At 44.5% G+C, this 57,671-nt stretch carries 44 protein-coding genes (2 of these 44 cut by a window edge); 13 read left to right on the top strand and 31 right to left on the bottom strand.

Annotated elements, in window-relative coordinates; genetic code table 11:
• The 3 genes from ACE04G_RS15550 to ACE04G_RS15540 form a co-directional block, all read right to left on the bottom strand.
• On the bottom strand, positions 1-4,054 hold the 5' portion of the coding sequence (locus ACE04G_RS15550; protein ID WP_449004506.1) for a S8 family serine peptidase. 1,193 nt of this gene lie to the left of the window's left edge; only the first 4,054 of its 5,247 coding nucleotides appear in the window; the start codon lies at positions 4,052-4,054; the stop codon falls past the left edge of the window.
• 652 nt (positions 4,055-4,706) lie between these two features.
• Entirely contained in the window at positions 4,707-6,176 is a 1,470-nt protein-coding gene (locus tag ACE04G_RS15545) for an exosporium glycoprotein BclB-related protein (RefSeq protein WP_449004505.1), read from the bottom strand.
• A gap of 204 nt (positions 6,177-6,380) precedes the next feature.
• Positions 6,381-7,841: an alpha-L-fucosidase gene (locus tag ACE04G_RS15540; protein ID WP_449004504.1), complete on the bottom strand. Its 1,461-nt coding sequence runs from the start codon at positions 7,839-7,841 to the stop codon at positions 6,381-6,383.
• A 122-nt stretch (positions 7,842-7,963) separates the two neighbouring features.
• Between ACE04G_RS15540 and ACE04G_RS15535 the strand changes: the two genes are divergently transcribed.
• A complete protein-coding gene (locus tag ACE04G_RS15535) occupies positions 7,964-8,809 on the top strand; it encodes an AraC family transcriptional regulator (RefSeq protein ID WP_449004503.1) in 846 nt (281 codons plus the stop codon).
• A 26-nt stretch (positions 8,810-8,835) separates the two neighbouring features.
• Here ACE04G_RS15535 and ACE04G_RS15530 read toward each other — a convergent pair whose 3' ends face one another.
• Both ACE04G_RS15530 and ACE04G_RS15525 read right to left on the bottom strand, forming a co-directional pair.
• Positions 8,836-9,921 carry a glycosyltransferase WbsX family protein gene (locus tag ACE04G_RS15530; RefSeq protein WP_449004502.1) on the bottom strand — a complete coding sequence of 362 codons (1,086 nt, stop codon included), beginning with the start codon at positions 9,919-9,921 and terminating at the stop codon, positions 8,836-8,838.
• A 61-nt stretch (positions 9,922-9,982) separates the two neighbouring features.
• Positions 9,983-11,074, bottom strand: a complete 1,092-nt coding sequence (locus ACE04G_RS15525; protein WP_449004501.1) for a CgeB family protein — start codon at positions 11,072-11,074, stop codon at positions 9,983-9,985.
• A gap of 209 nt (positions 11,075-11,283) precedes the next feature.
• Between ACE04G_RS15525 and ACE04G_RS15520 the strand changes: the two genes are divergently transcribed.
• Positions 11,284-11,691: a hypothetical protein gene (locus ACE04G_RS15520; protein ID WP_449004500.1), complete on the top strand. Its 408-nt coding sequence runs from the start codon at positions 11,284-11,286 to the stop codon at positions 11,689-11,691.
• Between the two features lie 113 nt (positions 11,692-11,804).
• Here ACE04G_RS15520 and ACE04G_RS15515 read toward each other — a convergent pair whose 3' ends face one another.
• The 6 genes from ACE04G_RS15515 to ACE04G_RS15490 form a co-directional block, all read right to left on the bottom strand.
• Positions 11,805-13,151, bottom strand: a complete 1,347-nt coding sequence (locus ACE04G_RS15515) for a glycoside hydrolase family 30 protein (RefSeq protein WP_449004499.1) — start codon at positions 13,149-13,151, stop codon at positions 11,805-11,807.
• A gap of 22 nt (positions 13,152-13,173) precedes the next feature.
• Positions 13,174-14,817 (bottom strand): type 2 periplasmic-binding domain-containing protein, encoded by a 1,644-nt coding sequence (locus ACE04G_RS15510; protein WP_449004498.1) that lies wholly within the window; start codon positions 14,815-14,817, stop codon positions 13,174-13,176.
• 37 nt (positions 14,818-14,854) lie between these two features.
• Entirely contained in the window at positions 14,855-15,742 is an 888-nt protein-coding gene (locus tag ACE04G_RS15505; RefSeq protein ID WP_076211802.1) for a carbohydrate ABC transporter permease, read from the bottom strand.
• A 15-nt stretch (positions 15,743-15,757) separates the two neighbouring features.
• Positions 15,758-16,747 (bottom strand): ABC transporter permease, encoded by a 990-nt coding sequence (locus ACE04G_RS15500; protein WP_206099103.1) that lies wholly within the window; start codon positions 16,745-16,747, stop codon positions 15,758-15,760.
• 116 nt (positions 16,748-16,863) lie between these two features.
• Positions 16,864-17,886, bottom strand: coding sequence for a LacI family DNA-binding transcriptional regulator (locus ACE04G_RS15495; RefSeq protein WP_076330992.1), 1,023 nt, complete (start codon positions 17,884-17,886; stop codon positions 16,864-16,866).
• Between the two features lie 180 nt (positions 17,887-18,066).
• Complete coding sequence (locus ACE04G_RS15490; protein ID WP_221819495.1) at positions 18,067-18,411, bottom strand: thioredoxin family protein; 345 nt, start codon at positions 18,409-18,411, stop codon at positions 18,067-18,069.
• A gap of 118 nt (positions 18,412-18,529) precedes the next feature.
• On the opposite strand from ACE04G_RS15490, the gene ACE04G_RS15485 reads away from it, so the two are divergent.
• The gene (locus tag ACE04G_RS15485; RefSeq protein ID WP_221819496.1) at positions 18,530-18,667 is read left to right on the top strand and encodes a hypothetical protein; all 138 of its coding nucleotides are present in this window, start codon (positions 18,530-18,532) and stop codon (positions 18,665-18,667) included.
• Between the two features lie 79 nt (positions 18,668-18,746).
• Here the strand turns inward: ACE04G_RS15485 and ACE04G_RS15480 are convergent, their stop codons facing one another.
• Together ACE04G_RS15480 and ACE04G_RS15475 are read right to left on the bottom strand one after the other, a co-directional pair.
• Entirely contained in the window at positions 18,747-19,040 is a 294-nt protein-coding gene (locus ACE04G_RS15480) for a DUF3817 domain-containing protein (RefSeq protein ID WP_076212121.1), read from the bottom strand.
• Positions 19,041-19,245: 205 nt separating this feature from the next.
• Positions 19,246-20,214: a LacI family DNA-binding transcriptional regulator gene (locus ACE04G_RS15475; protein ID WP_339308250.1), complete on the bottom strand. Its 969-nt coding sequence runs from the start codon at positions 20,212-20,214 to the stop codon at positions 19,246-19,248.
• Positions 20,215-20,597: 383 nt separating this feature from the next.
• Here ACE04G_RS15475 and ACE04G_RS15470 point away from each other — a divergent pair, with 383 nt between their 5' ends.
• Positions 20,598-22,031: a glycoside hydrolase family 1 protein gene (locus ACE04G_RS15470; RefSeq protein WP_221819498.1), complete on the top strand. Its 1,434-nt coding sequence runs from the start codon at positions 20,598-20,600 to the stop codon at positions 22,029-22,031.
• A 193-nt stretch (positions 22,032-22,224) separates the two neighbouring features.
• On the opposite strand, the gene ACE04G_RS15465 is transcribed toward ACE04G_RS15470, so the two are convergent.
• The 4 genes from ACE04G_RS15465 to ACE04G_RS15450 all read right to left on the bottom strand — a co-directional run bounded on the left by ACE04G_RS15465 (position 22,225) and on the right by ACE04G_RS15450 (position 25,703).
• Positions 22,225-22,827 (bottom strand): sugar O-acetyltransferase, encoded by a 603-nt coding sequence (locus tag ACE04G_RS15465; protein ID WP_221819638.1) that lies wholly within the window; start codon positions 22,825-22,827, stop codon positions 22,225-22,227.
• A gap of 38 nt (positions 22,828-22,865) precedes the next feature.
• The gene (locus ACE04G_RS15460) at positions 22,866-23,432 is read right to left on the bottom strand and encodes a sugar O-acetyltransferase (RefSeq protein ID WP_221819499.1); all 567 of its coding nucleotides are present in this window, start codon (positions 23,430-23,432) and stop codon (positions 22,866-22,868) included.
• A 227-nt stretch (positions 23,433-23,659) separates the two neighbouring features.
• On the bottom strand, positions 23,660-24,823 hold the full coding sequence (locus ACE04G_RS15455) for an MFS transporter (protein WP_221819500.1): 1,164 nt from the start codon (positions 24,821-24,823) through the stop codon (positions 23,660-23,662).
• A gap of 127 nt (positions 24,824-24,950) precedes the next feature.
• Positions 24,951-25,703, bottom strand: coding sequence for a TrmB family transcriptional regulator (locus ACE04G_RS15450; protein WP_221819501.1), 753 nt, complete (start codon positions 25,701-25,703; stop codon positions 24,951-24,953).
• Between the two features lie 206 nt (positions 25,704-25,909).
• Between ACE04G_RS15450 and ACE04G_RS15445 the strand changes: the two genes are divergently transcribed.
• Together ACE04G_RS15445 and ACE04G_RS15440 are read left to right on the top strand one after the other, a co-directional pair.
• Positions 25,910-26,038, top strand: coding sequence for a DUF4023 family protein (locus tag ACE04G_RS15445; RefSeq protein ID WP_047842809.1), 129 nt, complete (start codon positions 25,910-25,912; stop codon positions 26,036-26,038).
• A gap of 94 nt (positions 26,039-26,132) precedes the next feature.
• Positions 26,133-26,393, top strand: a complete 261-nt coding sequence (locus ACE04G_RS15440) for a hypothetical protein (protein ID WP_145317749.1) — start codon at positions 26,133-26,135, stop codon at positions 26,391-26,393.
• Between the two features lie 81 nt (positions 26,394-26,474).
• Here the strand turns inward: ACE04G_RS15440 and ACE04G_RS15435 are convergent, their stop codons facing one another.
• The 5 genes from ACE04G_RS15435 to ACE04G_RS15415 all read right to left on the bottom strand — a co-directional run bounded on the left by ACE04G_RS15435 (position 26,475) and on the right by ACE04G_RS15415 (position 33,750).
• Positions 26,475-28,118: an extracellular solute-binding protein gene (locus ACE04G_RS15435; RefSeq protein ID WP_449004497.1), complete on the bottom strand. Its 1,644-nt coding sequence runs from the start codon at positions 28,116-28,118 to the stop codon at positions 26,475-26,477.
• A gap of 305 nt (positions 28,119-28,423) precedes the next feature.
• Positions 28,424-30,103: a response regulator transcription factor gene (locus ACE04G_RS15430; RefSeq protein WP_449004496.1), complete on the bottom strand. Its 1,680-nt coding sequence runs from the start codon at positions 30,101-30,103 to the stop codon at positions 28,424-28,426.
• Positions 30,104-30,107: 4 nt separating this feature from the next.
• A complete protein-coding gene (locus ACE04G_RS15425; RefSeq protein ID WP_449004495.1) occupies positions 30,108-31,856 on the bottom strand; it encodes a sensor histidine kinase in 1,749 nt (582 codons plus the stop codon).
• 82 nt (positions 31,857-31,938) lie between these two features.
• Positions 31,939-32,829, bottom strand: coding sequence for a carbohydrate ABC transporter permease (locus tag ACE04G_RS15420; protein ID WP_127545810.1), 891 nt, complete (start codon positions 32,827-32,829; stop codon positions 31,939-31,941).
• Positions 32,830-32,844: 15 nt separating this feature from the next.
• Complete coding sequence (locus tag ACE04G_RS15415; RefSeq protein ID WP_221819504.1) at positions 32,845-33,750, bottom strand: ABC transporter permease; 906 nt, start codon at positions 33,748-33,750, stop codon at positions 32,845-32,847.
• A 315-nt stretch (positions 33,751-34,065) separates the two neighbouring features.
• Here ACE04G_RS15415 and ACE04G_RS15410 point away from each other — a divergent pair, with 315 nt between their 5' ends.
• Positions 34,066-34,731 (top strand): potassium channel family protein, encoded by a 666-nt coding sequence (locus ACE04G_RS15410; RefSeq protein ID WP_221819505.1) that lies wholly within the window; start codon positions 34,066-34,068, stop codon positions 34,729-34,731.
• On the top strand, positions 34,715-36,112 hold the full coding sequence (locus ACE04G_RS15405; RefSeq protein WP_221819506.1) for a TrkH family potassium uptake protein: 1,398 nt from the start codon (positions 34,715-34,717) through the stop codon (positions 36,110-36,112). The genes ACE04G_RS15410 and ACE04G_RS15405 overlap by 17 nt, the downstream gene beginning before the upstream one ends.
• 138 nt (positions 36,113-36,250) lie before the next feature.
• On the opposite strand, the gene ACE04G_RS15400 is transcribed toward ACE04G_RS15405, so the two are convergent.
• Complete coding sequence (locus ACE04G_RS15400) at positions 36,251-39,988, bottom strand: alpha-L-arabinofuranosidase C-terminal domain-containing protein (protein ID WP_449004494.1); 3,738 nt, start codon at positions 39,986-39,988, stop codon at positions 36,251-36,253.
• Positions 39,989-40,372: 384 nt separating this feature from the next.
• Here ACE04G_RS15400 and abnB point away from each other — a divergent pair, with 384 nt between their 5' ends.
• Entirely contained in the window at positions 40,373-42,790 is a 2,418-nt protein-coding gene (gene abnB, locus ACE04G_RS15395; RefSeq protein ID WP_449004493.1) for an arabinan endo-1,5-alpha-L-arabinosidase AbnB, read from the top strand.
• A gap of 138 nt (positions 42,791-42,928) precedes the next feature.
• Here the strand turns inward: abnB and ACE04G_RS15390 are convergent, their stop codons facing one another.
• Entirely contained in the window at positions 42,929-43,483 is a 555-nt protein-coding gene (locus tag ACE04G_RS15390) for a helix-turn-helix domain-containing protein (RefSeq protein WP_221819509.1), read from the bottom strand.
• Between the two features lie 131 nt (positions 43,484-43,614).
• On the opposite strand from ACE04G_RS15390, the gene ACE04G_RS15385 reads away from it, so the two are divergent.
• On the top strand, positions 43,615-44,196 hold the full coding sequence (locus ACE04G_RS15385; protein ID WP_449004492.1) for a LysE family transporter: 582 nt from the start codon (positions 43,615-43,617) through the stop codon (positions 44,194-44,196).
• A gap of 51 nt (positions 44,197-44,247) precedes the next feature.
• Here the strand turns inward: ACE04G_RS15385 and ACE04G_RS15380 are convergent, their stop codons facing one another.
• On the bottom strand, positions 44,248-45,225 hold the full coding sequence (locus tag ACE04G_RS15380) for an MBL fold metallo-hydrolase (protein WP_449004491.1): 978 nt from the start codon (positions 45,223-45,225) through the stop codon (positions 44,248-44,250).
• Positions 45,226-45,425: 200 nt separating this feature from the next.
• On the opposite strand from ACE04G_RS15380, the gene ACE04G_RS15375 reads away from it, so the two are divergent.
• Positions 45,426-46,403: an alpha/beta fold hydrolase gene (locus ACE04G_RS15375; RefSeq protein WP_486094551.1), complete on the top strand. Its 978-nt coding sequence runs from the start codon at positions 45,426-45,428 to the stop codon at positions 46,401-46,403.
• Positions 46,404-46,490: 87 nt separating this feature from the next.
• Here the strand turns inward: ACE04G_RS15375 and ACE04G_RS15370 are convergent, their stop codons facing one another.
• The 3 genes from ACE04G_RS15370 to ACE04G_RS15360 form a co-directional block, all read right to left on the bottom strand.
• Positions 46,491-47,138, bottom strand: coding sequence for a hypothetical protein (locus ACE04G_RS15370; RefSeq protein WP_339308218.1), 648 nt, complete (start codon positions 47,136-47,138; stop codon positions 46,491-46,493).
• Between the two features lie 313 nt (positions 47,139-47,451).
• Positions 47,452-48,933, bottom strand: coding sequence for a DHA2 family efflux MFS transporter permease subunit (locus ACE04G_RS15365; RefSeq protein ID WP_221819641.1), 1,482 nt, complete (start codon positions 48,931-48,933; stop codon positions 47,452-47,454).
• Positions 48,934-49,001: 68 nt separating this feature from the next.
• On the bottom strand, positions 49,002-49,589 hold the full coding sequence (locus ACE04G_RS15360) for a TetR/AcrR family transcriptional regulator (protein ID WP_221819514.1): 588 nt from the start codon (positions 49,587-49,589) through the stop codon (positions 49,002-49,004).
• Positions 49,590-49,848: 259 nt separating this feature from the next.
• Here ACE04G_RS15360 and ACE04G_RS15355 point away from each other — a divergent pair, with 259 nt between their 5' ends.
• Complete coding sequence (locus tag ACE04G_RS15355; protein WP_449004490.1) at positions 49,849-51,408, top strand: collagen-like triple helix repeat-containing protein; 1,560 nt, start codon at positions 49,849-49,851, stop codon at positions 51,406-51,408.
• A gap of 205 nt (positions 51,409-51,613) precedes the next feature.
• Here ACE04G_RS15355 and ACE04G_RS15350 read toward each other — a convergent pair whose 3' ends face one another.
• Positions 51,614-54,853 carry a bifunctional cytochrome P450/NADPH--P450 reductase gene (locus ACE04G_RS15350; RefSeq protein WP_339184753.1) on the bottom strand — a complete coding sequence of 1,080 codons (3,240 nt, stop codon included), beginning with the start codon at positions 54,851-54,853 and terminating at the stop codon, positions 51,614-51,616.
• A 298-nt stretch (positions 54,854-55,151) separates the two neighbouring features.
• Complete coding sequence (locus tag ACE04G_RS15345) at positions 55,152-56,072, bottom strand: NAD(P)/FAD-dependent oxidoreductase (RefSeq protein ID WP_339185392.1); 921 nt, start codon at positions 56,070-56,072, stop codon at positions 55,152-55,154.
• Positions 56,073-56,539: 467 nt separating this feature from the next.
• Between ACE04G_RS15345 and cyoE the strand changes: the two genes are divergently transcribed.
• On the top strand, positions 56,540-57,469 hold the full coding sequence (cyoE, locus tag ACE04G_RS15340; protein ID WP_036608378.1) for a heme o synthase: 930 nt from the start codon (positions 56,540-56,542) through the stop codon (positions 57,467-57,469).
• A gap of 116 nt (positions 57,470-57,585) precedes the next feature.
• Here the strand turns inward: cyoE and ACE04G_RS15335 are convergent, their stop codons facing one another.
• A protein-coding gene (locus ACE04G_RS15335) for an ABC transporter ATP-binding protein (RefSeq protein WP_339184750.1) crosses the window boundary here: on the bottom strand, positions 57,586-57,671 show its 3' end. Its footprint extends 1,684 nt past the window's final position; 86 of the gene's 1,770 nt are visible here — the last part of the coding sequence; the start codon falls outside the window, past its right edge — the gene reads right to left on this strand; its stop codon occupies positions 57,586-57,588.

Here is a 57,671-nt window from a genome sequence, read left to right as displayed (position 1 = left end):
CCGCACCCGATGCATCATATACGGCATATTGGAACGTTGTACCTCCAGGCACAGGCCACTCTGTGTTCCAGAATCGGAACGATGCACCTGTCAGTTGAGCGGTCTCCAGCTCTGGTGTCATTCGAACTGCCCAAGCGTTATCCGCAGCGTTAAAAGCTCGTGCGTTCTCTGCTGATCCATCATCATAAGCAATTTCCCCTGGGAAACCGATGAATGGTTTCAAGGCAACATTTGCCTCTGCTGTCCCATTACCAGGTACAGTTACAGTTACGGTTTTACTGTAATAATCCGCAGCCCGGATGGACAGGGTATAACTTCCTTCCAATACCTGAATATTGAAGCTGCCATCTGAACCTGTGCGAACTTCACCTATATTGGCATCTTCCACCACGAGGACGGAAGCATCAGCCAATGGTTGGCCTGTCCGCTCATCGGTTACTACACCTTCAATCTGCCCATGAGGGATTTCCTCCAGATTAAAGTTGGCTTTGGCACCATTGCCATCCGTGATCGTTACCTGCTGAGTTTGAGGATAATATCCATATGCTTCAGCTTTTAACGTGTAATCACCTGCTACGTGTGTGAAATTATACTTGCCTGTAGCTGGATCTGTCTTCACCGAACGTCCGGTTTCCAGTACGGTAACCGTTGCACTTGCAGGCAGGCTTTGTGGATTAACCGAACCTGTTTCTGGTTTTTCAACTTCCGGTTGTTGCTGTTTCGTTTTGTTAAATTCCGCTTTGTCTGTCCGCGAAATTTTGTACCATGGATTATCATAGGACGGTTTTGGTTTGTCATTGTTAAGCACAACCGCACTGTCCTCCGTTACCGTCTCCGCAGCAACTCCCAGTACACGGAAATCATCAATGAACCAGCCTGTCTTCACAACACTGTTGTCTGAGGTCAGGCGGAACCGGAATTGAACTTCATTACCGGTAAGTGCATCCAGATCATAAAATACGGGTGTCCATTGTTTACCGTTTGTAGTATGAGAGAATTTGCCCAGTTCTGACCATGTGGTCCCACCATCCTTGGTGACTTCCACATATCCGTAGTCGTATCCACTCTCAATCTCGTACCAATGATTAAACGTAAGTGTTCCTTCGGATACATCCGTCAAATCAATGACCGGAGATACGAGTGAATAGTTGGAACCACTCTCGTACGTATTGTCGAGATCGGTCGCCCAGACATTCGGTGGAGAAACCGCGCTGGCAGGACCCGTTACCGGAATACCGCGTTCCCACTCATCTTTGGTTCCTGAATGAGTCCAGCCATTATCATCACTGCCATCGAAATGATCGATGTAGATATCCTGAGGCACCTCTACTGTAATGGAGACCTCATTCGATTTGTCGCTTTCATTGCCACTATAATCAAGTGCGGAAACGGTATAATAATACGTCGAATCTGTCACCGTAGCCGTATCTGTAAACGTTGTTCCTGTTGCAGTTCCAATGGATTCATAACCTGAACCTGCGGTTGTGGAGCGATATACGATATAGGATTCGAGATCCTCATCACTCGGACCCGTCCAGCTCAAGGCTACATTACCAAGAATATCGGCCGTCGCAGACAATCCGGCAGGTGCGCCCGGAGCAATCTCATCCAGCTCTTCTACAGCGAAATCATCAATGTACCAGCCAGCTTTTTGCAATGAATTATCGCTCGTCAGATTGAACTTGATGAACACCTGCTGTCCCGCGTATTCGCGAAGATCCACATATTGTGTCTTCCAATTGCCACCTGTACCCGTGAAGGTTAACAGCTCTTCGAACACATAATCGCTATCCTCGGAAGCGATGTATACCTTGCCGAAGTCGATGTTATTCTCCAAGTCATACCAGTGCTTGAAGGATAACAATGCCCCTTCCGGACTCTCGGTGAGATCAATTGGCGGCGCAAGCAAATATGCATTGCTATTCGCCACATAAGTTCCTTGCAGATTGGTTGCAATCACCTTGTCACCGGAGTATGCACTTCCAGGACCACTGGTTGGTGCTCCCCATACCCAAGTACTTCCGGTTCCGCCAGTCGTGAAGCCCAGCTGATCTTCTTCAAAATCCTGAAGGTACCCTGGCTGAACACCATTGGACACAGCCACTTTATATACCTGACTTTCGAATCCGTTGTTGCCGTAATCATTTACGCGGATATAATACTCTACACCTTGTGGCTCAATGAGAAAAGCAGGGATTGTCGCTGTATATGTCCCATCTTTGTTATCCCCAGCAATCCGGTTCATCGGTAGATAAACGTACTGGTTGGTACCTGTCGTTTTGGCAAAAGCCTCGACGGAGACTACTGCGACGTTATCTGTCACATGAGCGGTTAATGGTATATCAATGCCTGTAAAGGCTGAATTAACAGGGGTATGTGCCAGTACTGGCTCTTCCAGATCATCTCCGGCTGTAACCACTCTGCCGGATACTGTGCCGATCCCTTCGAGTACAGAACCCACAGCATCAAGGGCATTAATAATGCCGTGACCGTAGCCGTTATTAGGAGAGGTCGGATACTGACTATCCGTTCTCGGCGTGGCTGTATCTGTAATGATCTGCTCCAGCTGATCCACCGTAAGGGAATGATTGGCCTGAAGCAGCAGTGCAGCAAGTGCAGTTGTATGCGGGCCTGCCATGGATGTTCCGTTCCAGCCTCCCTCATATACTCCGCCCGGAACTGATGAACGGATATTCACCCCAGGGGCAGATACTTCCGGTTTGATCTCATCATACGGGGATGGGCCCAGCAGGGAGAAGGAACCCAGATTACCATTGATATCTGTGGCTCCCGTTGCGAAGCTTTCGGGATAATTGGCCGGGTTCGCAACGGAGCCGGGACCACCCGGATTCGTCAGTGTTACATTTCCCGCAGAGAATTCGGGAAAAATCTGCGCATCACGCCAGGCTTGAACCATAGGTCGGAACCATTCATCAAGTCCCGGGCCGCCGCCCCATGAGTTGTTGACGACATCCGGTGCAAGTTCAGGATGCAGATTGCCTTCCGCATCAACCGGAGCGATCAACCACTGTCCGCCATCCAGAATGATGGCATCTGTTGTCTCCGGATTGAATATCCGCACACCAATCCACTTCGCACCGGGAGCAACCCCGATCTGGTTGGTGCCATCTGCTTCAGAGCCAACCATCGTACCCATCGTGTGCGTACCATGCCCGTCTCCGTCCGCAGGGAGGGAAGCATTACTGTGCGGATCATACCAGCTCAGTTCGGGATCAACGATATTGCCTGAAGCATCCAGTCCCCGCCATTTGCTGCGAAGCGCCGGATGGGTATAATCTACACCACTGTCCAGATTGGCAACAACAATCCCTGTTCCATCGATGCCCCGATCCCACACGGCTGGCGCATTGATGTAATCCAGGTTCCATTCCACGTTTTCTGTCGCAAGCTTGTCTTTTGCAGCAGGCTCTTTGTCTTTGACTCCGACTGAAGAGTCTTTAGCTGGCGTTTGGACAGCATCTTTGCCTGATACCGCATTCGCCGGTTCTTTACTCACTTCGGCTTTCTGTAAGTATCGTGTCTCATTCGGTAGAATCTTCTCCACCTCAGGCAGCAGCGCAATCTGTTCCATGACTTCTTTGGTACTCGTTACTGCCAGTGAATTGACAATAAAATAGCTTTTATATTCTTTGACCTTGCCCAGGTCAACTTCCTTTTCCAGATAAGTTTCCAATGGATATTGTGTACGTGAGGCCGTTTCCCGCAGAGAGCTGACGACCGAATTCCGGACGGACAGCTTCGTTGCTGAAGCCGTTTGTTTGGCGATAGTCGCCTTTTCCAGGGCCTGTTTGGAGACTGCTGCTGTATCCACCTGTTCCTTCATTTTCACCAGATAGGTAACATATTCACTACCATCAAATTCTTTGGTCAACTTGGCGTTTACTTTGGACTCCGTAACTTTGGCAAGTCCAGATTTCATATCCAATTTGGATGATGTGGAGTTTTCAGCTGAAACCGGATGAATGATCGAAAATGCAAGGAGAAGCGAGAGCCCCATGGAGATGGGCTTGCGTAACCGATTAATCTTTATCAAACTTTTCCACTCCTTTTACCCGGTTTTTTGATTTAGTCTGGTACATATGCCCTTCTCTGCAGAATAAAACGGTAAAATAACCTTTATTGCGGACGAAATAGATACCCTGGATTTCACATAAAGCCTCACCTCCTTTACAGGTCTGGTTAGGAATCAATATGAGTCAGAAGAGATAACAGATCAGTCTATGTTTATTACTTGGAAGTTTAGGAGATTGAAAGAATCGGATTAAACCATGTGAGTGAATGTCTATAAGCATTCATGTGGAAGGGTAATCTGGAGCGTTAGCAGAACGCTTGCTAAGGAGTGGTGGATATGACTTTCGATCGTGATTCGAGTGAGTAGTCAAATATTTTAATTACATATAATAGTCGATTAGGAATTTAATTGGATTTTATTGGTATAGTATAAAATCATTATTCGATATATACAAGCACTTTATTGAAAAATATAGAAAATAAGTCTATTTAATGCTTTTATGTGTCTAATGTCGCTTACGTATTTCAGCTTATTTTTCGTATTTCTGCATGTTTTTGATGAATAATAGCTTTTCAAAGTTCTATATAACCAAGACTTTATGCTCAAAATTTCAAATCAAGAAAAAGAACGACATGAGAACTCCCATGTCGTTCATATCAAAATTTATATCTCATCATGTAATGTTCACGCCGCCACTTGCATAACCAACAACGGTATTCACAAGAGAAAGTCCAGTTGCCGTGGCGGAGAATACAAGCAGAAGACGTGTCTGTGCAGTCACCGGTATAGCCAATCCGGTTGTTATACCATTGGAGATACTACCCAATGCAATAATACCGGTGAGTGGAGGTGCCAGTGTAACGACCGCCCCCGGAACCGCAGTAAATGCATTATCAGGAGTAGGTGAACTGAATAATTGCGCAGTGATGGTCACCGTGGAACCAACCAGGGCCAAGGCTGCTGTGGTACTGAAATAGGCAGCAATGGAAGTTATAACGCCATCCCGTGGAACAGAGAACGCAAAGTTAATGAGTGGTCCAACAATCGTTCCCGTTAAATCAATGGTGCCACCCAGAATGCTGACTCCGGTTGCCGAGCTGCCGAAACCGATAAGGCTTGTCGTTCCGACCAGTCCACCAAGAACCGTTGTTAATATGGCAGGTCCGCCAGAAGCAAACGGTATAATGGCGCCCGAACCCGTAGCTCCTGTAACACCAGTGCTTCCAGTAACTCCCGCAATCCCTGTTGCGCCGGTAGCCCCGGTTACCCCTGCAATTCCGGCTGCACCCGTTGCCCCGGTGACTCCCGCTAGTCCAGCTGCACCCGTATTCCCTGTGACTCCGGTGACTCCTGCTACGCCAGGATCACCTGTTGCTCCTGTAACGCCCGCTGCCCCAACAGCTCCTGTACTCCCCGTTGCACCTGTGGCTCCTGTTGCGCCACCTGCTGGGCCTGCCGCACCCGTTGCGCCAGTAGCACCTGCTGGTCCCTGGGTACCAGCAGCTCCCGGTGTACCCGCTGGACCTACACCACCCTGAGAACCTGCTGGGCCAGCCGGGCCTTGTGGACCAGGTACGCCCTGAGGACCCGCTGGCCCTGCAGGTCCTACCGGACCTTGACTCCCTATGTTTCTAAGCCCTGTTGTGATAGCCAATTCGGTCGCCCGGATTAAAATGACCAGTTTATCTTTCTCGCACGAATCGATATTCCCCTGTAAAATGACAGATAGGAGCACATCCAGCAATTGCTGCAAATTGGTTCCCACACTGATCGGAGAAAATGGAACGGCCTCTACAGATACAATGGTAAGCTCCAAGACCGCTTCGAGGTCTGCCTTGGTTCCCTTTTTCAAATCCGAATGATGAACCAGAGCCAGTAATTTACGCAGTACCTCAATCAGAAGTGAAACATTGTGCGGAGTGGGATTGGCAAAAACCTGTACAATTGCGCCCTTCAACTCACCAATTAATTTGAGAAGCAATTCGGCTTCTTTGTCAAAACACTTATGATGATGGTTATTCTGGTGATTATGATGGTGCTCGTGATGGTGTTCTTGTTGCTGCTCTTGGGGATGGTCACAGTCCTCAGCTTTTTTTTTCTTAAATCCGCTCCAACCATATCTGATGCGTTTCTTTGGTTTCATCTTTTTTGCAGATCCTCCTTAGTGAGTCTCAATCATTCCATTACGGGCGAACATCATTGGTGTGATGGTATCAGTATATTAGCAAGTAAGAATTTCGTGATTATTATATGCGTAGTAGCCCAACCAAAAGAGCGCTATCCGATGAGTACAATACTCCTGGATGCGCCCTTTTTATATTTACAGTATTCAATTTATCTTTGTTGATTAGTCCAATTTAATTTTGAAAACAATAGGCGCATTACTTTTCACAGTTGTCGTTGTGATCGTCAGTGCGTCCGCTGTTCTCTCCCATTGCGGCTGTTCTTCATAGCCAAGTACCTGAATATCTTGAATGACCCCTTGATAATGGTGAGAATTTTCCTTCAGGGATTTAATCTGCACCACTCCGTTATCTGGATAAGCAAGAACCGTGGCATACAGACTGCTTTCTTTTAACGTAAACCGTATATCTTCACTCGTAAATATCTTCGTATCCCCATCCGTGAATTGCCCCTCCTTCACCTCTGTCGGACCCTCGCCAAACGTACGCCAGAATGACGTGTCATAGATCGCTTCCCCATTCACTTCCAGCCACTTGCCAATGCTCAGCAAAATGTCGCGATCTTCTTCCGGTATGCTGCCATCTGCTTTGGGACCAATGTTCAGCAGTAAATTTCCGTTTTTGCTTACAATATCGACGAGATCCCGAATGATCTCCTCAGCCGTTTTATAGTTATTATTTTCCGTATAACACCATGAGTTTTTAGCGACAGCTGTATCCGTTTGCCAAAAATAGGGCTTAAGCTCAGCGAACTGTCCCCGCTCCACATCCGGAACGGCAGTACCAAACATATAGGCCTCATGTTTATAATTGATAGCTACAGGCACACCCCATTCTTCACCTTTGTTATAATAATAGGCGGCAAATTTTTTAAGATAGGGTTTGAACGCAACCGTTTGAATCCACCAATCGAAATAGAAGACCTTTGGCTGATATTGATCGACCAGTTCACAGCAGCGAATCAACCAGTCCTCCAGATACTCCTGGGTTGGAGGTGAGTCATACAAGTCGAAGTGATCCTTGGGTTCAGGCATGGCAGGCCAATAGAAATCCCCACGCTCCAAGGGTTCCTTAATATCTGAATCAAACGCCTTCCCGTGAGACATGAAGAACCAGTGCTCCGCACGGTGAGACGACACACATAAGGTCAGCCCCTGCTTCTCGTATGCAGCCTTCATCTCACCCAGAAGATCCCGTTTGGGGCCCATTTCATATGTGTTATAGTGAGAGATAGAGCTTTTGTACATCTGAAAACCATCATGGTGCTCAGCCACAGGCATAACATATCTGGCTCCAGCCTGTTTGAATAACGTTGCCCATTCGTCTGCATCGAACTTCTCTGCACGAAACATCGGAATGAAGTCTTTATATCCAAAGTCCTTATGAGGTCCATACACCGCAAGGTGATGTTCATAAGCTTTGGTGCCTTGTATGTACATATTTCGCGAATACCATTCGCTATCATAGGCCGGTACTGAATATAGCCCCCAGTGAATGAATATGCCGAATTTCGCTTTTGGATACCATTCGGGAACTTGAAAGGCGCTAAGCGAACTCCAGTTGTCCTTGAATTTACCGCTCTCAATCGTTGCTTCAATATGTTGCAAATATTCGTTTTTGTCCATGAGATGTTCTCATCCCTTCTGTTATTGTCTGTAGTTGTATTGTAGTGCTACGGCCGAAAGATAGACATGCAGAACACTAACTTTTAGATGGACAATAATAACCTTGTATGGAGATGAAAAGTATGAATCACCAAACTTTGCTTACGAACTACCTGTCCAATCTCCAAGTCGAATTATTTATGGTCAACTACAATCGGTGCGATACGGATTGGCGGGACCTGGATTACACGCCCGATTACAGCAAGTTTTATTTCATATGCGAAGGTGAAGGTCGGCTCAAAATTGGGGATGAGGAGTATTATCCTGCGCCTAATCAGCTTATTTTAATGCCAGAGGGGATCAAACAGTCTTATTCTGCCATTAACGACCGTCCTTTTCTCAAATATTGGTGTCACTTTAGCGCGAAGGTTGGGGGAATCAATTTGTTCCAAATTCTGAAATTCCCACACATCTGTACGATAGAACAACCTGAGTTGATTCAAGCAATCTTCAGCAGTATCCTTACATATGCAAAATCCGATGAAGTCTATGCCCATATGATGGCCAAGAGCAAACTGACCGAGTTACTATCCCACTATCTAATGAATCTGGATCTGGATCAGATCTCTTTTATTAACGTTCCTGTCATGGAGAAACTGTCTACCATCCTGGCTTATATTGATTCCAACATCGAAGAGAATATTTCGGTTCAGGATCTGGCTCAGATCGCCTACATGCATCCAAATTATTTCATTCGATTCTTCAAGCAGCAGATCGGAGTTCCTCCGATCCTCTATATTACTGGCAAAAAAATCGATAAGGCCAAGGAGTTGCTGGCCTGCACCCCGAACACAATAACTGCCATTGCCGAACATCTCGGTTTTAGTGATTTGTATTATTTCTCCAGGCAGTTCAAAAAACATACAGGGTTAACTCCAACGGAGTACCGCAAACAAAAAACGTTACTTACAACGAAACATGGTCTGTAAACAACCTCAAAACAGAGAGAGTTCCCTCATTCGGAACTCCCTCCTACAGACTTGTTTCTGTTCGATTCATGCTGAGTTGCTTTCTGGAGTTCTCTCAAATAAGCATAACCATAGTTTTGGTCCGGCTCAAGATATGCCCCTTCCGCCCACTCATTCCAGGCGTTAACAAAAAGATATTCACTTTTGTACAGCGTCCTCGCTCGTTCCATCTGTCTGGATAGATACAGCCCAAACTTCTCTGGGGTGGACCCAAGCGTACTCTGTCCGTCAACGCCTCTCCGCGGTGTATTATCCCAATTGACAAAAGCTCCTGGATAGACAATTTCTCCGTTACGGTGTGGTGTTCGTTCGAGAATGGAGGACCATACCTTGTCGTAATTCACAGCAATATGCTGCTGTCCCTTGATGTTCATTTCGATCCAGATTCCATTCATATGTCCATGTGCAAACGTATAATGTGGTTCAAATTCCATACTCGCATCAAAGATCTGACGATTAAATGTAGGGAATCCACCAATGGTCTGCACAAAATGGATCCCTTTCAGGCCATGCTTCAAAGCCAATTCACGCCAAAACTGAATCATTTCCTCACATTGCGGAATGCTGGCTGGCCGATAGATCAGAAATAATGGCTTACCTTCCACTCGAATATATCGTTTGTCCTTAAATACCTTTACCAGATAATTAAAATGTTCTTCCCAATCCTCTCGATCCCCATAGTTTTGTGCAATGAGAATATCGGATTCTTGCCCATCCCATTTTCTTGTCCATGTCTCATTGGCCCAAGACAAACAAAAGGGAAAATCAGGCTCCCCACTATTCAATATTTCATTCACCGGTTTTTCCAGCAAACGCTTGCCTTTGAACCAATAATGATAATAACAAAATCCATAAATGCCATGCTGTTTAGCCGTTTCCGCTTGCCAATTTCGTACATCTGGATCGGAAAGATCATAATATTTCCCCTGAAATGGCTGCTTAGGCTGATGATGACCCGAATATAAAGGCGTGGCTTTTTTTACATTCGTCCATTCGGTAAAACCGTCCCCCCACCATCGGTCGTTCTCCTCAATCCGGTGAAATTGGGGCAGATGCAGAGCAATTACCTTCAATCAGAACTCCTCCAATGCAGCAACATGATGCAGCCTACGCTCCTGTGATTTTTGGGATGATTTATATGAAAATGATATCCAGCAGTCGCAATGTTTTTTGTAGATGGGATTGATTATATTTCATGTATGCCAGAGCACGGCTAGCGGCCAGTCTCCTTGCATCAACACTTTGCCAGTAATGTTCAAACTTCTGAGTGAGTTCTTCACAAGAGTTGTATTGTTGAAAGTTACTAAGGTCAATCCCGTTGCTCTGATTCACAGATGATCCTATGAGTTGAAACGTCCCACATGCGGCAATTTCCATCACGTTTTTGATTGATTCGCCACGATGAATAACCAGTTTGCTTCCGTTATATAACATCTGACGAGCTTCATTCATATGAACAGGATTGAAATCCCCGATCTGTGTCCAACCCTTTCCATCTACCCGAACCTTTTTGTTATGCAAAAGACCCGATTTGGCAATAGCGGTGACGATGCCATCCGGTTCTGCATCCCCGATAATATAAACATCCGATTCGTACTCCAGGGGAACAGCTTGCGGACAGAATATATGTGGATCAGGCGGCATGAACAGTTCATGACTAACCCTGCTTCCCATATGATGCTGATCATCGCTTATTTGGGTTGAATGTTGTGTAAACACGTGATCAAAAATCGATAGAATAGTTTCGCTTTGATTCACATGTTGATCGGCAGACAACCAGATTGCCTTCTTCACGTTGGATGTGCTTAATGCTGTGATATTCTCATCCGGCAAGTTTTCTTCGCTTCCAATGACCATAATCAGATCAACATCACGGGAAGACAAACAGGCTGACACGGATTCGATATATTTAATCTCATTCACATTTCTCACGAGATGTTTCAGACTCTGTTCAATCAGGACGCAATGTGATGACATTTCTCGATCATTACAAGGAGTAATAAGAAGCACATTTAACTCCTTATAGATCACTTTTGGCACTTCTCGGGCAGGTATGCTTCCCACCTGCATCATTTTCAGCCATTGCTGATTCAGTTCCAATTGCTGTACTTCCATATGTTTACGCATGGATTTGAGTTTCCTGTTCAGCACCACATTCATCTGTCTCAGGAATAACCGGTTCGCATCCTGAACTGAACGTTTCTTTTTCGTGGACTTAACCTGCATTCTTGACTTCTTTCGGATAACAAACCCTCCTGTTCCATGCGAAAACATTCTCTGCCTACAATATGCACGAAATAGTGGCGTGGTTTCTTCTATTGAGATTTTCTCCAACTCTCTTTTGCAAAAAGGGCTTTATCCCAGACATATAATGTGTGGCCACCCGGGTCATTCCAGATCTTGTCCTCATAGAATATATGAATACTATATAGGAGATGATATCTTTGCCAACATTTGATAGCATCCTTGTCACAGGCAATCAGACGATTAATCAGAATCTGCAGGTCAATGGTAATCAAACCGTTGGTGTCGATCTACAAGTCAATGGTAATCAGACCGTAACAGGCAGCCTTCAAATCAACGCCAGCTCCTCGATTGTCAACCATTTGGGTGTAGGCGGAGTGATTGAAGCTGGAGATAGCGTTAAGGCCGCTACACAATTAATGGCACTCAATCAACCTACTCTTCCAGTCTCCCTCCCCGTTTTGCAACAATTCAGATATTACAATCCTGGTGTTGTAGGTCAACCCGGTCTGGTCTTAACTGGGACAGCTGGCAACCAATATATACTGTTCGTTGATGAGAGTAGCGGGACACCCCATCTCGCTATTCAGCCCGTATAATATAACTCTGAATAGATGAATTTCACCAAAAAGAAGCGATATCCGTGTACACGCCGGATATCGCTTCTCTTGGTTTCTTTTCTGATGAAGCCTGGTTATAACTCATCCATTTATCAATCTGTGATTAATACGGACAAGACACTCTTGCTTTCCAGCTGGAACTTCATCAATTCATCGTCGCACAGCTTAACCTGTATGTTGCCCGCCTCCTCCCCATCATTGAAGAGGACTAAACCTACGGAACCATCGGCATTTTTAAAAGCCACAGAAGAAATTCCATCATCACTGGATGTTGTTTCGATCCGAACAGCCTTCGGACGGATCACAGCACTGAAATGAGCCAGAGCATAATAATCAAGTGTATACGTAAGTTCCTTTGTTTGCTGATTCACTTGCACGATACCACGACACGTACTGCGACCAAATCCAGGAACCGTAGGCCCATTATTCTCATCTAGTGCCATATTCCAAAGTACAAAGGACTTGCTATAATTGCGAAGAATCTGAATTCCCGTCCGCATCACATTTGAGAAGGCTTGCTCAAATGGCGGAATCCACTCTCCACCTGAACCTTCAGTGAAATGAACTTCTTTACCTGCAAAAGCTTCATAAACCTTCGTTTGAGCTGAAGCATCTCCCCCGTACCAATGCCAGGCTACGCCATCCACTTCTTCTCCCGCTTGTTCAAGTACGGTCAGGGGATAGTCCGGTTGATCCCAGTTGTGATCATAACAGAGGATCTTGGTTTGAATTTCATTTTGCTCGAAGGCTGGTTTGAGATGGTTTTTGATAAAGTCTGCTTGGGCTTCGGCTGGCATCAACATACCAGGATAGTGCCCTGGTTCATACAGCGCCTCATTCTGCGGTGTGATGGCATGGATCGGTAATCCTTGCTTGGCATAGGCTTGAATGTATTTCACAAAATATTGCGCATAAACCGGATACCATTCCGCCTTCAACTGTCCGGTAATCATCGATCCGCTCGTTTTCATCCATCCCGGTGCACTCCATGGTGAAGCAAACAGTTTCATTTCAGGATTCAATGCCAAAGCCTGTTGCGTTAAAGGAATAACATCCTCTTCATCATGTGAAATGCTGAATTGGGTTAATTCTGCGTCTGTCTGTTGCTCGGGCATATCGTTATAACTGTATACCGTTCTCGCATAGTCCGAAGCCCCCATTGGATTACGGATGACTGACAGCCCAATCCCTTTCTCCGGATGGAATAGTCGGGTCATGACCTCATCCCGTTGCTCATCATTCAAGATTTGATTGATCAAATAGGCAGATGAATCGGTAAAAGAAGCACCAAATCCGTCCATCTCCTGATACGTTAGCTGATCATCCAGAAGGATGGTCGTTGTCTCCTTATGAGCATCCAGAGGCTTTAATTGCTCTTGGGATAGAGATACGAATAAATCTTCTTCACCCGTGGATTTGTACATTTTTAAAGTTGTCATAGGATTCTCCTTTGTATTTCTATTATTGAATGCCTAGTTTCTCTTTGTTCAATTTCATCTTTTCACTGCGTACCTTCACAATTTCTTCCCAACGGTTCTCACCTAAAAATGACTTGTAAGAAGCCAGTGCATTGTCATACGAGGCATCATCCTTGGAACGTACCATACTGACCAGTGTTGTATTCCACTTCGTATTGATTGCTGACAACGCACGAGCTTCAGGTGTACCTTGATCCGGGCTAATATTCTCCAGAATGAAGTGTGGTTTCAGCTTGCCTTTACCCCACTCCTGCATCTGTTTAATCGCTTCCGGAAAAGCATCTGCACTGAGTGCTTTGTGGCGGTCGTGACCGAAGAACATAAATTCACCCATCCGATAATCCTTTTTGAATTGATCCGCGTTATTGAGTTGCAGGTCTTTCACGGCTGGCAGCAGTTCTACACTACCGTCGGCTTTGGTTTGGTAGGTTTCCCCCTCGATCCCGTAATTCATAAGCGTCTGTCCCTCTTCACTCAGCAAGTATGTGAATATCTGAATGGCCTTGGCCGGATCTTTACAGTCCTTTGAAATGAAATTGATCATCCACCCGGTTATTCCGGATTGATTCAATGTTGGTGCATTGCCTTTAGTGCTCTGCGGTCCATCAATGGCGATATATTCTTTGCCCGGATTGGCGCTCATGTAGATCTGCAGGTTTCCTCCTTGTTGAGGTGTACCGTCAAGTAACATGGTTGCATATTTACCGGACTTCACTTTTTCCTCAAAAGCAGTTCCATCATCGGCAAAACTGTCATCACTGATATTGCCGTCTCTGTACACGGTGTTCAGCGTTTTCAACCACGTGAGGTAATCTTCATCCAGATTGCGATCATAGAATTCTCCTGATTCGGTCTCCAACGGAACACCGATGAAATCTTGCAACGTATCCCCGAGTGAACCTGTTCCTTCACCAATGGAGTTGAACCCAAACGGAATCAGCGCAGGGAACTCTTGCTTAATTCGTTTCATCACACTCTGGAATTCTTCTGGTGTTCCAATGACAGGACTGCCCAAAGCTTCGTACACATCCTTACGAATGATAAATGCCGTTTTGGCAGGAATGTTACCGCTATCATAATCCTCTTGTGTATTGGAATAGTTCGGGTAACCATAGGTTTTACCATCCGCCAATTGGAACCAGTTCAATGTATCGGCAGCCGCAACTTTATTAAAGTAAGGATCATATTTTTCCGCCAGATCGTTCAGCGGCATAGCCCAGGTTGCTGCTTTTTGTACCACAGGAGAATTGGAGTCAAACACCGTCAGCAAGTCAGGCATATCTCCACCTGCGAAAAAGGTGTTTAACTTGGTATCATCACCCGTGATGAATTTAATATTGATGTTCAAATCCTCTTTGATTTTCTTGGTAACGATATCCTTGCCAAAATCGGTGTTCCACCAGTCAGCATTGACGTACCATGTCAGGTCGGTAGCCTCTTCCTTTTTATCCAACTGCCAAGCCGGCTTTTCCGGGTCAACCGTATAACGATCTTCAATGGATACCCAATTCCCTTCACTGGAGCCCCCCGATCCACCGCTGCAACCTGTAATCATAAGTACGGCTGTGAGCAGTGTTGCAAGCAATATAATCCCTTTTTTGCCTGATGCCTTGTTCAACTTCAACATATTTTTGTTCCTCCTCAAAATGGGGTATTTGGTCCCCTTATTCCTTGACCGCTCCGAGCATCATTCCCGAGATAAAGTATCTCTGAACGATGGGATAGATCAGCACAATCGGTAGTGTGGTAATGACAATGGTAGCCAACTGCACGCCTTTGGTCGTTGTTTCAATGACAGCGGAACCCCCGACATTTTGCATGGATTGTGTCTGGGACTGAACGATAATCTCATACAGCATCATCTGGAGTGGATACAGTGACTGATCGGTAATATATAACTTGGTTGTCATGAAGTCGTTCCATTGCCCCACCCCATTAAATAGCGCAATTGTCGCCATGGCTGGCATGGAGAGCGGAATGAATATTTTCAGGAAAATATGCCAATCCCCTGCACCATCAATCTTGGCCGATTCTTCCAGCGAATCCGGGACATTCCGGAAGAAATTCATCAGAATCACGACATCATAGAAGCTGAATAACGCCGGGATAATGTACACCCAGAAGCTGTTAAGCAGGCCAAGTGATTTGATTAACAGATACGTCGGGATCATGCCGCCCGAGAAGAACATGGTAATAACACCCATGGCAACGTATAATTTACGGCCTCTTATGTACTTTTTGCTCAGACCGTAACCAACCATGGCACAGAAGAACACATGTGTAACAACGCCAATCGTTGTTTTGGACACTGATATGAAGAAAGCCTGCCAGATGCCCTGATCGTTGAATACAGCTCTGTAATTCTCCAGCGAGAATTCCGGTGACCAGAAGATAAATCCACCTTCCGCCAGCGCTTTGCCTGAACTAAAGGAAGAAATGATGACATTCCAGAGAGGAACGAGAATAACGACCGTACAGATGATTAGCAAAATCATATTTAAGGTATCAAAGATCCGACTATCGAGATCTTCTTTTGCCACCTTTCCATTCACGCGGGATGCCTCCTTCTACAACACAGATTGATTATCGTTTAATTTGCTTGTGATTTTGTTTGCCGTGACGAGTAGAATGACAGAGATGATGGAGACACCCAAGCCAACGGCCGTTGCATATGAAAAGTCACCCTGAGACATCCCCATACGATAGACGTACGAATTGATGACTTCCGCTTTGTCGCGGTTCTGAGAGTTCATGAGAACCAGGGTCTGATCCAGATTCGACCCCAATAAACCGCTTACAGTTAGAATCAGATTTAGGCTGATGATTGATCTCATATTAGGCAATGTGATATTCCAGATCTGTCTGAGACGGCTTGCACCATCAATTTTGGCAGCTTCATAGTATGTTGGGTCAATCTTTGCCATGATCGCCAGATACAGAATCGTTCCCCAACCTGCTTCTTTCCAAATATCCGATAACGTAGCAATCCACCAATACTTGCCTGCATCCAGCAAGATGTTCTGCGGTTGCGAGATCACTCCCAGGCTAAGTAACAACTGATTAAATAAGCCCGTGGTTGAAAACCAAGTGATCAGCATTCCCCCAAGTACGATCCAGGACAAAAAGTGAGGTAAATATGAAACCGTTTGCACAAACTTCTTGAAGCGTCCGCTGTTTAACTCGTAGATCATGATCGCGAGAATGATCGGAATGACAAACCCGATACCTAATTTCAAAAAACTGATCCCCAGCGTATTCACGACCGCATCCCAGAAGTATTTGTCTGACAAAATGATTCTGAAATTATCCAGCCCTACCCAAGGAGCGGTAGCCAGCGTATCAATGACCGTGTAATTTTTGAAGGCAATCGTCAAACCGTAAATCGGGATATAACAGAAAATAATCATAAAGATAATGCCCGGGATAATCATCGATTGAATCTCCCATTGTCTCCGATAATCGACTATGAACTCTTTAATCCGTTGTCCGATGGGTTTCTTCCCATTGGGACTGATCGCATTTTTACCGGTTGATGTCTCTACGGCTAATTTATCCACGTTTTTTTACTCCCCTCCATCATACATGTTTATAAAAACGTTTTTATTTTTCGACATAAAAAACCCCTTTATTTATATTTATGTAAAAAAAAGACCGGAGAAGAAGCTGAATCAACTTATGTACGGTAGTCTTTCCGGTCGATCTTCACATGGCTTGAACCTCTCACCACCAGCTCACCCGCCAATTTTTGTGCAGCACCTTGTTCTTTCTCCTTGATCATACCCACCAGTTGATTGATGGCCAGGATACCCTGTCTTGCAATTTGATTTCTTACCGTTGTAAGCGGTGGAGAAAAATACTGTGCGATATCAATATCGTCAAAACCCACGACACTAACATCTTGAGGCACTTCAAAACCCTCAGACTTCAACGCATGCATACAGCCAATTGCACTCAAGTCATTCCCTGCAAGAAATGCATCAGGCCGCTTGCCCGGGTGTAAGTGAAGAAAAGATTTTATCGCACTATACGTACTCTCCTCCTCAAAATACCCTTGTATAATGTAATCTTCATCGATTGGAAGCTGGTATTCACGCAAAGCAGCCAGATAGCCGTCTCTACGCTGCACACTGTCAAACATTGTGTCCACGCCCGAAATATAAGCAATTTTCTTGTGCCCCAGCCCAATTAAATACTTGGTTGCTTCATAGGCCGCCACATACGAGTCAAAAATGACACTTCCCATCGTATCGCTCTGATAGACCCGATCCAGAAAAACAGCCTTGATCTTGTCTTTCTCCATGGCGATAATATCTTGCTCATCGATCCGAAGCTCTTCGTAGATAATGACACCATCCACCCGCCGACCCAGAATATTACTCATAATAACGTGTTTATCCTTGGTCACAAATACATTCAGCCCGTACCCCAGACGATCACATTCGCGAGACATTGACTCAACCAGCTTATAGAAATACGGACCCGATACACTTGTGGTGAAAAAACCGAGCATTTTGGTTTGACCGGACTTCAACAGCTTGCCATTCAGATTGGGCACATAATTTAAACGCTCTGCCACCTTAAGAACATGTGATTTGGTCTCCGGGTTCAAGACATCCACACCATTTAAGGCGTTGGAGACAGTAGATATGGATACGCCCGCTTCCCTTGCTACATCTTTAATCGTTATCTTTGCCATAAGTTTTGTTCCTTTACTATAAAAACGTTTTTATAATGTTTAAATTATCATAAAACCGTTTTCATGGCAACACTTTAATTTGCGAGTTCAGGCATCATGTAACTTTGTTCATAGCTATACGCCACTGCGGGCGCAAAAAAACGGCTCATGTATGAGCCGCCGTTCATGAAGCTTTAGCTTCTATTCCTCATCCTGGATATACATGGATTGAATCTGTTGCAGCTGCTCTTCCAGACGTTCCAAGCGAACAAAACGATCCGCTCGAATATATTCCTTCTGCTCCACAAGCATGATCATTGTTGGAACGGTGAAAATAAGAAACTTAGATGCAACCTCTTCCACTTCATTAGCATTAATGTGACCCAGATATACCGATGGATAAGGTTCAAGCAATGCCCTGATCTTGGGGAGTAAAGCGTGACATACACTGCACTCTGGACGAGATACATACAAAAAAACCAATTCATGTTGTTGAATAGCTTCTTCAACCATTTCTATGGATGTTAACTCATGAATATCTTTCATAGAAGCTCAATCCTTTCAGTCATCAATAGCTTGCTCATTTTAAACTTTTTCTTTTCAAGTATAACCTATGTGCGTTAGAATCAAATGGAATATATCCCCATATGAAAGAGGTTATGGTATGAAAAAATCATTCGTATTTCTGTTCACTGCCCTGGTAGTTGTTACTTCCTTCTCGGCGTATGCACCTGTGTCGAATGCCTCTGGCGATATTGGCGTAAGCCTGCTGTCCGATCGTCAGCAAGGTACAGTAAAGTAGTACTTGTACAAAAAGTAACAGGCGACAATTCGGATAACATTTGAATTAGTCGCCTGCTTTCATTTATTCTTATTGATCTTTATTTCCAATTTCTCTTCCGAAGATAAGATTCAAATACAAAAGTTCCAAACGGCAATAGACCGGCGAGTCCACCCATCAGCCAACGCGTTATCTTCCACTTTTTGACCAGAGCCAAGTGAACTAGCGCAATAAGGTACAAGGGAAATAAAATACCATGAATCATGCCCATTACGGCTACAGCGGAAGAGATATCTGCAAAATATTTCAGAGGCATAGCAATAAAAATCAATAGAAGTAAGGATACACCCTCCCATATGCCCGCAATTCTGAATCGGCCTGTCACTGTCTTCATAAAGTCCATTCTCACCTTTCCCGCTAATCGTTTGTGAAATATGTAACTTGTAACATGATACAAAAAACCTCAGCGACATCTCTGTACAGATATGTCGTTCTAAAGCACATCTTCAGTATAACGTATGAGTTTGACTCGAAGATGCTTCAAATTTGAATAATTATTGAATCCATAAAACCAGATTCCAGCATCAGGTCTTACGGATTCAAGTCGTCTCACGCTCAATCAGCTGGTATGTCAGCTGTTCGGTCTGCAACTCCACTTTACCCAATACGGCCCACAATAGATGGAAAGCCTGGGTAGCTTGCTCCGCAATCGGATTATGTATGGTCGTGATTCCAAGAACACGGGAAAGCTCGATATCATCAAACCCCACAATGGCAAGTTGTTCCGGTACCTGAATATTCCGTCTGCGTGCTTCACTCAGAATACCGATGGCTGCATAATCATTTGAACATAATACGGCCTGTGGAAGTTCTGACCCTTCAGCCATTCTTCGCATCGCTTCTTCGCCATCGGAGGAGCTAAATACGGAATATTGATATGCTTCAGTCCACACATGCAACCCTCTGCTTTTCATGAAAGATTCATAGGCTTCTCGGCGGCTCTGGGTATTCAAACTTTCAGCCCTGCCAAATGCATTCGCAATTCGGGTGTATCCTCTTGATACCAGATGCTCCAGAGCTAACTTATACCCTTCTGCCTGATCCATCGCAACAGACGGAATCTCGTCATTCCCCATTCGCTGCCAGGAGACAATCGGACCGTATTCCATATAAGCCTTTAATTTCCGAGGATCATTGACACAAGCAATAATAACTAGCCCATCGACTCGTTTACTGCGCAGATCTTCGAACGCCTGCAATTCAATCTCCGGATCTCCACGGGATGTATAGATAATCGTCTGAAACCCAAAATCCATGGCTGTATCAATGAATTGATTCATGAATGTAAGAATGATCTCACCTGTGGTAGAAGTCACAATTCCAATCTGCTTCGTTTGCCCTGTAGATAGCGATATGGCATTTCGGTTGGGAATATAATTCAACTGTTTCATAATATCCGTTATGATCTGTCTTGCTTCATCACTAACATGCGGAGAATGATTAATCACGCGTGACACAGTCGCTTTTGAGTAACCGGACCGCTTCATTATTTCATCAAACTTGGACATCGGAGACTCCCTTCTTGCTAACGAACTATATAAGTTCAACTAAGATTATTTACACTGGCACTTCGATGACAGAACAACCTTCCGATCGCTGTTATCCCCAGATTTTTTGATTCCCTTATCTAAACGGGAAAATCCGGGGATAGCGTATGCTTCCGATGTAGCTTTCTTTCAGAAAGCTTTCAGGCGACCGCTTCGCTTCTTCTGGTTATTTTCTGTCCTCTCCGTTTTCGTGAAATTTTAGTTGAACTTATTTAGAATAATAGTATGCCTCAAATCTGGGTCAAAAGTAAAACTTGACGTGTAACCCGTTACAACGTTTAAGCTTTTTTTATGTCATACATGAACAACCTCTTAATATCAATTTGATGAATGGAGCGATACACATGAGTAACTCTCAAAATCATACCTATCAATTCCCGGGAAATTTCCTGTGGGGTGGCGCAATTGCAGCCAATCAGGCTGAAGGTGCATACAATCAAGGTGGCAAAGGATTATCTACACAGGATGTAGCTCCCAAAGGCATCATGGGGCCAATTACGGAAGAACCAACTGAAGATAACATGAAACTGATCGGTATCGATCTGTATCATCGTTACAAGGAAGATGTGAAACTGTTTGCCGAGATGGGCTTCAAAGTATTCCGTACTTCCATCGCCTGGTCCCGGATTTTCCCAAAAGGGGACGAGCTGGAACCAAATGAAGAAGGTCTGCAATTCTACGACGATCTGTTTGACGAGTGTCACAAATACGGGATCGAACCACTGGTTACACTATCCCACTATGAGACACCTCTTCACTTGTCCAAAGAATACGACGGCTGGGTTAACCGAAAAATGGTTGGATTCTATGAGCGTTATGTAACTGCCGTATTTAAACGGTATAAAAACAAAGTAAAATACTGGCTTACCTTTAACGAAATCAATTCGATTCTTGAAGCACCCTTCATGAGTGGAGGCATCTACACGCCTAAGGAAAAGCTTAGCAAGCAAGATCTCTATCAGGCGATCCATCATGAGTTTGTAGCCAGTGCTTCTGCTGTGAAGCTCTGTCATGAGATCATTCCTACAGCACAGATTGGTTGTATGATGCTCAGTATGCCTACCTACCCGCTGACACCAAATCCAGACGATATGATTAAAGTCATGGAATTCGAACATAGCAACTATTTCTTCGGTGATGTACACGTAAGAGGTCGCTACCCTGGTTATATGAAACGTTACTTCCGTGAAAATGGAATCGAGATTCAGATGGAAGCTGGCGACGAGGAAATGTTACTGAATACAGTAGACTTTATCTCTTTCAGTTATTACATGAGTATCTGTCAGACAGCAGACCCGGAGAAACAAATCGCAGGTGAAGGTAACCTTCTTGGGGGTGTACCTAACCCTTATCTGCCAGCAAGTGAATGGGGATGGCAGATTGACCCGCAAGGATTGCGCTATGTGCTGAACATGTTCTATGACCGTTATCAAAAACCGCTGTTTATTGTAGAGAATGGCCTGGGAGCTGTGGATGAATTGATCACAGGTGCGGACGGTGAGAAAACAGTAGAAGATGACTACCGAATCCAGTATCTGAATGATCATCTGGTTCAGGTTGGCGAAGCCATTGAAGACGGCGTTGAAATTATGGGTTATACATCATGGGGTTGCATTGATGTGGTCAGTGCGTCTTCTGCCCAGTTGAAAAAACGTTATGGTTATATCTATGTGGATCGTCATGACGATGGATCAGGAACACTCGAACGTTATCGCAAGAAATCCTTCCATTGGTACAAAGAAGTGATCAGTAGTAACGGAAAAAGTTTGCAACGTTAAGGTTCTTTAAGCAAATGTAACAGATCCATTCTTCTATCCCCCAGACATTATCACATGAAAAAGTGTCGGTTATACGATACCTTGGCATGTTTTCTGTCTGGGGGATTTATTTTATTTTCAAAAAGAAACACCCGATGCTACACATCGGGCATTCTCATTAGCTACGATCACATTGTTCACTATTTATTCTTCACTATATGTTCTTCACTACATCCCTGCTGTACTTTGTTTTGTCTTCTTCCGTTATCTTGCGAATGACCCTGCAAGGATTACCCGCAGCAATCACACCAGACGGTATACTCTTGGTCACTACGCTCCCTGCGCCGATGATCGTATTATCTCCAATCGTCACACCAGCAAGAACTGTCACACCGCCACCGATCCATACATTATTGCCCACCGTGATGGGTCCAACGATCTCCAGACCTTCATTGCGCTGCTCAACATCATAAGGGTGGCCTGCAGTATAAAATCCGCAATTGGGAGCAACAAAAACGTTATCTCCAAAACTGATTTTTCCTCCATCCAGCATGACAATATTATGATTGCTATAGAAGTTCTCACCAATTTCAATATTATAGCCGTAATCACATACAAATGGCTGTTCAATCAGGAAACGATCCGTCGTTTTCCCCAGCAGTTTCTTGATTATCGCTTCTCTTTCATTGATCTTGGCTGGATGGAGCTGGTTATAATCATAACAAAGCCCTTTGGCATGTATACGCTCTTCAATTAACTCTTGATCATAATTGGCGTTATACAAGAGCCCTAATTGGGATTTCTCTTTTTCAGTCATCATTCCGTAAGCACTTCCCATCTTCTATCTAAAATAAATTAAAGCTCAATCTCTCTAATGATTCTAGCAGGATTGCCGCCCACGATCATATTATCGGGAACATCCTTTGTAACCACAGACCCAGAAGCAATGACCACGTTGTCTCCAATGGTAACCCCCGGATTAATAACGGCTCTACCACCAATCCATACATTATTGCCAATCGTGACTGGCTTGCCATATTCTGCACCCGTATTGCGTTCATGCGGATGGAGTGGATGAGTAGCCGTATAGATATGTACATCTGGCCCCATTAAGCAATGGTCTCCAATACGAACTTCACACACATCTAATATTGTACAGTTAAAATTGGTATAAAAATGATTGCCTACATGAATGTTATATCCATAATCCACATGAATATTAGGTTCCATGCCCAGATGTTCACCTGTAGATCCTAACAGTTCTTTCAATAGCTTGGTGCGAAGCTCACCCTCCGTTTCCGTCGTTTGATTGAACGTCCGCGTCATTTTCCTTGCATACTCTCTGTCCTCAGACAATTGAAGATCCGAAGCCATGTACAGCTCGCCATCCAGCATTTTTTGTTTTTCCGTTTTCGTAGTCATGATCACCGCTCCCTCAATAACAACATGTAACCAAACATTAAATAATACTTTTAAAAACTATTTTAATTATATAGATTACCATGAATAAAGCAAGTTTTGCTCCATATGAAAATGGTTTATTCTTCTGACGTGTACTCTAGCGTATCAACAACAAAAAACCTCTACACCCATTAAACTATGGGAATGCAGAGGTTCAAGCCTTTTATCCAATCTCCAATTTCTTTATTCTAAGCAACCACCTGAACGGTTTTTTCCTTAACGCTAATGGCATAGATGGCAGACACCAAACCAAGCAAAACCAGCACAGAACCAACCCATCCAGTGTTCAGAATCGATGAATGATCAATCACCATGCCACCGATATAGGTACCCAGTGCAATACCTGCATGTGCAATACCTGAGTTGGTGCTGATTAGCGTTTCAGCTGTTTCCGGCGAAGTTTTGATAATGAGACTATTCTGTACAGGCGTAACGGTCCAGCTCAGTGCACTCCAGATGCTTAACAGCAGTAAGAAGGCAATCAAAGGCAATCCCACACTGAACGGAATGACAGCCATACTCACGATAAAGGGAATCAGCACAATGACAATGGCTTTAGCAGGGTGCAGACGATCGGATAACATGCCACCTATGCCTCCACCCGCAACAGCTGCGATTCCAAACATCATATAGATAAAGGTAACCATCGTGGCGCTGGCACCCAGCGTTTCTTGCAGAAACGGTGTGAAATACGCATATAAAGTCAAATGACCCGCAAGCACAAGCAAAGTCGTAGCGTGGATTGCCAACATTTTTGGATTCCACAGAGCCGTTAGCTGTTTCTTCAGGGATACAGCAGGAATAGGCTGCACACGGTCCATCGCAATCCAGATGGCCACCATAACCACTGCTGTCAGAACAGCGATCAGCATAAACACCTCACGCCAGCCTGCCAAGTTACCTACAAAGATTCCAAGAGGTACACCCAGGATAAGCGATGCGCTGCCTCCCATGGTAATGATCCCCACGGCACGTCCTTTGTATTGTGGTTCCACAATACGTGCTGCAAGGGTCAGGGAGAGCACAAAAATAAGTGAACCCGTTGCGGCTCCGAGTGCTCTGCCCGCCATCAGCATGTAAAAGCTGGTACTGAATGCAGAGATCAGGTTACTGATCAGAAAAACAAATAGCGTACACATATATACTTTTTTACGCTCGAATCTGGCCGTCATATTTAACAAAATCGGCGCAGACAACGCATAGACAAGTGAGAAAATAGAGATTAAATACCCGGCTTTCGCCAGGGATAGATGAAGATCCGTAGCAATCAGGTCCAAAATTCCGCCCAAGATCAGTTCAACGGTTCCGACCACAAATGCTGCGATAGCAAGCACATATACTTTCTTATTCATGTTGAATCCTCCTTAAAAAGTTACAACTACGATAGTAACCCATAAAAATGAAAGTTTCAATAGTTATTTTCATGTTTTTTTCAAACAAAGATATAACAAAAAAAAACTATCCTGCGAGAGAATAGTTTTAATAGATCAATCTGGTGAGCAGTTTCTCGATTTCAGCATCCTGTAACAGTTGGTCACCGTATTTTTTGGTAATTTGAGTAAGGGCAACATCATGGTAGAAATAATCGGTCATTGCTTTGACAATCGGTTTGGACATCGTCTTGATCGCTCTCCAAGAATCATGCTCTACACCGGCAAACAGCAGATACGCATGATCCACAATGAGCAGCTGTGAAGGCTCTGGTGCGTCGAGCAATGGAATCAACGAGTATTTCCGGGTTAAGGATGTCTCCATTCCCCCAACGGCAAGCACTTCAACGTACACGCCCTGCTTTTCTTTCCGCTCCAGCAGTTCACGATATTTCTCCATTCGCTCGTTCCAGGCAAGAAAAAGAATCGATGAGTCTGCTTCCTCGATAAGCTGTTCAATATTCGATGCGATAGATGATTCATCTTTTAACGTCCAGATATGCTCGTCCGTGAATGTACGTTTGATTTTGTAACGCTTCAGTTCCTCAATATCTTTCTCGAAATCTGCCTTAATCTTATGGATAATGGACTGAAGATCAACGGCCATATATAATTTTTTCTTCCCATCCATCGTTGTTAGCACCGTTCCCTTGTCGATTAACCGGTTGAGCACTTCATAGATCTTGGCTTTGGGGACGTTGGAGTGATTAACAATGGATGTGGCATCAAGCGGTTCATCCTGTGCAAATATAGCCTCATAGACCTGACTTTCATATTGTGTAAAACCGAATTTCTGCAACATGTCTGGATAGGCGCATCCCTTCTTATTGTGTCTGGTCTATCTAGTTTAGACGGCTATACTGCCCATGTCCAGTATGTCCCAATTGATCTTGGTGAAAGTCGTATCGCAATAAGTATTAGGGATGTACCTCAAATAAAATTACTTTTCAATGGTTATATTAAGAATCGGAATACACATTTCGCTTATGAAAGGAGTTGTAGGAACAGATGGAGAGTACTCAAGATTTTGTGAAAAAAGTTAACGAAAATGCCGAAAAAGCACGCCATAACAAAAACAATGGTAAAGGAACTCCGGGGGACAAATTACCATCGAAGCAACACTCCACGAATAAGTAGGGTCTATTTATTAAACAGCATGTCTATGGTCTAGCACCTTTTCATCCTTTTTTCATCTACTATTAAGAACCTTAATAGAAAAGAGATGATTAGGATGGCTCGTGTCAATGCTGTTCCACAACCGGATCTGGTATTAATCTATTGGTCTAGAAATCCGCTCATTCCCGGTTCTGCGCGCAGAATCCAAAGTGTGCGTGTAATTGGTAATACATCTCCATGTACGTTCACACTGGTTCCCGGTGCACGGCTGATCAATGCACTGAACTGCTTGCTGGACAATGATATTGGATTCAAAGTGGTATACCGCTACAAAACGTCTGAAATCAGTGGGGTTCTGTTATTGAAACGCAGATAAACCCAATTAAAAAAACGGTGCCTCTCCTTAGGGGAGCGCACCATTTCTATTTTTTCTTTGATCTTATGAAATTCAACCCTTTTATTGGTTAGCTGCGATGGTGTCGTTCACTTCTTTTGTGATCTGATCCCCGCCAAGTTTCTTCCAATTGGCTACAAAGTTATCGAACTCGTCAATCGACAAGTTACCATAGATGATTTTCAGAAACGTCTCGGCTCTCAGTTTGTCAAGTGTTGCTTGCTTCGTATTCATCGTTCTCGTTGGTGCATAGATGAATTCATTCATAACAATCAGGTCATTATCCCGATAGTATTTAATCACACCTTGTGAACTCTCTGGGCCAAAGATACGCTCCATATGCCACTTATCGAGATTCCCATTCCGATAATCCATAATATCGTCATAGAACAGCTTCGCTTCGAGTTCCAATCCAGAGGTATCTCCTGTTTTTAGCGCCTGCTCTACTTCATCCTGTGCTTTCACATTTTTGTTGGCTGGCAGATTGGAGACTGTCGCATTATGAAAACCAAGACCTGTCAGTCCATTCAAATAAGCAGCCCGTTCTTCCTTGGCAGACTCACCGAACATTTTTTCAGCCTGGAAATTAAGAAGTTTAATCAACGCTTCTGGATGCTCGTAGCCTTTGCGAACGGCAAATATACCGCCCAGACTAAGATGATTCTGTGTTTTGGCTGGCTGATCATCAATCGATTGAACCGGGTAAGCCATCCAGTCGATGTTTTTGTCTTTCTTAATCATACTGCTAACCTGAAAAGGTGCCCATTGTGGCAGGAAGAACATGCCTGACTTGCCTGCATTCACATCCTCCATCATTTTAGCAAAATCCTTCACGCCAAATTCGGGATCAAGCACACCCTTCTGATACAGAGTCTGAAGTTCACGCAATCCTTCTTTCACTTCCGGTTGGATCGTTCCATTCACGACTTGACCTGAAGCATCCTTAATCCAGGTTTCGAGGTAACCATGATAACCGAGCAAGAACGCATTTATAGGTAAATCTTTGTTCAAGGCAATTCCGTACGTATCATCTTTGCCATTTCCGTCTGGATCTTCGAAGGTAAAGGCTTCTGCAATCTGGATGACATCCTGCATGGATTTGGGTGCCTCAAGACCGACCTTTTTTAGCCAATCCTGGCGTATCCAGATCATATCAGAAGAATCCAGCGAGCCCGGGAAGCTTACCATGGCATATATTTTCCCATCCTTCGTTACCGGCTTCAGACCTGCTCCATCCTCAGCAGACATGAACTCCTTCACCAGTTCGGATGCATACTTGTCATATACTTCGGTCAGATCCTCCAGCATTCCCGCTTCATGAAGTTGTTCGAATTGAACAGCACTCACTTTCAGTACATCCGGCAGATCACCACTCGCCAGCGTGACATTCATCTTATCGTTATAATTGGCATCCGGAACGATCCATTCGTACGTTACATCAATACCGAGTTCATCCTTGTACCCTCTGGTCCAGATGTTGTTGGCGTGTGTATCTCCTTGGGCGAGCGATTCTTTCCCTGTTTCATTCATGGTGGAAGTCAATTTAATGGGTGGGTCATATTTCGTAAGTGGTCCTCCCGCATCCTGCTGTGTATTCGGCGCTGCTTCATTCTCGGCACTTCCCGCACCAGACGAACAGGCAGCAAGCGTGGTGGCCAGCACCATGGTTAATGTTAATAATGAGAACTTTTTGAATGATATATTCATGCGAATCCCCCTTTTTTCTCCTCCCGTGAGGTATATAAGATGAACTATAAATATTAAACATCCACTCCGATAGCAGAATAACCTTCCGATCACTGTTATCCCCAGATTTCCTTTATCCCTTTTTCTAAGGGAGAAATCTGTTGATAAAGGTGAACGCTTCGCTTCTTCAGTTTTTTTCTGCTCTCTCCGTTCATGGTTTAATTTGACTCATCTTATATATAATTTTATTTTATAAAGAAAGCGCTATCACTTCGAGTGTACCCCGTTGACATCTGGTATCTTTGATTTACCATTTGAAATATCATTTAACTTTTCTGATCCCGATACTCTTGAGGGGTGCAGCCTGTTGCTTTTTTGAAGAAACGATAAAAATAATGTTGATCACTAAATCCAACCTTCGCAGATATTTCATGCATCTTGCAAGAAGAACCCAGAAGCAACTCTTTGCTTCGCTCCACTCTACGGTCATGGATGTAGTCGGATATGCCTTTACCTGTAATTCGTTTATACCAACGCGACAGATAAGAAGGGTTAAGAGAGACTTCCTGTGCGATCCGTGTGAGTGAGAGGTCATCCTCCAGATGGTGCTTGATGTATTGATGGATCGTAATCAGAATCTGTGATTGGTCGTTCACGCGGGCATCGCTTCGTTTCGAGATCATCCATTCGTATGCCGATTGATAAAAGATGACCAGATCGGACCATGCCGTATGGATGTCAAAATGCAGCATTTGGGACAGCGATATTTCGTCCATTGCCGACTCGTACAACCCTAGTTCATGCAGGACTTCAATAAGTATACTTGCTGCACCCGTATACGTTTTCATACGAAAGAACGGATCTTGAAGTCCCTCCTTCGCCGCCTCGGTCCATTTATGGAATGACTCTATCCATTCTCGATCCCCGGCGGTTATTCGCTGTTTGATCTGATCCAGATGCAGCGCTACAACACCCTGTTGATTCATAATGCTAGGGGTGTATGGCAATTCATCCTGGATATTTACACGCAAGAGCTTCTCCATCCCAAACCCTGGGCTCTCATGAATCGACAGGCGTAACTGCGCGATCGCCTGATTAACCCTGCTCCACTCTACCGCTTGCTCGCTGACCATAATGGAAACAGACAGGTTCAGGCAGTCCGCACAGGATTGCTGCACAGACTCCAGTGTGCCATAGACAAAACGAAGGGTCTGGTTCCAGCTGTCCGGCTGACTCCCTCGTTCCCCTTGCGTATTAGATATGTGTGACGAATGCGCCTCTTGCGATTGAATAAAACACGCGATGACCTGAGTGTCCAGATCAATCGCCTTCACCCTGGCCTTGTCTTGCAGCAACTCCTCCGCAACATTGGCAACGGCATAGCGGATTAGACTGCGATCCGCCTGGGATTGATAGTTGTTCCATTCTTCTACCCGGATGATCACTGGAATAACGAGTTGATCGGATTCGAAAGGTAGCTGCACAGCATCCAGTTCTTCTTGAAGTGAAACGGTATCATGTCTATCCGTTCGCTTAAGTACATCCAGCAGCAATTGACGCTGTAACTGGGGCAGCGCTCGCGGTAATTTACTGCGAAACCAGGCAGCTTGGTAGCGAAAATCATTCTCTTCCGAGATCTGTGCTAATGCCCGTTCTACTGCAGCCCGAATGTGGTTCATGCCCTCTGTCTTTAACAGGTAATCAACAACGCAAGGATTTCGAATGGCTTGGTGTGCATAATCGAATTCGTTATGTCCCGTCAGTAATAGAACTTTGCATCGTGGCCACCGGTCCATAATCTGCTCAATCAACTGCATGCCATCCATGCCAGGCATACAGATATCGCTGAGTACAATATCAATCTTTACCAAGTTCAACCAATCAATAGCTTCATAGGCAGAGTATGCCTTGATTATCTCCATGTCCTGTAGATTTGCTTTTTGAAAGAACGCATACAGTCCGTCCAGAATAACAGGTTCATCATCGACAATAAGCATCCGCTGCATAATCCTACTCCCCTTTCCATGGAATCTTCACTATAATGCACAATCCACCGAGCTCACTTCGCTGTGCTGTAAGACCATAGACAGCCCCGAATTTGATTCTTAATCGCTGATTCACATTCATTAGCCCGGTTATCTCTTCGTTTCCATGTTTCCGATCTGTCTCTTCGAAGGAGGATTGCAAGTAATTCAATGTTGCGTCGGTTAACTGATCCCCGTCATCCTCGATGCGAATAGACAGGTTATCCTGATCCTTTTGGTACGAAACCTGTAGAATACCTCCCTTGCTACGTTTGGCTAGTGCATGCTCAAACACATTCTCTACGATCGGCTGAATCATGACTCTGGGAACAGAAATAACTCTGTACCTTGCATCCAGATCCTCCAATTCCAATTGAATCCTCGAACCAAACCGGATTTTTTGAATGGACGCATAGACCAGCGCATGGTCAATCTCAGCCCCCAACGATACTTCCGTATGAGAATCACGGGACATATACCTGAAATATTGACCCAGGTAGTCGGTGAATTCCTGAATGAGCTCCACATTCTCCACTTCAGCCATTTGTTTGATGCTGAATAGACTGTTGTATAGAAAGTGAGGTTGAATCTGGGATTGCAGGTGCTTCAGTTCCGCTTCACTTGTTCGAATCCGTGCAACATAATTCTCATCGATCAAAATATGTAAGCGCTCTATCATATGGTTGAATCGAGAGTATAAATAGCCGAATTCATCCCGTCTGGATGAAGGAATATGTACGCTTGTCTGGCCCTGCTCTGCCATCCTGAATCCTCGAATGAGCACCGCTAAGGGTTGGTGAATCGATCTGTAGATCGAAAACGAGAAGACAACAATGATCACAACCGACATGAAGGTCACCATCCATAACCATACGTTGTATTGTTCCAGCGGTGCGCTCAGCACATCTTGCGGAATAGTGGCTGTCAGCGTGAACGAGTGATCCTTATCATGTAACGAATAATAGAGATATGGATCAGATTGGAACTTCGTAACTTGCATGGACTCGGATGGTTCAGGTGAAACTGTTCGAATCGGGTTTACAGATGCTGGCTGCTCTGAAGAAGAGATCACTACATGTTGCTGTTCACCAAAACTCAGTGTAATCTCACTTTCACCCGTTTCCGACAGCTGCTGCAAACGGTGTTTCAGTTCTTCAGCAGACAAGCGTATCCCTAATATGAAATTAGGTGGCTCCTCATGGTTCATGTTATACGGATTACTTTTCAGGAAATAGAGATCGTTATTGGAATGCGATAATTCGCCATTCAGATTCCCCATCGTCGCGAGCAGATTCTTCCACTCGGTATCCTCTACGTCCCGAATCCCGTCCACCGCACTGACTCGTTTATGCAGAGCGGGAACATAATACACCACATCACTAATGTAGGGACTCGTCACCATAATCTGACCCAGCTTATTGTGAATGTTGTTCAGACTGGACGTGACTTCATATCTGCTCATAATCGCGGCTCGTGTACTTAGCGTGGACATGGGTTCATCAAATGAAAATTCGGTAACTAGTGCACTCATTCGCTCCAATTCGAATTGCAGATGATTATGGTAGAAGTACAATTTGGACTCATGTGCTTTCTCCACCTCCGTCTGCATTTGTTTGGAGCTGAGTTGCGTAATCATAATGCTTATCCCGTACAAGGGCAGAATGACCAGTACAAAAGCAATCATCAGTTTGACGACAATGGATGACTCTCTCCATCTCCCCTGGATGACTCTCAATATTCCATCTCCCCTCTCCTCAATAGCAAAAAAGGAGCCAGTAATCGGCTCCTTCCATCGATCGGTTTTCCTCCTATCGATCTTATCCCTTTACACTTCCGACGACAAGCCCATGAACGAAATACCGCTGCAGGAACGGATACACGAGCAGAATCGGAATAACGGACAAAAAGATCTGGGAAGCTTGGGTTGTTCTATCCGATACCTGACTTAAGAGCGTTGCATCCTCTAGCGTCATCATCTCGCTCTGAATCATCGTCACCTGCTGTAACATGGACTGAAGATATGTAGCCAGCGGATAGCCTTCCGGGCTCTTCATGTAGATCATGCCATCGAACCAGGCATTCCAGTGTCCCACCATGGCAAACAGCGTAATGGTCGCGATACTGGGAAGAGAAATAGGAAGATAGATGCTGCATAGGGTGCGGAAATGTCCTGCCCCATCCATCCAGGAAGCTTCTTCAAGCTCCTTCGGCAATCCCCGGAAAAAATTAAGCATTAGAAGTACATTGAAGATCGGAACGGCGCCCGGTAGAATCAAAGCCCAGATGGAATCCAACAGCCCCGCTTCCTTAACCACCAGGTAACCCGGGATCAATCCTCCACTGAATAACATGGTGAATACGAAGATCCAGGCATAGAACGTTCTTGAACGGAATTTGGCAGCCTCTTTGGAGAGCGGATAAGCTACGAGAATCGTGAAGATCAGATTGGTCGTAACCCCCAGAACGACACGAAGAAGGCTTGTGCCGAATGAGTTCAGGAATTGCTGATTTTCCAGAATGTATTGATAGGAGGACAACGTGAAATCGACAGGCCAGAATGTGACGCTTCCCGCTTTTACCGCATCACTTGAACTAAATGAAATCGCTAATATATTCACAATCGGGAACAGGCATAACAAGGCAAGAATCGTCAGGATGACGTAGTTAAACCCTAGAAACCACCGATAGGCTCTTGAAGCATGGTGCATGATTCTGCCTCCTTTCTAGAATATCCGATAATTCGCGAACCGATAGGCCAAGAAATAACCAAGTCCGATAAAAATGAAAGACACGACAGATTTGATCAGACCCAACGCTGTCGATACAGAATACTGAGCATCCTGCAATCCGATGCGGTAGATCATCGTATCCAGAATATCTCCTGATTCATATACCAATGGATTATAGAGGTTGAACACTTGGTCAAAGCCACCGTTAAGTACGTTACCCAGACTAAGCGTTACCATCAAAATGACGATCGGGCGAATGCCTGGCAGCGTGATATGCCATGTCTGCTTCCATCTTCCCGCACCATCCATAACAGAGGCCTCATACAGAGATTTATCAATATTAGTGAGGGCAGCCAGATAGATAATGGTCCCAAATCCGAATTCTTTCCATTGGTCTGTGATGACAAGTATGTAAGGGAACCACTCGTTACTGGCCAGGAATTGAATCGGGTCAATGCCCACGGCTTTCAGCAACATATTAACGATCCCGGTGCTTGGAGATAACACATCCACGATGATTCCCGCCAGAATAACCCATGAGAAAAAGTGAGGCATATAGATCACCGTCTGAATCGTTCGTTTAAATCCTGTCTTGCGAACCTCGTTGAGCAATAAGGCTACAAGTACCGGAATTACCAAGCCGGACACAATTTTCATCGTCGATATAAATACCGTATTCCATACAACCTGCGAGAACCCCGGCAGATCGAACAGATACCTGAAATTGTCCAAACCCACCCAATTTAGATTTTTGAATCCGGCAATGGGAGAGAAATTCTGAAAGGCAATAGAGAGACCTGCCATCGGAATGTAACCGAATACAATAATAATGAGCAGTCCAGGCAGAATCATAAGATGAAGCGGAACGTTTCGGATAAATTGTTTGTAGTTGGAACGCATAGCTGACTCCTCCTTCAACGTTTATTATAGGAGCAGCCAGATCACCGCAATAGTGTGGGCTATTTACTTTGGGTATCTTTTGTTGACTGCTTTCCACAGTTCAACAGCATATCCCAAAAAAGAAACGAATCAGTTGCAATTCTATTCTTGAGGCATTAGAATGAACTCTTTTGGAGATATGCATAGACATAGATATGTTGGACAGGGTTTGTTAACTACAATATGAAACCTTACAATCCTGTGTACGTAATGTAATATTTACCTATTAGGATATAGAGTAAACCGTTATTTATTTTGATTACAATGAGGGATATTATGAAAAAACAGTTTATGGTACTTGGTCTTGGACGATTCGGTTCAAGCTTGACACACACACTCATTAAAAATGGGCATGAAGTGCTCGCAGTAGACAAAAGCGAAACTCTTGTTCAGGAAATTTCAACGGTAGCAACCCATGCCGTACAAGCAGATTGTACTGACAAATCAGTCCTTATGGAGCTTGGGGCAAGCAACTTTTCACACGCCATTGTTGCGATCGGCGAAGATCTGCAAGCAAGTATACTGACCACTCTGTTATTGAAAGAACTTAATGTGCCCAAAGTAACAGCAAAGGCCAAAAATGATAACCACGGTAGTGTGCTTAGCAAGATCGGTGCGGATCAGATTGTTTACCCTGAACGTGACATGGCCACGAGACTCGGTAATCAGCTTAGTTCAGACAACATCATAGATTCCATTGAATTGTCTTCAGATTATAATCTGGTCGAGATCAAAGCTCCCTTAAGCATGAATCAGAAGACATTGCTAGAACTCAATATTCGGGCTGAATATGGATGTACCGTTATCGCCATCAAAACGGGGAATAACCTGAATATCTCGCCCATGGCGGAAGACACCGTCCGTGCGGGAGATATGCTCTTGTTAATAGGTAGTAACGATGACATTCGAAATCTGGAGAGTGATTATGAAACAAAGAGATAAACGCGTGACGGGAACTTCGGCTCTGACGAACATTGAATCGATTGTGAACAAGTTGAAAAATAATATGAGTCCTCCCCAACTCATCATGATGATCTTCTTCACTCTCATCTGGATCGGAGCCATATTGCTTGCACTGCCCATATCTTCAAGTACTGGGACTTCCATCGGTTTACTTGATGCCTTGTTCACAGCAACCTCTGCTATATGTGTAAATGGGCTGATTGTCTTGGATACAGGGAGTGTCTTTTCAACATTCGGACAGGTCATCATCATGATTTTGATTCAGGTTGGTGGACTGGGGTTCATGACACTAGGTGTAATGGTTGCCATTATTCTGGGGAAACGGATTGGCTTGAAACAGAGGCTTCTTATTCAACAAGCTACCAATACCTCCTCAGCTCAAGGTCTGGTTAAGCTATCCATGTATATTGTACTTATAGCCTTTGCTTTTGAAGCGCTGGCTACAGTGGTTCTTACATTGCGCTGGCAGAGCGATTTGGGATGGGGACAAGCTTTCTATTACGCCATATTCCATTCCATCTCTGCCTTCAATAATGCGGGTTTCTCTCTTTGGAGTGATAGCCTCACCCCATTTGTTGGTGACCCGATTGTTAATCTTACGGTCATTACACTCTTTATCATTGGCGGCCTGGGTTATATTGTGGTTGTGGATGTATTCCGCAAACGTTCATGGAGAAAGCTCTCTCTTCATTCAAAAATTGTGTTAATCGGTAGTTTTTCTCTTTACTTGATTGGATTCCTTACCATTTTTTTACTCGAGAGTTGGAATCCTTCAACGTTCGCTGATTTATCTTACAGTGAACGTATATGGGCTTCTCTATTTCAGGGCACCGCTCCTCGAAGCTCTGGATTCAATACCATTGACATTGGAAGTATGTTGGCCACATCTCAATTTTTCATTATTATTCTAATGTTCATTGGGGCTTCTTCCGGCGGAACAGGTGGAGGAATTAAAATCAATACTTTTGTGGTCCTTGTTCTTGCGACCATACAAACATTTCGGGGCGGCGGACAGATTCATGCTTTTGAGCGTAAAATTGCAGAAGAAACAGTAATGCGTGCACTCGCTGTTGTCTTAAGTTCTCTCGCCTTTGTGCTAGGGATCTCCATTCTTCTCTCCATATCCGAAGGCATTCTTGAAAATCATTTTCTGGATGTTCTGTTTGAAGCCACTTCAGCATTTAGCACCACAGGACTCTCGATGGGTCTGACAAGTGAGTTGAGTGTTGCCGGTAAAATTATAGTCTCTATTACGATGTTTGCAGGACGATTGGGACCATTAACTCTGGCTTTTGCACTGGCTCAGAAGAAACGCACATCCAAAATCGGTTATGCAGAGGACCATGTCCTTATTGGTTAACATACCGTACTAAGGACATGTTAATCCTTTTGTGGAAAAGTAATTGTTTTTTAGTTCAAAACAAGTTCCATAGCAAAACGCCCCCTTATCGCAAACGACAGATGTCTGCTTAAGGGGGCCTTTATTTATATATTTTGCTTACAGAAGATCCATAATAAGAACATTTACCGAATGAGCTGACAAACCAACGATCACTGATTCACCATTCAATTTTATCTTCTGTTCTTGGGGAACCACTTTCTCATCATTCTTCTGATTTACATTCGGAATATGCACCAAATGATCTTCTCCAGTAAGTGTGATCAATCTGGCTGAAGCATCAACCTTCAGATCCTGAAGGCAAATCCGGGTTGATTTATCCACGCCATCTGCATTCACCAGTTTCACATACACATGCCGTGCGTCCTTTGTAACAGAGTGGAATACTTCCCGGTTGTAAGCTTCCAGCTTGTAATCCAGAACCTTGCTGATATTGCGACCGTCTGTATAGGAGCAGATCAGATTCTTTCCTGTATCTCCACCATAGTTAACCGTGATTGTGTAATCGGTCCCATTCTCGAGTGGTTCATAGTTGGCCGCTCTCAGGTTACCCGCTGCCGAACTGGATGAATAGTCTCCCAAGGTATAACCCTCAATCCCTTGTTTGTACACCTTCACCGCTGTGGCACTTCCCCCGTAACTGATTGCGTACTCAATGACATCCTTGTTCTCGGACGAGATATCTGTCAGTCCCACGCCGATGTAAAAACCATCCTCACCTGAAATTCTTTCAGCCTCAACCTGCACCTTGTAGTTAGTCCATTCGTCATTCAACAGGTACAATCCATTCAATCCACTTGATTGTGCCTTCAAAATGAGTCCTTTTCCTTCGGCCAACGTGTATCCTTCCGATCCGGGAATCTGGTTCCATGCCTTACTAAGCTCTGTACGTTCCCTGAAATCTTCCTCTAGCAATATGGTGCCATCCACATTGGACGTGACCGTGACTCGTTTCACCACGATGTCTGCATGACCTGTTGCAATCTCGATGCCGCCACGCGGAATGAGATGCAGGGGTTTGCCTTTGCTATAGGTGGAGAATGAAGTCTCGAGCACCTGATCTCCTACATATTTTGCAAAAAGCTGCTGTACATAATAATTCGGTGTATACCATACCGTTTCATCATCAAACCAGATGCAGTCCGGCGTCCAGCGGTAGGTACCGTCCGTTAGTACTTTGTTGAACAATGGCGCATAGGCAGCCAAACGAACAACGTCTGCATTATTTTCAAATCCGGTCATGATCGCAGCTTCTGCGACCGCTCCTGCCAGCGTGTTTTTGTCCGTGGAAGCATATTCTCCCACAAATACTTTGGATGTTTCTTTCCAATCGATACTTCCGTCTTCAAGATAGGCCCGGTCATAGTAGTTGTATCGATCTACGTTATTCAGCAAATATTCATTGGAGCGGTAGTAGTGCTCATCTGCAATGGTGTCCATATAATTGTCCTGATTCTCATACCAGGTTACCGTCTCCTCAATCACCTCAGTACCATCGGCAAAAGCCACTTGAGCTGATCCGGTCAGATTTCCGCTGAGGAACTTCCATCCTTCCTGATACGCATCATCATCCGCCTGAGCACCAACCGTCGAGATAATATGCAGCTCATGATCAGGATAGTTCTGTTTCATGTACTCATCTATCGAACGTTTGAATACTTCGAAGTTGGCAAAAAATTCAGTGCCCCAGTTCTCATTGCCTACGCCCAGATAACGAAGATCAAACGGTTCAGGATGTCCCATCTGGCTTCGTACCGCTGCCCATTCGTTGTGTTCAAAGTCTGTACTGAGCGCAAAGTCAATCAGATCTGTAAAGTTGCGGATATAATAATCCCTTAAAGCGCCACCCGCAGGGTGAGCATAATCCGAGCGTGCCTGACACAACACACCGCAAGCCATGACTGGAACCGGAGCGGCATTCAGATCTTCCGCCAGTTGGAAGTACTCCATATAACCGAGGCCCATCGTCATCATGTAACCCCAGACATTATAATTCTCTTTGCGGAGCTCAACCGGACCCACAGAATCCTTCCAGTCGTATACGTTGTCCCAAATAAATGATCCTTCCGAGATACATCCTCCCGGAAAACGCAAGAACTTCGGATGCAGATCTGCCAGTGCCTGGATTAGATCTTTTCTCAATCGATAGTTCGGATTACCTGTGTAGTTGGCATGTGCCGTAGCCGATATTCCCTCTTCTGTCGGATCAGCTCCCCATACATTCTGAGGGACTAAGGACACCATATCGATCGAGATGTCACCTGCAAACGTAAGTGCCAGTTGACCAAGTACAGTCTCCGTTCCAATCAGAGACAAACCGTATTTCTTCCAAGTGTTCCCGCCTTCAACATGCAGCGTTACCGAATCACTGATGGATATGTCCCTTCCATCCTGCAATTGAACGGTGATTGTTCCTGCCGATTCTGCTTTTGCCCATACGGTAAAGTCATAGGATTCACCCTGCTTGATGGACATGGCACAATGCTGGTTGGAGTCGGAGAATCCACGATTTCGAATCGTTGCCCCATCCTGAACCGTTACATAATAAGCATTTACTTCAGGGTCTTCCACGTTAAAATGAACGTTTAGTCCATCCGTATGTTGTACGAGCATTTTCTCCGTATCGCCTGACCAGGCAAACAAAGGTTCACGATTTCGACCTGTCGAACAACCACATTCTCCAGAGTCATGCGAGTACGTATCAAATGCAAAAGATTCAAATGATCGATTCTGGACAAGCTCCGCATAGATTCCGCCATCTGCCGCATTGTTAATATCCTCGTAGAACAGCCCATACATGACTTCACTGATATCAGCTACCTTCTGATCTCCATGGATGGTGACCGTATAAGGCGGGAGATGCGCGGGCACAACAGACACGTCAAAGCGTTGACTCTGCTCACTATCACCTCTGTTCAGAAGCGCACGGAGCGTAACCTCTTGTGCCGATGTGATTGCCTGGACCTCTCCGTTCTCGGTCAGGACTTCCGGATTACTGGAACTCCATTCAACACACACTTTACCACCCAACAAGTGTGCCGGCAGTGACACATCCTTGGTGATGATTCGGTTGGGGAAGGACAAGTACTTGTCCGCCGCAAGCTTCACAATCGCTTCATCTGTCAGTGATTCACACATGACTTCAATGACTTCATCCATGGTAAGCGCTGCTTGGTAGATCCGAAAGTCGGATAACGAACCTGCAAAGTCCACATCCGCTGCATACTGGGAACGTGCAATATAATTCTGGCTATAATTCTCAGAATCGGTGAAAGAGTCAAACCATTCGCGTAATTTGGCATAATTGCCACTGGACGTCTGACTGATCGATCCATCTGCCGCCTTCTCCCCGTTCACATATACAATTGGCCCTGCACTGCTCAAAGTCCCCCCGTGGCTGCCTGTTACAGAGAGTGCAATATGTATCCATTCTCCACTTGCAACTCCCCGGCTTGGGTGGACAACCAGATTATCACCAGCATATAACGTACCCAAGAGCTGACGTGTCAAAAATAAATACGGTCCCTTCTCCCCTTTACCAAAGTCAAAAATGCGTTCCCACACATTAGACCCCTTGCCCAGAAACACCCAAGCGGCAATCGTAATCCCTGTGTTATCGCTTACATCCCGAAGCAGATCCGAAGGTAATTGCAGATAAGAAGTTCCATTCGCTCCCCCGTTGAAAGTTACCGCCGATCTGCCTTTCACCTCGGATACCACAGGTAGGATTTCACCTTTGGCTATACCATCATGTCCCTTACCGGAACTGTCCTTTCCGATCTGAACGGTATCTTCGAACGTGTATTGTGTGATTAATTGATTTTGATATGTGCTCATGTTTTTACCTCCTATGTAGTTGGGAATTGTCGGTTTACGCTTTTGATTCGTATTAATATAAAATGATTGATAAATAGTTAAACACATTACTTAAACGTAATAATATCGCATCATTGATCCCAATTTCAATCCTAAATTTGAGAAAGACGACTGGTTTATTTGAATGTAATGAGCTGTATCGGCTCTTCCCGTCTCTCTTTAATTATTCATTTTAGTCTTATAAACATTATATTTATGGTTTACAAACATATAAACCAATTGATAATATAACAAATGAAAGCGCTTGATTTATGAGTTGTTCCAAAGGAGGGCTGCCAAACCTTATATCGTGTGTTGCCAAGTATCGGCTAATTTTTCATTCCGGAAATAGGAAAGGGGAAACGTATGAAACGTTATTGGGTACGCGTACTTAACATTTCTGTACTAAGCACCGCATTAATTACTGCAACAACTTTGGCGCCGGTCTCGGTGTTTGCAAATGCTTCAGGGACAACTGTGGGTGACTCGCAGACCTCCACCACCTCTATCGCAACTCCTGCTCCATCATTCAAAAATGTTTCCGTTCATGACCCTTCTGTCATTAAAGTGGATGATACGTTTTATATTTTTGGATCTCATCTGCAAGTAGCCAAGTCCAAAGACTTTTTGAACTGGGATTTGGTCGCATCCGGCGTTACAGATAACAATCCTGTTGTCCCCAATGTAACCAAGGAATTCGCTGAAGCGCTGGAATGGGCGCAGACGGATACGTTATGGGCGGCAGATGTCATTCAGCTTGCGGACGGCAAATTTTATATGTACTACAATGCTTGTAAAGGGGACTCCCCGCGATCAGCGCTCGGCATTGCTGTCGCAGACAACATCGAAGGGCCTTATAAGGATCAAGGCATTCTGTTGAAATCCGGCATGTGGGATCAGATCAGTGAGGATGGTACCATTTACGATGCAACGATTCATCCCAATGTGGTTGATCCGGATGTCTTTTATGATAAAAACGGCAAGTTATGGATGGTGTATGGCTCATACTCCGGGGGGATTTTCATTCTGGAGATGGATGCAACGACAGGCAAACCACTGCCGAATCAAGGTTATGGCAAAAAGCTGACCGGAGGCAATCATAGCCGTATTGAAGCACCTTACATGCTCTACAGTCCCGAAACCGATTATTATTATCTGTACCTGTCTTACGGTGGACTAGGTGCTGATGGAGGATACAACATTCGTGTTGCTCGCTCCCAAACACCGGATGGGCCTTTCCTCGATGCGGAAGGAAACGATATGATCAACGTTAAAGCTGACAAGGATAAACCATTGTTTGATGATCGTTCTATTGAGCCTTTTGGAGTCAAATTAATGGGGAACTTCCTGTTCGAGAGACAGATCGGTGATCCGGGCACAGGCCTAGGTAGCGGCTATGTATCGCCAGGACATAACTCTGCTTATGTTGATCCGGAGACTGGCAAACAGTTTCTTATCTTCCATACCCGCTTTCCAGGGCGTGGCGAAGAGCATGAAGTTCGCGTACATGAGATGCATATGAATGCAGATGGTTGGCCCGTTGTTTCTCCATATCGCTATGCGGCTTTGGGAGAGGATACAACGCAACTGACAACTCAGGATATCGCTGGTCAGTACCAATGGGTGAATCATGGTAAGGACATCACGGCGGACATTAAGTCATCCCAGACCGCTCAGTTCACGGCAGATGGGCAGATTCATGGTGCCGTGACAGGAACTTGGAGTCTTGACGCAGACAACAAGGTTCAGATCACTTCGAATAACGTTGTGTACAAAGGCGTTTTCACACATGAATGGAACTCGGAATCTCAAAGTACGGTTCTGACCTTTAGCGCCCTCTCCTCCTCCGGAATTGCCATCTGGGGAAGTCAAGGTGTTGAACGGAGTGATCAGGACATTGTAGATGCGGTGAAAAAGGACCTGAGCATTAGCAATACGGATCACGTGTTCTTCAATCTGTCTCTGCCTACCAAGGGAACAAGTGATGCAGACATTACGTGGAAAAGCTCCAATGCTTCGGCTCTATCCGCTACAGGTGTAGTGCAGCGACCACGCGCTGGTAAGGGTGATGCCAAAGTCAAATTAACCGCCACGATTCGTAAAGGAACTGCGGTAAGCTCCAAAACGTTTAACGTTATCATTCCACAGCAAGCGGTAAGCCCATTGCTCGGGGAGTATACTTTTGAACACAAGAAACTTGCCAAAGTCGCACAGGATTCCAGTAAAAACAAATATCACGGACAAGCCTTTAATGTGGTCAGTTCTACTGCTGGTGGCAAAAATCAGGCTGCCACATTTAACGGAACCGACAGTTACATTCAGTTACCTGGACTCATTACAGATACAACGGATTTCACGTTTAGCGCCTGGATCAATTGGGACGGTGGCGGGTCTTGGCAGCGTATTTTCGACTTTGGAAATGGCTTGACGAGGCATATGTTCCTTACTCCCTCCCAACATAATGGGGCATTACAATTCACCATCCATAATGAGGGACGGGATCAGAGCCTGATTGCAGCAAATCCACTGCCTGTTAAAGAGTGGGTTCATGTCGCTGTAACCCTTCAGGGCGATGTAGGAACTCTGTATGTAAATGGTACATCGGTTGCAAGCAGCTCTGAGATTACTTTTAACCCGAAAGATCTGCAGGTAACGGAAGCTTATGTAGGCAAGAGTCGTTATACGGCTGATCCGTTCTACAAAGGCAGTCTGGATAACGTAAGAGTGTATGATAAAGCTTTAACAGCCAAGGAAATCCAGCGTCAGGCCAAAGAAAAGCCTTAACTCAGAGTCCCCTATCGCGAGCGGTTGGGCTCCATCATAGTGCACACATCAATAAAGCAGCCAATGTATTGAACCGAACCCTTTGTGAGACACGACTAACAAAGGAGTTTCAGTTCATTACATCAGGCTGCTTTATTGTCACTTTGAATAATGAATAACCATGTTCAATCTGTTCGACTTAGCACCGGAGTTAATGTAGGCATGGGGCTTGTCTGCACGGAAACGGATCGACTCCCCTTGGTTCACCATATATTCTTCCGTCCCTACCCGAATCGTAACTTCTCCTTCAAAGACAGTAATAAATTCTTCCGTACCTTCGATATGCGGCTCAGCACTTAAAGAAGATTCCATATCCATATCCATCATGTACATTTCAAAGCGACGTCCTTCTTCAAAAGGAAAATGCGGATATATTCGAACCCTCCCCTCGTCTTCCATCAATACTTGAATATCATCGCCCGTTACAACGGTAGTATCTGACTTCGGCTCGTGAATCAAAGCAGTAAAGGAGGTTTTCAGGCCATTAGCAATCTTCCACACGGTTGCAATGGATGGATTGGATTCACCACGCTCAATCTGACCAAGCATGGTCTTGCTAATACCAGACATTTCGGCGACCTTGTCCAGACTGAGTTTTCTTTGTTCCCTAAGCTGTTTCAGGTTCTGAGCAAGAATACTATTAATGTTTTTCAAAATCCATCCTCCTCATTTTATATTTATGTGTTGTGCTTTATAACGTACATATTGTACAATAATAAAGACCGTACGTTATAACGTACATTTCAGTTCATTATATCACACAACTAAGAAAACGTGGAGGAACCATGAATATCATACCTTTAGTGACCTATGCAATCATTGCTTCATTTACACCCGGACCCAACAATATCATTTCCATGACACATGCCAGAAATCAGGGGTTCCTCAAGACCCTTCCTTTTATTAGTGGAGTTGCAGCTGGCTGCCTGCTTATTATGTTTCTGTCCAGTTATTTCAACCTTATTCTTCATCAATACATTCCTAGAATCACACCTGTCTTGAACGTCTTAGGATGTGTGTATATGCTCTATCTGGCACTCAAAATCATGCGAAGTAAACCTGCAGATTCGCAAGACAACAAGGTCAATCATTATTCATTTCTATTTGGGTTCACCCTACAATTCATCAATCCCAAAGTCATTCTGTATGGGCTTACTGCCATATCCGTTTTTGTTCTGCCTCTTGGGCAGTCCCATGTTCATTTAATCGTATTTGCCTTGCTGCTCACCTTCATCGGTATTAGTGCCAATATGACCTGGGCGTTCGGTGGTATGTTATTCCAGAGCTTTTTATTAAGATACGAGCGTCCTGTTAATATCGTCATGGGTATGTTGTTAATTTACAGTGCACTATCGATCCTGATGTAAAATGCAATAGAAAAAGCGTCCACTCATTCGATGAGCTGAACGCTTTTATTTTTATCCTAATTCCGGTCTCCACCATGGACGTGTAGGGTAATCCTCCTTATGAAGAACAACCTTCTCGCCGATTTTGGGAGTTGCAACCTTAACGTTCAAAGCATGTGCAGCCTTCGTAATCCGTTCAACCGGTTCATTCCAGGCATGATAGGCGAGCGTGAATGCGGCCCAATGAATCGGGATGAGCAACTTACCCCCTACATCCAAATGCGCTTGCACCGTTTCTTCCGGCATCATGTGAATGTTGGACCACCGCTCGTCATATTGCCCACATTCCATCATGGTGAGGTCAAATGGACCGTATTTACTGCCAATTTCCTTGAAATGAGGACCGTATCCGCTGTCACCACTAAAGAACACCTTTGTATGTTGTCCAGCGATAACCCACGAACACCATAAGGTAGAATTACGGTCGAATAATCCTCTGCCCGAGAAATGGCGAGCTGGCGTGCAAGCGAATGTTAAACCTTTGAACGATAACTCATCCCACCAGTTATGCTCGGTAATCTGCTCTGAAGGCACACCCAGTTGAATCAGTCGACGACGTACACCAAGTGGCACGATAAAGCGCTTTGTTTTATCCTTCAATCTGCGGATGGAGTCATAATCCAGATGATCATAATGGTCATGCGATATAATGATTGCATCAAGCGCCGGGAAATCCTCCGGTTGAATCGGTAGATTCGTGCTATAACGTTTGGTACCTACCCAGGATACGGGGGATGGACGATTGCCCAGCATCGGATCAAAGAGCAATCTGTGACCTTCAATCTCAAGCAAAAAGGCCGAATGACCGAACCATGTAACCTGTGGATTATCGGATGCATTCAAGGTTTCAGCAGGTTCACATATCTCCATAGGCATCGTGCCAGATGGCCTCCGCTCTACATTGCCACGCATGGAATCTCTCAATATACTGATTAGGGATTTGAAGTTCATGCCGGCTGATGTCGGAAGCTGATTTTCGTATTTTGTCATTATACATACCTTCTGTTCTATATAATCAATCTGTGATTCAATATTTGGATAAGAACTATTCATATCGTAGCTATATATTAATTCATTGGCCGTTGATATACAATTTTCGGTTAATTAAGATAGAATTAAGACTCTGTTTTCTCTCGTATAAGATTAGGCATATATGATAGAGAAAATACATGGAGAGTATGTGAGAGAACATGAAGAAATGGCGCAAAACATTAGTTAAGTTTTTGATATTTGACCTGGCAATAGTTCTGTTGCTTCTGGGTACTGGCGTGATCTACCAACAAGTGGGTTTAAGGCACGATGCCAAAATACTCGTACCCCCTGGAAAGCTCTACGAAGTCCATGGAGACAATATGCATCTATATACTGGAGGAGAAGGCGATGTAACAGTCGTCCTCGCCTCCGGCTGGGGTACTGCTAATCCCTATGTAGATTATTATCCATTATATGAAAAGCTTGCTCCCAACACAAAATTCGCTGTATATGATCGATTTGGCTATGGATATAGCGATCGGACCGATAAGAAACGTGATGTCGATACCGTAGCTGAAGAATTACACGAGTTATTGCAGGTATCTGGACAGAAGCCGCCTTATGTATTAGTTGGACATTCGCTCGGCTCGCTGGAGACCATCCGTTTTGCACAAAAATACCCGGATCTCGTGAAAGGCATCGTCATGATTGATGGCGGAAGTCCCGAATATTATTCGAATGACGATGACTCTTTGGCAGACACAATTGGTGGTTTTGCGAATAAATTACGTATCCAAACCGGACTATTCCGCCTCTCGATGCAATCTGACTTGGTTGTCGAAACTTCCAATGCCAATCGTAATGAATTGAAACTTGTACCCGACGATCTAAAAAAATTGGATACAACTGCGCTGTTGTACAACTATGGTAATGCTAACACGTTGGATGAATTACGTGAAATAGCTGCCAATGCCAAAGTGGTCGTAGATCACAAGCAAAAATTACCGTTTCCCCTCACCATACTGACCGCTGATTACCTCGGTGCCAGTGAACCCGAATGGGACAAAACTCAAGTTGAATTTAAATCCTGGTCGGATGATTCAAAACAGGTGACCATTAAAGATACCGATCACTACATCCATCAATATCGCCCGGACTTCGTTGCGGATGAGATATTGGCCCTGGTGAAGAAGTAACGTACATCCTGCTAAAGTAAGGCTATGTTATATCATAAAAGAAACCCCAAAGATTCTCTAATATCTTTGGGGTTTTAAGTATGAGATTTATTGTGCTATCGCCAGTCTTGGCCGTTGGGACCTGAAATCGCTGAAAGCTTGTTCGATCTCTAATGAAGTCAACTGGTGACGATAAAAGTACTGTTCCATCGCCTCCATTTCGGTTCGATCGCCATTGTAGATGTTCTCAATTCTTCGAATGATCTGGTTATATAAGCTCTCACGTCTGGAGTTCACAGGCTCACACAACCAAAAGTTCGTTCTCTTCACTTCACCTGTCTTGGTCCAGAGCAAATTCTCATATCGGATGACATCCCAGTCCCAATATCCAGCATGAATCTGCTGAAGTTCCGTCGTAAACATATCGTATATCAAGTTGGGAGGAATGTGTCCATATGTCACACGGTACTCTTTCAGTTTGAATGCTTCAATCCGCTCTGTCAGGGTGTACTCACCTGGTGAATACGCATACAATTTAGGTGCATAGGGATTACTCTGCAATGCCCTAAGTGCCTCACTTTCCATCTCCCCATCCAATCTTGCACGTGAAGCATATACCTTAAGACAATAGTCTTGCAATCTATATACAACCGAGCGATTACTGATAAGCGAAGCCTGTAGAGTGAGATGGCCGTTTTTTTCGTAGTGCAACAGCATCTTTTCAATGTTATCGCCAATGGGATTAATGATGATCATAATAATGTCTCCTTGATTAAAAATAAAATATAAACCGTTTTCGAATTGGTTAAAAATTGTACTAATACATTCTATATTACCCTTTTATATTAGTATGAACATATACAATTTTGCCGGAACATGAAGTATTTGCTCTGAAATTCATTCTTTAAATCGCCGTATTCCGTCTACATTATTACTCTAATGGCTGTAACCCGTTTCACGTCAAGACCAAAAAAGATAGAATAAATTTTACGCAAAAAAGCGATGCACCCTTAGCGTTAAGGGTCACATCGCTCTTATACAATATCAATTATTCATGTTAGTTAATGGATTAATGCATAGGACCTTGTTGTCCTGGCGTTGATCCTACTTTGACCCGTTTCACAAAGAGTGAAGTAATCAGACCGATAATCGACAGAACTAATGCAAATACAAACGCATTCTGTACACCTGACGTGAAACCTGCCAGTTGATTTTCTGGACTTTCCGGGTTCGCCACTCCGCTCAAAAAGCGGGATTGTCCTGCGCTCAGTATACTTACCGCAACAGCCGTACCAATCGCTCCGGAAACCTGTTGCAACGTATTCATGATGGCAGTACCGTGAGGATAATACTCACGTGGCAATTGGTTCAGACCATTCGTCTGTGCAGGCATCATAATCATCGAGATTCCGACCATCATGAACACATGCAGCGTAATGATTTTCGCCAGTGTTGTTGTAGGTGTAATTCCAGTGTACATGAAGAGTACAACCGTTACGATAGCCAGACCAATAATCACAAGCCACTTCGGACCGAACTTGTCAAACAGTCGACCCATAACCGGAGACAGTAAACCATTCAGCAAACTGCCCGGCAATAGAACCAGTCCGGCAGTTAACGCTGTAACGGCCATACCTTGTTGCAGATACATTGGCAGGATCAGCATGGATGACAGCATCATCATCATACAGATGAATATCAGGATCAGGCCAATCGTAAACATCGGATATTTGAACGCTCGCAGATCCATCATTGGCTGTTTCATTCTCAGCTGACGGATGCTGAATAACAACAAGGACAGTGCGCCAATTACGATAGTGGAGATAACAACTGGACTTGTCCAGCCACCGCCAGTTTCTCCATGTCCTCCTGCACTACTGAAGCCGTATACGATACCACCAAAACCAAGGGTAGAAAGGATAATGGACAGTATGTCAATTTTGGGCTTGGTCAGTTTCGAAATATTCGGCAAGAACAACAAGCCGCATACCAGTGAGATCAGGAAGAACGGCAAGGAGATCCAGAAGATCCAATGCCAGCTCAGATTAGCCAGGATCAGACCGGAGATACTCGGACCACTTGCTGGCGCAAACATGATAACCAAACCAATCAATCCCATGGCCGCTCCACGTTTTTCAATCGGGAAAATAACCAATATGGTGTTAAACATCAGTGGCAACAATAGCGCTGTACCTATCGCCTGTAGTACCCGTGCCACCAATAGAATTTCGAAACTAGGTGCAAGTGCAGCAACAAATGTTCCTGCAATCGAGAAAATCAAAGATGTTGTAAACAGCTGTCTTGTGGTAAACCACTGCAGCAGCATACCGGATACCGGTACCAGGATTCCCAACACAAGCAAGTAACCTGTAGTTAACCATTGAATCGTTGTAGGACCTACTTCCAGTAGAGCCATAAGTGGCGTCAATGCCACGTTTAATGCCGTTTCTCCAAACAGACCAATAAAGCCGCTCAGCAGCATCGCGAACAAAATCGGAAATACCTTGTATTGCTGTGTTTCTTGTTGATTCTGTGCAGAATCAGCCTTCATGGAAACCTCCACGATCCCATCCTCCTCAAACGTATCGAACTTTCTTTTTCTCTGTCTCTTGCTATAAATTATTGAACCTGTTTGGCGTTCTTCGTCACAACCGACAAATAATCAGCAGCCGTCAGCAGAGGCTGTTTATCCTGATTCGTCAGGCTGATAATCAGTGCTCCCTCCATCAAAGAAATGATCAGAAGTGCCGTCTCCCGCGCCTTCTCTTCACCAACGCCATCCAGAATCAGATGTTTCTTAATGACATCCTGCCAATCTGCAAATACACCCTGACATGCAATACGCAACTGCTGACTAATACACGATGTCTCCACAGCTGCCCAGAAGCTGAATGGCAGAAATCCGGTAAACCCGGCTGCTTCTGTTTCATGAGCCAAATCATGAATAAATCTCTGAATGGCGTCCCCCGTATTGTCATGGGCTGCAAATGTTTTCTCAAATGTCAGCAGGATATGTTCATTGGCTTTTTGAATACACTCGTGCGCGAGCTCTTCCTTGCCTTGCGGGAAATAATGATACAACGACCCTTTCGGCGTACTACTCTCTTTGATGATCTGATTCAGACCGGTCGCATGATATCCTTGTGAAAAAAACAGTCTCGCTGCTGTGCTGACAATAGACTCTCTAGCATTAGACTTTTCACTCAACGAAAGCCACTTCCTTCAAATAATTATAACAATCGGTCTATATAATTAAACCCGCTCAGATCGGCACTGTCAATCATTTTTATTTCAAATTTATTTGAAAGCATTTTCATATCAGAGTCATCATATTATCCTCTTTTTTAATTATTACCTTTTATACATTTGATTCTGAGAAAGTAGGGAACTTTTCCCTGTCTTCGAATAAACATACATCAGTGTGAGTCACACTTAATTTCGATTTTTGAGAAAAGGAGTGAGAAATTTGGCAATCCTGCTAACTGGCCCTATTGATAATAGCCCCGTAAATGGGGTAAGGCCAACTCAGATCGTTTCCATTAAAATTGAAAATCAAAGTGTCGTGAACGCCGCAACTATACTTGTCCAGGGATATTCATTAATTACAAGCAGAGCTTTATACGTAAGTGAGCAATTCACAATCTTACCCGGTGCGGTTGCTACACGAACTTATTTTGCCGATCTTAACAGTTTCGAATACGTTATTACAGTTACAGGAGCAGCCCCTGAGGACATTTTGGTTTCTTTTTGGGGGAAAAACAGTGCCGGCTCTTTGGTTGCTGCTCACCGACTCGTTTATTCCGAATTATTTGGCAGCGAGAATTTTAATGGAGCTACGGGGACGACAGGTAGCACTGGCTCCACAGGTGCCACGGGTCTCACTGGAGTCATAGGGACGACCGGTGATACTGGCGCAACAGGTCCTACTGGACCTACAGGCATTACAGGCCCTACCGGAGTTACCGGAGATACCGGGATCACGGGTTTAACAGGAGTTACAGGTCCGACAGGCGCCACTGGAGATACGGGAACGATTGGTGTAACTGGAGCGACTGGCATCACTGGAGCCACAGGCGTGACTGGTTCAACAGGCCCTACCGGAGTTACAGGTAGTTCTGGTTCTACAGGAGTTACAGGTGCAACGGGAGATACGGGTCCATCCGGCGGTCCAGAAGGCCCTACTGGTGCAACAGGAGATACCGGAGCTACTGGAACTTCTGGACCTTCTGGAACTACCGGAGCCACTGGAACTACCGGAACTACCGGAACTACCGGAGCTACTGGAGCTACTGGTGTTACGGGCGCTACGGGCACAGTGCAGCCCAATCCCTTTGATGTATATGTTTTGCAAGGTGCAGTTGGCGGGGACGGAACACAGGCCAGTCCTTTCGGAACGATTCAACAAGGTGTAACCGCGGTATCTCCAACAGGAACCGTTCATATTCTTGGTGGCACATACCCAATCACTGCGAACATTACCATTAATAAAGCAGGAATAACTCTAAAAGGCTATCCTAGTACGATCATCCTGTTACAAGCTGCTGTTATCCCTTTCACCATCATTGGAAGTGGAGTAACTGTAGACGGATTAACGATCACGAGTGATAATCCTTATGCTGTTGAATTTATTCAATTAGGCGGAACCAATCATACCGTAATAAATAATACGATATTCGGTCCTCCTCAAGCTGGCCCTTCTTCAGGTTGGGTTGTCAATCGAGGTCTCGTGACCCAAATCGGTAATATGACCGGCTTGCTTGTACAAAACAATATTTTTTATTCCCTACGTCAGCCAGCCTACTTTAACCCTAATACAACTGGGGAAGTTATTAGCAATGTTGTTTATAATACGAGAGGATTTGTTAATGACCAGGCCGTTATGGTCTTCTCTGGAAATTCATGGGGCAGTCCGGTCAATGCGGTAGATATTGCACTGCTCGTAGGTACAATAACAGGGCCGCCTTTCGATCCGATTTCCGCCCTGAGCGCCAACAACAGTACAGCAACGATTCAGGATTCCAGATAAGAATCAGTACTCGTTCTTACAAAACACCTAATCAAAACAGCCGCTGATTTGGATGTGAAACTCCAGATCGAACGGCTGTTTTTGGATGATTAGTATTATTTCATTATTAATTAATAGGTTACATAACCTCCGTAGATCACGGTCCATGTATAACCTGTTTGACCATCAACTGATTGAAGTTGAAACTACTCTTTCATTTTAAGTTTTAATAGATAAGTTGAGAGGATTCAACCGTTCGTTTACCTGCCCACACGTCTTGCACGTAGCGTCCTTCGGCCTGAAGCTGAATGAGCCAGTCTTTCGCTTGCTGCATCGTTGCTCCCTGCACCTCCTGATATGCTTGCTGCAAAGTCTCTTCTACCGCAGGAGCCATCTGGCTTCCATCCCCGCATACGTAGAGTTTTCCTTTGTTCGTCAGCATGTGAATTAACTGTTCGGAATTCTCTTTCATTAGATGCTGTACATACGTTTTGGGCTTGCCCTCCGCACGAGAAAAAGCAGTGTGTAGCTTAACGATCCCTTCCCTTTCGTATTGCTCAAGCTCCTGACGATATATGAAATCTGAATCATTCCTGCACCCAAAGAACAAATGCGCTTCACTCAGTGGCAAACCTCTCTGTTTCATGATAGCTCTCGCCTGGAGGAAACCTCTGAACGGTGCAACCCCCGTCCCTGGTCCCACCATGATCATGGGTATGTCAGCCTCTTTCGGCAAACAAAATTCGGATTCCGGCGTACGTACAAACATCAGAATACGTTCTCCGGATGGACAACCGGCGAGATACGATGAAGCAACTCCCTGGTATTCGCCTTTGCCACTCCATGCAGGCTCTCTTACTACCGATACGGTTATGCTCGCTTGCTCGGAAATCAGGCTTGGCGAGCTGGATATTGAATAATACCTGGGCTTGAGCGGTGGCAATAGTTCAAGGAACCTTTCGAATGGCAGTTCACACGCCTCATACTTTTCTAGCAGGTCCAACATGGTGATTCGATTGGCAAGAATATCATCCCTGTAGCTGTTTTCGTCCAACATGCCTTCCAGTTCACGCTTATGAGGTGGACATACCGTATGATTAGCTAACTCCTGCAACTGTGTTCTGGAAACTGGTGTCTGCAATTCCACACAGTGAGTGAGTAACTCATGAATCTTGACGGGTCTGTTCAGTGGAAGGTGTGTAAGATGGCTGACGTCCGAAGTTAGTTGGATCGGAATATCCCCACGTAGTCCGAACCGACTGAGTACCCGATCCACATTCTGCTTCTGATTGCCAGGCAACACGCCGAGATGGTCGCCTTCTCTATAACTCATGCCTTCAGGCAGTAACACTTCGATGTGACGCGTGCTTCTTCCACTTCCCAGCGCCTGAAGCTCTTTATTGACTACAACCGTGGCATAGCTGGCATCATAAGTTCGTGCAAGTGGCATATCCGTTTTCTCGCGGACAAACTCCATGTGAAGTCTGCTTGTGCTTGGTATGGATACCTTTACCATTTCCTCGTTGATCCCCAAAGCATTCACCACCTGAGGCCACAACATATGTTGCCACGCCTCGACTTGTTTCTCCATGTCACCTCCGGCATCGGCTTCACCGCGGGATAACAGTCTTTTACCTCCCCATTCTTCAAGCTTCTCATCTATCCATCGAGGAATGCTCTGGTACGTCCCGGACCAACTCCGATCTCCACAACCCAGAACGGCATAGTTTACATCCCGTGCTTCCTCTGACTCTGTTCCCTTTAACCAGTCTACAAATGCCGTAGCATTTTGCGGAGGTTTACCGTTATACGAAGCAGTGACGATGAGAACGACACCTTTGTGGGGAATGCGACCAACCCACTCATTCAGAGTGGCTGCTTCACTTGGGATTCCATAAGAACGGCCTTTCTCCGCAAGCTCTCGGGCAATGCCTTCAGCCGTTCCCAGATTGGAACCATATAACACCAGGAGCGAAGGTTTACCATCTGCTTCAACGGCCAGGATTTCTCCCCTCTGGCTGTCACTTGTTATATTTTTATGAACAACAGGAGCAGGTTTCTCTTCCACAGATCTGGTAGACTTATTCGTCTTTTGTGACACTTCGCGCGCTTTCACCTGGATCCGGAAGTCTCCCGGCTTCAATGTCAGTGTCTGTTTAACATCCAACTCATAGTTGCTATAATCGATCAGCTCAAAATGTTTAAGGACCATGCCAAGCACAAGTGTTGCTTCATATAAAGCAAACTGCATGCCGATACACGCTCTCTCCCCATTACCAAAAGGTTTATACGCATGATGAGGCACTTTCGCCGTATCTTCAAATCGCTCCGGACGGAAAAGCTCCGCATCCTCTCCCCATGCCTCTCTATCACGGTGTAGCTGGGGCAGAAGAATACTGCAACTTTCCCCTTTCTTCAAGGGATATTTGCCACCTATGACGGTGTCTTCTTTGGCATATACATCAAATCCCGGGGCTGTTGGCCAGAGACGAAGCGATTCACTAAGAATCATGCGTATATAGGAAAGCTGAAGAACTTCCTCGTACTGTGGTGAGTCACTGACCAATATCTGATCCACCTCGTCATACGCCTTTTGAAGCGATTCCGGATTTTTCAGTAGAAAGTAAAGAGCAAAAGATAATAAACCACTCGTAGTTTCATGTCCGGCAATGAGAAACGTAATAATCTGATAACGGATGTTCTCATCATCCAGCATTTCTCCAGTCTCCGGATCTTTACCATTCAACATACGTGCGAGCAAGTCGACCTCTTCGGGTGCTGAACTCGCTTTACGTTCCTCTATAATCTGATCTACCAGAGAGAACATCGTCTGAATATCCTCTTGGAACTGTCGTTTGGTTTTGACCATAAGCAGATTCTGAATTTTCAAACGTGAACTCTTTTGCATTGCTTCATTTAATGCCCGAACCATGCTTTCAATAAAAGGACTGTGGTCCTGTCTGTAAAAACTGTTAAATCGATAATTGAATCCACATAGTCCAATGGTATCCAACGTCAGCCGTGTCATATCGTCCGCAACATCAATCGTATCGTTGGAATTGAGGCGTGCCCATTTGTTGATCAATTGTTCGGCAATATCAACCATCATGGGATGATAACCTTTCATGGCCTGTTTGCTGAAGGTGGGAAGCAGAATGTTATGGGCCTTTTTCCAATTGGGCTCCGATGTTCTGCTTGTAAATAAACCATCGCCGCCAAAGGCACGTACATTATCGAGTTCATTGTATACAAACTTGTCAAACCGGGACACATCGCACAACTCAGCCACAAGATCTGGCCCAGATACGATTAAACCGGTATAACCGGGAACGGTAACTCGGTATATTGGTCCATGCTGTTCAGCCAGCACCCCTAGCGACAACGTTGGTTTATTTTTATCAATCAAAGGCAGATTGCCAAGTGGTCCATACATTTTTGGCTGTGGAATGTAAGCTGCATCACTCATGATGATCACCTCTTATCTGTACGCCGTGAAGCAAGGTATTCGTTAGCCATATGATGGCTGTTCTGCTTTCATTCATAAGTGATCTCTCCTTTGAAAATTTTATAAATGATAGCAATATATATCATTTGATAATACAATAAACCATAATAAATTTAATATCAAATTTTCTTCCGGCTGGGAACTTTCACTTGAACCGTTCAACGTTTAAGTTGAATAACAACAAATAGAGGATTGCATATGCAATCCCCTACTGTATGAACCAATGACGCTTTGATTCTATGAAGCTTTTTAATTTATTCTAATGTTGACTTGGCTCATCCCAGTTCTCGAAATTCAATTCATTATTAATGCTTACCGCAGACAATGCCCCCAGAGACGCAGCCGTGATTGCCTGATATATCTCGGATGCTGCATCACCAGCACTGTATACACCCGCTACAGATGTTTTGCCGGAAGCATCAACGATAACCGTTCCCAACTCTGAAATTTCACAACCGATGGCCTTTGGCAGTTCTGATCCGGTAAACAGTTTCGGTTGGAAGAAAACCCCTGTGCATGGAATCGCAGTACCGTCCTGTAGTACAACTTGCTGTACCATCCCTTCTTCAGAGTCAATGGATTGAATCGGTGCATCGAATACAGTAACATGATGCTGCTTCAGCTCTTCACGGTGCTCATCGGTTAAGGAATCTGATCCATTCGTACAGATCGTATAACGTTCTGTCCAGCCGGATATGACTTTTGCCATATGTAATGCGTTAACTCCATTAACGATGATGACCAGCGATTGGTCTCTTAACTCCCATCCATCACAATATGGACACACAAACGCACTTTTACCGTAAACCTCTGTTAATCCGTTAATATCCAAGGGAAGGTCTTTCTTACCTACCGCAAACAAAATCTTTTTCGTGCGATAACTTGCCCCTTGTGTAGTTTTAACTACAAAATCACCATCGCTACCTGTTATCGCTGTTGCTGTATCGGATGCAAATTGAACTGAAGGATACGCTGCAATCTGTTCTTTGGCAGCTTTCCGGAATTCACGTGGACTTGCCCCATCTCTTGTCACAAACCCATGAGTCTCCCTTGTAACCCAGTTACGCGGTGTCTCATCATCAATGACCACAACGTTCTTGCGGGCCCTGCCAAGTACTAGGGCTGCATTAAGCCCCGCTGGTCCTCCACCAATAATAAGTACATCCAAGAGTTGATCCATATTACTCATAATATTCACCCTTTCCAGATATTTAATATCTCTAATTTAGTTTTAAAAATAACCTCCGCTTTCTCTTAAGAAAGTAATATCGGAGATTTACAAGAACACACTCTAACAAAACAAAACCATTAAAGATATCTTATATCTACAATAAACAAAACCTAACCATTTTGCAACATATATCTTTAACTCCCTTCTTCAATCCAGCCTGTGTGAGTTGAATAAAAGATTATTTACACTTACACTACAATGACAGAGCAAACTTTGAATCACTGTTATACCCGGATTTTTAGATTTTCTCCTGTAACACAGAAATAATTATTTAACAATTAAAAAAAACCTTGTTTTTAAATTGTTCACAATCAAATGACATTATTTTAAATACTAAAACGTTAATTAAATCACATAGTGTATTGAATGGTATAATAGCGACATAATATATAAGTATAGATATAGGAAGTGAGTTCTTGAAAACATTGAACAATGGTTCACAGACCAATATCAGCCTGGAGTATAGCTCGATTCCGAAAGTTTTCTTCGATACGATCAAAATCGGAATCATCAAGTCCAACCTGATCGCCATGTTTGCGGGTTTAAGTTTGGCTTTATATGTATTTGATGCTTCAATCTTAGCTAATATTGTACCAATCATCCTTTCCTTTATTGGGTCTTCTCTCATTATTGGAGCTGCAGGGGTGTTTAACAACTTGTATGATCGTGATATTGATGCGATCATGGAACGTACGAAGAAACGTCCTACCGTTACGGGACGCGTAGATACCAAGTCGGGTCTGATTCTCGGTATTGCAATCACCATCATCGGGGGCATCATGTTGTACATCGCTTCCCCATCCGCTGCTGTATTTGGTATTTTGGGTCTGTTGCTTTACGTGTTCCCTTACACGATGTGGACCAAACGTACAACGATCTACAACACGGAAGTGGGAAGTCTTTCGGGTGCTGTGCCTCCACTCATCGGTTGGGCAGCCATTTCACCTGAACTGGGTCATTTCGAGATCTGGGCATTGGTTGTTACGATGCTCTTATGGCAAATGCCTCACTTCTATGGGATTGCGATTCGCCGTTTTGACGAATACAAGGCTGCTGGTGTTCCCATGCTGCCCGTTGTTAAAGGCATCAGACGGACATACATTCAGACAAATGTGTATCTGGTACTGTTACTGATCTCCAGCTTTTTATTCTGGCCGATGAGTCCATTTGTCGCTATTGTGGCATTTCTGGTTAGCTTGGCCTGGCTCATTCTTAGTGTGGCTACCTTTGATAAGAAAGAAACAGAGAAATGGTCCAAACGGATGTTTATCTTCTCCATTAACCATATCACTATTATCTTCCTGGTCATCATTGCGTATTCCTTGATTGCTCAAATGATGAGATAAAAATATTACATCGTTACACTCGTTATAACAATAAAAAGCCTTACAGACCGTACTCTTCAATGAGTTGTCTGTAAGGCTTTTTTTGCTTTCTTATTATCTTTTCTAAATTTTCAAAGCTACCCGACTTTCGCGGGGGTTTGCTCCCCTTGCCACAGCAGCTGCATCTCTTCATTGGTGGCAAGCAATTCGGCCAAACTTCCCT

The organism is Paenibacillus sp. AGC31 (assembly GCF_057334655.1).
This window is presented reverse-complemented; position numbering and strand designations above follow the sequence as displayed.

Bases quoted from the DNA above. Each gene is read 5' to 3' on its own strand.
- ACE04G_RS15475 (WP_339308250.1), bottom strand. From the start codon at position 20,214: ATGTCCAAGTTTGATGAAATAATGAAGCGGTCCGGTTACTCAAAAGCG.
- ACE04G_RS15415 (WP_221819504.1), bottom strand. From the start codon at position 33,750: ATGCGTTCCAACTACAAACAATTTATCCGAAACGTTCCGCTTCATCTT.
- ACE04G_RS15515 (WP_449004499.1), bottom strand. From the start codon at position 13,151: ATGACAACTTTAAAAATGTACAAATCCACGGGTGAAGAAGATTTATTC.
- ACE04G_RS15405 (WP_221819506.1), top strand. From the start codon at position 34,715: ATGAAACAAAGAGATAAACGCGTGACGGGAACTTCGGCTCTGACGAAC.
- ACE04G_RS15400 (WP_449004494.1), bottom strand. From the start codon at position 39,988: ATGAGCACATATCAAAATCAATTAATCACACAATACACGTTCGAAGAT.
- ACE04G_RS15535 (WP_449004503.1), top strand. From the start codon at position 7,964: ATGAATCACCAAACTTTGCTTACGAACTACCTGTCCAATCTCCAAGTC.
- ACE04G_RS15370 (WP_339308218.1), bottom strand. From the start codon at position 47,138: ATGATCATCATTAATCCCATTGGCGATAACATTGAAAAGATGCTGTTG.
- ACE04G_RS15380 (WP_449004491.1), bottom strand. From the start codon at position 45,225: ATGACAAAATACGAAAATCAGCTTCCGACATCAGCCGGCATGAACTTC.
- ACE04G_RS15345 (WP_339185392.1), bottom strand. From the start codon at position 56,072: ATGGATCAACTCTTGGATGTACTTATTATTGGTGGAGGACCAGCGGGG.
- ACE04G_RS15525 (WP_449004501.1), bottom strand. From the start codon at position 11,074: ATGCAGGTTAAGTCCACGAAAAAGAAACGTTCAGTTCAGGATGCGAAC.
- ACE04G_RS15435 (WP_449004497.1), bottom strand. From the start codon at position 28,118: ATGAATATATCATTCAAAAAGTTCTCATTATTAACATTAACCATGGTG.
- ACE04G_RS15420 (WP_127545810.1), bottom strand. From the start codon at position 32,829: ATGCACCATGCTTCAAGAGCCTATCGGTGGTTTCTAGGGTTTAACTAC.
- abnB (WP_449004493.1), top strand. From the start codon at position 40,373: ATGAAACGTTATTGGGTACGCGTACTTAACATTTCTGTACTAAGCACC.
- ACE04G_RS15350 (WP_339184753.1), bottom strand. From the start codon at position 54,853: ATGAGTGATGCAGCTTACATTCCACAGCCAAAAATGTATGGACCACTT.
- ACE04G_RS15440 (WP_145317749.1), top strand. From the start codon at position 26,133: ATGGCTCGTGTCAATGCTGTTCCACAACCGGATCTGGTATTAATCTAT.
- ACE04G_RS15375 (WP_486094551.1), top strand. From the start codon at position 45,426: ATGAAGAAATGGCGCAAAACATTAGTTAAGTTTTTGATATTTGACCTG.
- ACE04G_RS15480 (WP_076212121.1), bottom strand. From the start codon at position 19,040: ATGAAGACAGTGACAGGCCGATTCAGAATTGCGGGCATATGGGAGGGT.
- ACE04G_RS15410 (WP_221819505.1), top strand. From the start codon at position 34,066: ATGAAAAAACAGTTTATGGTACTTGGTCTTGGACGATTCGGTTCAAGC.
- ACE04G_RS15485 (WP_221819496.1), top strand. From the start codon at position 18,530: ATGAAAAAATCATTCGTATTTCTGTTCACTGCCCTGGTAGTTGTTACT.
- ACE04G_RS15450 (WP_221819501.1), bottom strand. From the start codon at position 25,703: ATGTTGCAGAAATTCGGTTTTACACAATATGAAAGTCAGGTCTATGAG.
- ACE04G_RS15455 (WP_221819500.1), bottom strand. From the start codon at position 24,823: ATGAATAAGAAAGTATATGTGCTTGCTATCGCAGCATTTGTGGTCGGA.
- ACE04G_RS15510 (WP_449004498.1), bottom strand. From the start codon at position 14,817: ATGTTGAAGTTGAACAAGGCATCAGGCAAAAAAGGGATTATATTGCTT.
- ACE04G_RS15540 (WP_449004504.1), bottom strand. From the start codon at position 7,841: ATGGACAAAAACGAATATTTGCAACATATTGAAGCAACGATTGAGAGC.
- ACE04G_RS15470 (WP_221819498.1), top strand. From the start codon at position 20,598: ATGAGTAACTCTCAAAATCATACCTATCAATTCCCGGGAAATTTCCTG.
- ACE04G_RS15545 (WP_449004505.1), bottom strand. From the start codon at position 6,176: ATGAAACCAAAGAAACGCATCAGATATGGTTGGAGCGGATTTAAGAAA.
- ACE04G_RS15460 (WP_221819499.1), bottom strand. From the start codon at position 23,432: ATGACTACGAAAACGGAAAAACAAAAAATGCTGGATGGCGAGCTGTAC.
- ACE04G_RS15365 (WP_221819641.1), bottom strand. From the start codon at position 48,933: ATGAAGGCTGATTCTGCACAGAATCAACAAGAAACACAGCAATACAAG.
- ACE04G_RS15465 (WP_221819638.1), bottom strand. From the start codon at position 22,827: ATGACTGAAAAAGAGAAATCCCAATTAGGGCTCTTGTATAACGCCAAT.
- ACE04G_RS15490 (WP_221819495.1), bottom strand. From the start codon at position 18,411: ATGAAAGATATTCATGAGTTAACATCCATAGAAATGGTTGAAGAAGCT.
- ACE04G_RS15520 (WP_449004500.1), top strand. From the start codon at position 11,284: ATGATATCTTTGCCAACATTTGATAGCATCCTTGTCACAGGCAATCAG.
- ACE04G_RS15430 (WP_449004496.1), bottom strand. From the start codon at position 30,103: ATGCAGCGGATGCTTATTGTCGATGATGAACCTGTTATTCTGGACGGA.
- ACE04G_RS15495 (WP_076330992.1), bottom strand. From the start codon at position 17,886: ATGGCAAAGATAACGATTAAAGATGTAGCAAGGGAAGCGGGCGTATCC.
- ACE04G_RS15385 (WP_449004492.1), top strand. From the start codon at position 43,615: ATGAATATCATACCTTTAGTGACCTATGCAATCATTGCTTCATTTACA.
- ACE04G_RS15445 (WP_047842809.1), top strand. From the start codon at position 25,910: ATGGAGAGTACTCAAGATTTTGTGAAAAAAGTTAACGAAAATGCCGAA.